Raw genomic sequence first — 55889 nt, forward strand, 5'->3', positions numbered from 1 at the left:
TCGTGATGCACTGCACCAGCGGGGCCCGGGGGGCGTTGCATCTGGCACGGTCCAACCCTGGCACACGGTGCCCGGAGCGGGCCTCGAAGTGGTCACCGGGCGTCGTGTACGGTGTCGCTCGAGACACGGGGTGCCGCATCCAGCGGCTGAGATCACACCCGTCGAACCTGCTCGAGCTCGTACTCGCGAAGGGATCGTCCATGGAAACCGCTGCGCCCTCCCCTGCCTGGGCCCACCGAACCGCCGAACTGCTCGAGGCCGTGCGTGCCCGGGCCCCGCTGGTGCAGTGCATCACGAACACCGTCGTGCAGAACGTCACGGCGAACGTGCTGCTCGCGCTCGGGGCCTCGCCCGCGATGGTCGACGTGGCGACCGAGGCGGGGCCGTTCGCCCGCGTCGCGGACGCCCTGCTGGTGAACACCGGCACCCCGCACGCCGAACCGCGGGTCGCCGCGCTCGAGGCCGTGCACGCCGCCCGTGACGCGGGCACCCCGTGGGTCCTGGACCCGGTGGCCGTCGGCTCGCTGCCGGTGCGGACCGCCCTGGCGCGTGACCTGCTCGCGCTGCGCCCGACGGTGCTGCGGGGCAACGCCTCCGAGGTGCTCGCCCTGCTCGGCGACTCGGCCGGTGGCCGCGGGGTCGACAGCACCGTGGGCACGGAGGACGCTCGGGTCGCGTCGGTCGCTGCTTCGGACGGGAGGCTCGTGGCCGCGGTGGCCGTGTCGGGTGCGGTCGACCTGCTGGTCGCGCCCGGCATCGGTGTGGTCCGGGTCGCGAACGGCACCGACCTGCTGACGCGGATCACCGGAGGCGGGTGCGCGCTCGGCGCGGTCGTCGCCGCGTTCACGTCGGTCGCGCCGGAGGACGCGGGGGCCGCTGCCGTCGCCGCCACCGCGGTGCACACGATCGCCGCCGAGCTCGCGGCACGGGAGGCCGGCGGACCGGGGACCTTCCAGCCGCTGTTCCTCGACCGGCTGGCGTCGCTGACGCCGGAGGACGTCGTCCGCGAGGCCCGGATCACCCTCGAGGCCGCTCCCGCGGTCGACGCCCGGGCGGTGTCGGCGTGAGCGGGCTGCAGTCTGCGGGGTTCGGCGTCTACCTGGTGACCGACGGTGCCCTGGCCGACCGGCACGGCATCGGGGTGCTCGGGGTCGTCCGCGCCGCCGTGCACGCCGGGGTCCGGATCGTGCAGGTGCGGGACAAGGACGCCTCCGCGCGTGACCTGCTCGCCCTGACCGCCGCGGTCGCCGACGCCGTCGGGGAGCGCGCGAGGGTGGTGGTCGACGACCGGCTCGACGTCGTCCTCGCCGCACGGCACGCGGGACACCGGGTCGCGGGCGTGCACCTCGGCCAGTCCGACGTCCCCGTCACGGCCGCTCGCGCCCTGCTCGGAGCGGACGCCCACGTGGGCCTCACGGCGAACACGCTCGCGCACCTGGCTGCCGTCGAGCGACTCCCCCGCGGCACCGTGGACCTGCTCGGCGTCGGGGTCGTGCACCCCACGGCGACGAAGGCCGACCACCCGCCGGCCCTCGGCCACGACGGGTTCGCCCGGTTGGCCGCCGCCACCGACCTGCCGTGCGTGGCGATCGGCGGGGTGACCCTCGACGACGTCGTGCCGCTCCGGGCAGCCGGTGCCGCGGGCGTCGCGATCGTGTCGGGCATCTGCGCCGCGGCCGACCCCGGGTCCGCCGCGGCGGCGTACGTGGCCGCGTGGGGCCGTGGACCCGGCCACGGGGCGGAGGCCGGACGATCCGGTGACCTTGATCCACGCCTCTCCCCACCGGTACGGCCGGTCCGCCGCTGGCGCGTCGCCCCGGAACCGGCGGCGTGGGCCCAGGCCGACGCCACGCACCACGGGGCGGACGCATGAGCGTCCCACGGGTGCTGAGCATCGCCGGGACCGACCCGACGGGCGGGGCCGGGATGCAGGCGGACCTCAAGGCGATCGCCGCGCACGACGGGTACGGGATGGGGGTCGTGACGGCGCTCGTCGCGCAGAACACGCACGGGGTGCGGTCGGTGCACCTGCCGGACGTCGGGTTCCTGCGGGAGCAGCTCGACGCGGTGTCGGACGACGTCGTGGTCGACGCGGTGAAGATCGGGATGCTCGGCACCGCCGACGTCGTGCGGGTCGTGACGGACTGGCTGCGGGAGCACCAGCCGCCGGTGGTCGTCGTCGACCCGGTGATGGTGGCGACGAGCGGGGACCGGCTGCTCGACGAGGACGCGGCGTCGGCCATGGGGGCGCTGTTCGCGCTCGCCGACCTGGTGACGCCGAACCGGGCCGAGCTCGTGGTGCTGGCGGAGCTCGCCGGCGCGGGTGCGGCTGGTTCCGGTGCGCCGTCGTCGGCTTCGTCGTCGTCGGCTTCGTCGCTGGATGCCGCGCGTGCCGTGGCGGCGCGGTGGGACGTCCTGGTGCTGGCGAAGGGCGGCCACGACGAAGGGCCGACCTCCGATGACGTGCTCGTGGCACCGGACGGAACCGTGCGGGTGTTCACCGGTCCCCGCGTCGCGACGACGAACACGCACGGCACCGGGTGCTCGCTGTCCAGTGCGATCGCGACGCTCGCCGCGCGGCACGGCGACTGGGAACTCGCGGTCGGGGTGGCGAAGGAGTGGCTGACGGCGGCGCTGCGCGGGGCGGACGCGCTGTCGGTCGGGAGCGGCAACGGCCCGGTCGACCACGGAGCGCAGGCGCGGGCAGCCCTGCCAGCGCTGTCGTACACGGACGTGTGGTGGACGGACGCGGCTTCGGTGCTGCAGGAGACCATCGACTGCGCGTTCCTGGTGGGGCTCGGGGACGGGACGCTCGAGCCGGAGGTCTTCGCGGGCTACCTGGCGCAGGACGTCCACTACCTGCGGGCGTACGAGCGGCACCTGGCGACGCTCGGGGTCGGTGCCCCCGGTGTCGGTTCGGGTGATGGTGCCGGCGCTGCTGCTGCGTTCTGGGCGGCGGCTGCGCAGGGGTGTGCGGACGAGGCGCGCGACCTGCACCACCGTCGGCTGGCCGGCTCGCACGCCGACGATCCCGTGCACCCCACGTGCGCCGGGTACCTCGCACACCTGCAGGAGGCCGCCGACTCCGGCTCCCCGGCGGTGCTCGCCGCCGCGGTGCTGCCGTGCTTCCGGGTCTACGCCTGGGTCGGGTCGCAGCTCGGGGTCGCGCCGGACGGGCATGCCTTCGCCGACTGGATCACGGCGTACGGGGACCCGGGGTTCGCGGCGTCGAGTGCCGAGGCGACCCGGCTCGTCGAGGAGGTGGCCCGTGCGGCGACACCCGACGAGCGAGGGCGGATGGCGCGGGCGTTCCGACGTTCGGTGGAGTGGGAGCTCGCGTTCTTCCGGATGCCGACGGAGGCACGCGACGCCCGAGTCTCGCGCTGAGGGACGGTTCTCGGGTTGGCTCACCCGAGAACTGTCCTCCGGGCCGAGTCTCGGCGGGGATCAGCGGGCGACCGGCGGCAGCCGGACCAGTTCGACGGACAGCTCGGCACCGCTGACCGTGCCGCGCATCCACGTGTGGTCGGGCTGACGACGGCGGTCGGTCGGCGAACCGGGGTTCAGCAGGCGCATCCCCGACGGGGCCACGGTGTCCCACGGGATGTGCGAGTGGCCGAAGACGAGCACGTCGGTGTCCGGGTACTCGGCGTCCATCCGCCGCTCCCGACCGGTCGACGCCCCGGTCTCGTGCACCAGGGCGAAGCGCAGGTCCTCGACGCCGAACCGGGCGACGAGCGGCAGCCGGTCGTCGAACTCCGCACCGTCGTTGTTGCCCCGCACGCCCTCGAAGCGGCTGGACCGCGCCTGCACGGCGTCGAGGGTGGCCAGGTCGACCCAGTCCCCCGCGTGCACCACGAGGTCGGCGGCGTCGATGTCGGCCCACAGCCCGGGCGGCAGGTCCTTCGCGCGCTTGGGCAGGTGCGTGTCGGACAGCAGGACGAACGACGTCGTCACGACTCGGTGGGTGCCGGCATCGGGAGCCCGGCCTCGTCCGAGGCGCCGAGGCGCTCCAGCAGCCCGGCGAGCAGTGCGATGTCGTCGTCGGACCAGTCGGCGAGCCGTTCGTCGAGCGCGTCGCGGTGCAGCTGCACCGACCGCTCGAGCGCTGCGCGGCCGGCGTCGGTCGCCTCGAGCGGCTTCGCGTTCCCGCTGCCGCCGTCGGTCGTCCGCACCAGCCCGGTCGCGAGGAGCCCGGACAGCTGCCGCGAGATCGTGGAGCGGTTCAGCCGCAGGTAGCGGGCGATGTCGATGGCCATGCAGCCCGGGTGCTGGACGACGAAGTCGACGAGGGACTGGTCGACGACGCTCAGGACCTGATCCGAGCCACGGGCACGGATGCTCGCCCGACGGGTGATGCGGGCGAGCTCGGTGTACGCCCGGCTGATGTCGCTGTTCCGGACCTTGGAGCTCGGGTGGTCCATGATGGCTCCAGCCTGTCTGCGCCGGCGCCGGCCGGCGGTCTTCTCGTCCCGTCACCATACCGGCGGGTACGCCTGGTGTGGGGTCAGCGGGCGGCTGCCGCTGCCCGGAGCGCGGGGATGTCGAGCTTGATCATCTGCATCATGGCTTCGAAGACCCGGGCGTTGGCCTCCGGGTCGCCCGATCCGCTCATCAGCTCCCCCAGCATCGACGGGGTCACCTGCCACGCCAGACCCCAGCGGTCGGTCAACCACCCGCACGCCATCGGGCTCCCGCCGTCGGCGAGCAGCGCGTCCCACAGGCGGTCGAGCTCGTCCTGCGTGTCCACGTCGATCTGGAACGACACCGCGTCGGTGTGCGGGTGGCCGGGGCCACCGTTCATCGCGCGGTACGGCTTGCCGAGCAGCGTGAACTCGACGACGAGGGCACGGCCGTCGGGCATCCAGCTGACGCTGTCGACGCGGCTGTCGGGGAACAGTCCCACGTAGTACTCGGCCGCCTGCTCGGCCTGGTCGTCGTACCACAGGAACGGGGTGATGGTGGGCACGGGGAGCCCCTTCGTTCGGTGCTCAGTCCGCGGCGCTGCGGCTGAGCAGGTCGGCTTTCTCGGGATGCTCGTCGAACCACTTCCCGACGAACCAGCACATCGGCACGATGCGCTTCGTGGTCGACGACTCGACATCGGCGACGGCGTACTCGACGAGTTCGGCCGCGTAGCCGTGGCCGCGGTGCTTCGGGACCGTGTAGGTGTGCGGGAACGCCACCGCGTCACCGTTCACCCGGTAGTCGAGCACGCTCACGAGCTCGCCGCCGACGTACATCGCGTAGCGGTCCTGGTCGGTCTCGTCGCGGAACTCGTGGTCCATGCCCGCCATCATGCTCCCGGAAGGGCGTTCGTGCCGCCCGGGGAATGCACGACGTCGGGCAGCGTTGCAGGGACACCATGACAACCATCGGAATCATCGGCGCCGGCAACATCGGATCCCAGCTCGCACGACTCGCGGTACGGAACGGCCACCAGGTCGTCATCGCGAACTCCCGCGGCCCGGAGACCCTGACCGACCTGGTCACGGAACTCGGCGACGGCGCACGCGCAGCGACCCGCGACGAGGCAGCCGCAGCGGGCGAGATCGTCGTCGTGACGGTGCCGCTCGCCGCGATCGAGACGATCCCCGTCGAACCGCTCGTCGGCAAGGTCGTCATCGACACGAACAACTACTACTGGGAGCGCGACGGCCACATCGCCGCCCTCGACGACCAGTCCACGACCACCGCGGAGCTGCTGCAGGACCACCTGCCCGGCGCCCGCGTCGTGAAGGCGTTCAACCACATCGGCGCCGACGACCTGACCGGCCATGCGACGCCCGCCGGCACCCCGGACCGTCGTGCCCTCGTCATCGCCGGCGACGACGACTCCGCCAAGCAGACCGTCTCCGAGCTCATCGACGCGTTCGGCTTCGACGTCGTCGACGCCGGGCCCCTCGCCGAGGGCTGGCGCATCCAGCGGGACACCCCCGGCTACGGCCCGCGGATGACCGCCGCCGAGCTGCGCGACGCCCTGGCCGCAGCGACGCGCTAGTCCGCCGCGCCGCGCAGCACCGGCACCCACCGCTGCTGTTTCGCGCTGAGCGACACCTCACGGGCTCCGCAGCCCGTGACCTGTCGCTCAGCGCGAAACGAGCCAGGGCGGAACGAGCGCGCCCGCTCAGGCCCGGTCGAAGATCGTCGTCATGTCGGCGATGTCGTCCTCGGTCGGCGCCCATGTCGTGCCCGCCGCGACGTTCTGCGTGATCTGCTCCGGCTTCGTCGCCCCCGCGATGACGCTCGACAGCCCCGGCTGTGCCAGGAGCCACGCGAACGTCGCCTGCAGCATCGTCACGCCCCGGTCGTCGCAGAACCGCTGGTAGTCGTCGAGCACGTCCCACGGGGCGTCCTCGAGCACCTGCGGCTTCGAGGTCGTCAGCCGCCCGTCGGCCGGGCCGCCCGCCTTCGTGTACTTGCCGGTGAGCAGCCCGTTGTAGAGCGGGAAGAACGGCAGGAACCCGAGCGCGTACGCCCGCACGGCCGGCAGGACCTCGGCCTCGGCATCCCGGGCGAGCGGGCTGTACTCGTTCTGCGCGGACACGAACGCGGTGGTGCCGGCGATCGACGCCGTGAGCTCGGCCTCGGCGATCTGCCACCCCGCGAAGTTCGAGTGGCCGACGTACCGGATCTTGCCCTCGCGCACCAGGTCGTCGAGCACCGACAGGGTCTCCTCGATCGGTGTCACGTCGTCGGGCCGGTGCATCTGGTACAGGTCGATCCAGTCCGTACCGAGACGCCGGAGCGACGACTCGACCGCGAGCCGCACGTACCGGCGGGACCCGCGGACGCCCCAGTCCGGGCCGTTCGCGCCCTGCATGTCCATGCCGAACTTCGTGGCGAGGACGATCTCGTCGCGGCGGCCGCGGATCGAGCGTCCGAGCATCTCCTCGGACATGCCCGGCACGCCGCCGTAGATGTCGGCGGTGTCGAAGAGCGTCACCCCGGCGTCCAGGGCCGCGGCGACGACGGCGTCGGTGCCCTCCTGCGACTCGGACGCGGTTCCCCGCCGCCCGAAGTTGTTGCAGCCGAGGCCGACGGTGGAGACGACGAGCCCCGAGGGGCCCAGGGGACGGTGTTCGATTCCGGTCATCACCCGACCGTACCGGCGACCCCGAACTGGGGCTGCGATCCACCCAGCGGTTGCCGCTACAACTGAGCATGGATCAGTCGACGGAAGGAGCGCCGCAGTGGCAGCGCATCGCATGCCCGAATCGGACCGGCCCCGTCGGCCCGTACCGGCCTGGGTGACCGCGCCGCCCGTCGACGAGGTCGCGCCCGAGCGGGTCGCCGCCGTCGGTCACGTGAACGCCTCCGACCGGGAGGCCCGCCCCACCCCCGCCTCGTCACGCGCCGCCCACGCGGCGCCGGTCCCACCGACCACGGTCACCCCGGCCGGGAACGTGCCCGCCGCGCACGCACCCGCGCACGCACCGGCCGCCGAGCCCGCGTCGATCGCCGCACTGGTCGAGGCCGACGCCCCGGTGCCCGACTTCCCGCCGCAGCAGGAGCTGCTGCCCCCGGCCCCGACGTCGCCGAACGTGCACACCGTGCCGTTCGAGACCCCGGCGGTGCCGCCGTCGTCGGTCGTCCCCGCATCCGGGCTCGTGGTGCCGGTCTCCCCGGTCGCCGCCGCACCCGCCTCGGCGGACGCCACCCCGCTCACCACCCCGTCACCGGAGGCCTTCCCGGCACCGCCGCCCGCCGCGCCCGCGGTGCCCGTCGCCGGACAGCCCCGGTTCTCGGTGCCCGGCCTCGAGCACGTGGTCGTCGAGGGCACCGAACCCGAGCCCGTCGGCCCGATCGGCTACCGGACGCCCCGACGCTTCGCCCAACAGCAGGCCGCGGCACGGTCGGCCGCACCCGCACCCGCTCCCGCAGTCGCAGTCGCAGCCGCACGGTCGTTCGACGCCGTCCTGCACGCGGCGCCGGCTGCTGCCGCTCCCGGCAGCCCCGCCGTCGCGACCCCGGACGCCCCGACGACCACGGCCGTGGTCGCACCCACCCCGGCGCCGCAGGGTGCGGGCGGGGGCGAGGCGGGCCTCCCGACGGAACTGCTCGACCAGCCCGTGGCCGCAGCCGCCGTGCCGGAGCCACGTCGTGCGCTCGGCGCGACCGCCGGTGCGGTGCTCGGTGCCGTCGCCGGGATCGCGACGATCGGTCTGGCGGCCTGGTGGTTCACCGCGCCCGCGACCGTGCACGGTGTCGGCGTGGTGCTCGGACTGCTCGCGCTGGTGCTCTCGATCGTGACGCTGCGCGACCGGACGGCCACGTGGCAGCGGCCGGTCGCGCTGCTCGGCGCCGTGCTCGGTGGTGTCGGCACGGTCGTGCTGCTGTGGGCGGTCGCGGCGGCGCTGCTGCCGCTCGCGGGGGTGACGCTGCCGGACGTCACCGGCACCGGCACGACCCCGACGCTCGCCCCGTAGCGCAGCGAGCGCCGCGAGCGCTCAGACGCCGTCGTCTCGGCAGGACGCCGCGTCGACGTCGAGACGCCCCCGAAAGTCGCGGCGTCTCGACGGCTCGGCGGCGTCGAGACAACACGCCGGCGTCTCGCCGCGCCCACCAGCCCGAACACGCCGGCGTCTGGCCGCCGATGCACGAGCTCAGACGGCGCGGACGACCCCGCGGGACAGGATCGCGTTCGTCAGCGCGTCGATCGGCTCCCGCTGCACCGTCGGGTTCGCGATGAGGACGTAGTCCACCGCCGGCAGGTCCGGCAGCCCGAGCCGCTGCGACACCTTCACCAGGTCCGCCGGGATCAGCGAGTGCGGGAACACCGCGACGCCGATGCCCGCGCGCACCGCGGCGAGCACCCCGTTGACGTCGCGGGTGTTGCAGGTGATCCGCCAGGTGCGGCCGGCGGCCTCGAGGGCGTCGATCGCCATCTGCCGGCTGATGCTCGGCGCCTGGTACGCGATGAGCGGGACGGGTTCGCCGGATTCCAGGGCGATGCCGTCCTGCGCCATCCACACCATCTGGTCGGTGGCCACCCGGGTGCCCTCGGCGGACTCCCCCGCCGTCTGCTTGATGAACACCAGGTCGAGCTGGCCGGCGTGCACCCGGCGGAGCAGCGGTGACGACTGGTTCACCGTGAGCTCGAGGTTCACCTGCGGGTGCAGTCGTCGGAAGTCCCGCAGGATCCGCGGCAGCTGGGTGATGGCGAGGTCGTCCGCCGCCCCGAACCGCAGCCGTCCGCGGGTGGCCGCGCCGGAGAAGTAGGCGTCGGCGGTGGCGTGGGCCGCGAGGATCGTCCGCGCGAACCCGGCCATCGCGTCCCCGTTGTCGGTCAGGGCGACGCCGCGGGTGTCCCGGGCGACCAGGGTGCGCGCCACCGCGGTCTCCAGGCGCCGGACGTGCTGCGACACCGTCGGCTGGCTGATGCCGAGCCGGGTGCCGGCCTGCGTGAAGCTGCCGGTCTCCGCCACGGCCAGGAACGTCTGCAACAGGACCGGATCGAGCACGGGCACCTCGTTCGTTCGCGCGGCCGTTCGCGGGGTCATTCGACATCGCAATGGAGTGATAGCCACCATACGGGTATCGAATGGGCCGGCGCCACGTAGTTTCGTTGGGGTACCAGATCCACACCGACGTCCGGAGAACCCCGCACCGTGAGCGCGTCACCGACGACCCTCCCCCCACCCACCGAACCGCTCCCGATCCAGGCCACGCGACCGCCGTGGCGCCACACGCTCATCGCCCTGTCCGTGCCGAACTTCCGGCTGTTCACGGCGACGAATCTGGTGGCGATGACCGCCGGCTGGATGCAGCGCATCGCCCAGGACTGGCTCGTGCTGCAGCTGACCGGGTCGGTCGCGCAGGTCGGCATCACGGTCGCGTGCCAGTTCGCGCCGATGCTGCTGTTCGGGCTGCTCGGCGGCGTCCTGGTCGACCGGTTCTCGAAGCGCGCGCTCATGATGATCACGCAGGGAGCCTTCGCGGTGCTGTCCGCGCTGCTCGCCGTCCTGACGCTGGCCGGCGTCGTCGAGGCGTGGCACATCTGGGTGATCGCGTTCCTGGTCGGCATGGTCACCGTGATCGACAACCCGGCACGGCAGGTGTTCGTCACCGAGATCGTCGGGCACAAGCACCTGCGGAACGCCATCAGCGTGAACTCGTCGGTGTTCCAGCTGGGCGGCATGATCGGTCCGGCGCTGTCCGGGGCCCTGCTCGTCGCGGTCGGCGCCGGGTGGTCGTTCGGCGTGAACGCGATCGCCTGCGTCGCCGTCGTCGTGACGCTCGGGTTCCTCAAGGTCTCCGAACTCCACCGCACGCCCCCGACTCCGCGTGGCAAGGGGCAGCTCGTGGAGGGCCTCCGCTACGCCGTGCACAAGCCGACGATCATCGTGCCGGTGATCCTCGTCGCGTTCTTCTCGGTGTTCGCACTGACGATGCCCGTGCTGCTGTCCGCCTTCGCGTCACAGGTGTACGACGTCGGTGCCGGCGGCTACGGGGTCTTCAACTCCGCGGTGGCGATCGGCGCCCTGGTCGGCGCGCTGCTGTCCACCCGCCGGGCCGTCGTCCGGCTCCGCACCATCGTCGGCGGGGTGTTCTGGACGGGCGTGCTGCTCGTCGTCTCGGGGTCGATCCCGGCGATCGCACCGTTCACCGTCGCGCTCGTGGCGGTGGGGATGTCGCAGCTGCTGTTCCAGACCGCGTCGAACTCGCTCGTGCAGCTGTCGTCGAACGTGGCGATCCGCGGCCGGGTGATGTCGCTCTACGTCCTGGTGCTGCTCGGTGGGCAGGCGATCGGCGGGCCCCTGATGGGACAGGTCGTCGACCACTTCGGTGCGCACGTGGGGATGATGGTCGCCGGTGGGGTGCCGGCAGCTGCCGCCGCGGTGATCGCGCTCGTGCTCGCCCGCCGGGGCGGCCTGCACCTGGCGGTGCGGATGCGCCACCACCTGCCGGTGCCGGCGATCGTCGCCCACTAGCGGGGCCCTGGCGGTGACCACCCGCCGGCCTGGAGGCCCGTGGCGGTTCCGTCCCGCGCCTCCCGTCCGCCCGCTGGTCGCGCCGGGTCGTACGCAAGACACCGGTGTCTACGCTCGACACCGCGGGATCCCGCGGTGTGTTGCGCGAACACCGGTGTCCCGCGAGGGGGCAGTGCCTCAGTAGGCGACGCCGAAGCGCGTCTGGTGGTGTGCCGGGGTGACGATCTCGTCGACGAAGGCGATCGCGTAGTCGGCGCCGGAGATGTCCGAGTTGCCCTCGGCGTCGGCGAGCAGGACCTCGTCGGAGACGCGGTAGGTGCCGCGACGCTCGCCCGGGTTGTAGCTGCCGAAGGCCGCGGCGGGGCTCACGTAGAACCAGTCGACCTCGGTGCCCGAGGCGCGGAGGGCGTCGAGGATCTGCGCGTGGCTCTTCGCCTCGCCCTTGAAGGCGTCCGGGAAGCCGTCGGTGTCGAAGAGGCGGGGGCCGTCCTCGGACACGCGCATCGAACCGGCACCGCCGACGATGCCGAGACGCGCACCCGCTGCTGCGGCGGCGTCGACGAAGTGCTGGAACTTGTCCTTCAGCTCGCTGCCGTCCGCCTGCACGGCGTGGAGCGAGACGATGACGACGTCGGCACCCTTCGTCACCTCGGACACGAAGTCGGCGTCGAACGCGTCACCCTGCGCCAGGGTCAGGCCCTCGGCCGGCTCGAGCTTGCTCGTGTCGCGGGCGACCGCGGTGACGGTGATGCCGCGGGAGAGTGCCTCGTGGGTGATGGCGGAGCCGGCGTAGCCGGTGCCTCCGAAGACGACGATGTTGGTCATGGTGTTCCCTTCGTGGACGTCACGGGCGTCGGTGACGTTGACAGTCACCGTACAAGAGTTACTCTCTTTCAGTAAGTAGGCACCTGGCGGTGCGTTGCGGAGGACACCATGTCAGCACTCGAGTACAGCCCCTACGCGGCGGACTGCCCCAGTCGGCAGCTGCTCGACCGGATCGGCGACCGGTGGAGCGTGCTGACGATCGGCGCCCTCGCCGACGGTCCCGCACGGTACTCGGCGGTGGCGGCCCGGGTGCAGGGGGTCTCGCAGAAGATGCTCACCCAGACGCTGCGGGCGCTCGAACGTGACGGCATGGTGACGCGGACGGTGTTCCCCGAGATCCCGCCGCACGTGGAGTACGAACTGACCGAGCTCGGTCGGTCGCTGCGCACGGTGCTCGTGCCGCTGGAGGACTGGGCCACCTCACACATGCCCGACGTCGCCGAGGCGCGCGAGGGGTACGACGCGCGCTGAGCACCCCGCACTCGGAATCCCCGACGGCGACGAGTGGTTGCCTGGGGACATGCGATCGATCGTCTACACGAAGCCCGGTGCCAGCAGCGTCCTCGAACTCGTCGAGCGGGAGATCCCGGAGCCCGGTGCCGGTGAGGTCCGCGTCCGCGTCGTCGTCTCCGGCGTCAACCCGACCGACTGGAAGGCCCGCGCCGGCGGCACCTACGGGGACGGGTTGCCGTTCCCCGAGATCACGCCGAACCAGGACGGCGCAGGCGTCGTCGACGCCGTCGGTCCCGGAGTCGAACGGCTGACCGTCGGCGACCGCGTCTGGCTGTTCATGGCGGCGGCGTCACGGCCGACCGGCACCGCGCAGGAGTACACGGTCGTGCCCGAGTCGCGCGTGGTCCCGCTGCCCGATGGCGTCTCGTTCGACGTCGGCGCCTCGCTCGGCGTCCCCGCGATGACGGCGCACCGGGCCCTCACCACGCACGAGGACGGCCCCGCACGCCTGGGCCCCGGAGCCCTCGACGGCTTCACCGTGCTCGTCGCCGGCGGCGCCGGTGCCGTGGGGCACGCCGCGATCCAGCTCGCCCGCTGGGCCGGAGCGACCGTCATCACGACGATCAGCTCGGACGCGAAGGCGGCACTGGCGACTGCGGCCGGCGCCCACCACGTCGTGAACTACCGCGAAGAGGACGCCGCCGAGCGCATCCGGTCGATCGCGCCGGACGGTGTCGACATCGTCGTCGAGGTGTCGATCCCACAGAACGCCGCGCTGGTCGCCGACGTGCTGGCGAACCACGGCGTCGTGTCGATCTACGCGAACAACGGCGGTGACGAGGCGAGCCTGCCGATCCGCCCGAACATGAGCGTGAACGCCCGCTACCAGTTCCTGCTGCTCTACACGATCGGCGACGAGGCACTGTCCGCGGCGGCCGAGGACCTTACCGAGGCGCTGCACGACGGCGTGCTGCCGGTCGGCGAGGACGCCGGTCTCCCGCTCACCCGGTTCGCGCTCGAGCAGACCGCCCAGGCGCACGACGCGGTCGAGCAGGACACGGTCGGCAAGGTGCTCATCGACGTGCCCGAGGCGCGGTAGCCGCGACAGCGGATCCGGCTCGGCCTCCGCAGACGACGAACGGCCCCCGCGCACGCGTGGGGGCCGTTCGTCGTGGACGATGCGGGAGGGGTCAGCGACCCAGACGCGCAGCGATGGCTGCGGTGACCCGGAGCCGGGCTGCAACGCGCTCGCGTTCGATGTTGGCGGCGATGACGTCGAGGTCTTCGTAGTCGGCGTCGGTGGTGGTGTCGTTCCAGTTCGGCGAGGAGATCCGGGCACGCCCGAACGACGGCGGAGCAGGGTTCACGGTCGTCATGGGGGCATCGTACGTCGAGCGTCCGACAGAGCGTGTGAGCATCACGGGCCTTTCCTTGGATTGCGGTCGCGCTCGGGGAACGAGTAGGTCAACGAGAACGCGACGGCCATGAACGACGCCATCATCGCGATGTTCTTGGCGTCGAGTTCGGTGAAGGCGTCGGGGACCGGGGAGTCGACGGTGAGCATGCCGAACGAGTACTGGTCGGACCGGATCACCACCGAGACGTACGAGGTGTACCGCGGTTCGAAGCCCGGCAGGTCCTGGTCGACGTCCACATCGGCGGAGCGGTCACCGACGATCCGGGGTGATCCCCCGACCAGCACCCACTCGAGGTTGCGGTCGCCGTAGGGCGTGCCCGCGCGGAAGACCCCGGCGGTGTCGCCGGCGCCACCGTGACCGATCGGCTCGAGCGCCCGCAGGTCGGTGGACAGCTGGTACACGTTCGCGCGGACGTCGGGCACCTTCGGCAGCAGGTAGAACGCCAGGGCCACGGCGACGCGGTCGGCGACGACCGAGAGTTCGCCGTGGCGATCGGACCGGGGCAGCTCGGTGAACCGGACGAGCCGGGTGGCGATCTGGCCGAACGCGTACCGGACCGCCGTCGACTGCTCGAGCTCTGCCGCGGTGGCGTTGTCCTCGGCCACCGACCGTGCGGCGTCGCTGCGCCGGGTCCGGACCACCTGCACCGTCACGGCGCCGACGAGCACGACGAGCCCGAACGCGACGAGCGACAGTCGGACCGCCGGCGTGACGAACAGGTTCGGCAGCTGGAACGCCGCGGTGGGCGCAGCGGCCACCACGATCGGCCACACGACCGTGCCGACCCGTCCTGAACGCTGTTGCCCCATGACCACGACGCTAGGTCACGCCACCGACGCGGACGGAGTTGTCCACAGGCGGGTTCTCCACAGGACGCGTCGGCCTCCACCGGCCCGCCGCACGCAGCTGGTAAGCAGGACCCATGACCGACGTCAGCACGCCCGTTCCCGGATCCAGAGCCCTCGTCCTCGGTGGCGGAGGTGTCGCCGGCATCGCGTGGGAAGTCGGTGTCCTCGTCGCCCTGCAGGAAGCCGGCGTCGACCTCGACGCCGCCGACCTCGTCGTCGGCACCAGCGCCGGCAGCGTCGTCGGCGCGTTCGTCCGGAACGGTGCCGTCCAGCAGGCCTACGACCAGCAGCACACCCCGGCGCCGACCACCTACGAAGAGCCGGCGCCCATCGACGTCGAAGCAGTGCAGCAGCACATCGGCGCAGCACTGCAGGGCGCGACCGGCGAGCAGGACGCCCGCGCTCGACTCGGTCAGGCCGCCCAGCAGGTCATCGGCGGGCAGAGCGACGACGAGCGCACGGCGACCTTCGGCGAGACACTCCCGTCCACGGAGTGGCCGGAGAAGCCGCTCGCCGTCACCGCGGTCGACGCCACCGACGGCACCTTCCGCCTGCTGACCGCGGCCGACGGCGTGCCGCTCCCCCGTGCGGTCGCAGCCAGCTGCTCGGTACCCTTCGTCTGGACACCGGTCGCCATCGACGGCCGCCCGTACGTCGACGGTGGCGTCCGTTCGGGCACCAACGCCGACGTCGCCGCCGGGTACGAGCGGGTGCTCGTCATCGCCTGCGGCCCCGAGGGCCCGTCGCCGTGCGGACCCTGGCTCGACGTCGCCGTCGAGGCGCTGCGCGCCGGCGGTTCGTCGGTCGAGGTCGTCGTGGCGGACAGCGCGTCCCAGCAGGCCTTCGGCACGAACTCGCTCTCGCTCGCCACGCAGGCGCCGTCGGCCGAGGCCGGCCACGCCCAGGGCACCGCGGTCGCCGAGCAGGTCGCCGCCTTCTGGGCCGAGGACCTGGCGAGCGTGCACGCATGAGCACCCCGTTCTCCGACCTCGACCAGTACATCGCGCTCCCCCGCGTCGACGGCATCGACATCAGCTCCGACGGCGCCCGCGTCGCGCTGACGGTCAGTGCCCTCGACCCGGACGGCACCGGGTACCGCCGATCGATCTGGCAGGTGCCCGCGACGCCGACCGCCGACACCGCCGCGCGCCCGGTCCGCCTCACACGCTCGGCCAAGGGCGAGGGCGGCACCGCCTTCACCCGCGCCGGCGACCTGCTCTTCGTCTCCGCCCGGCCCGACGCCGACGCCACCGACCTCGAGGCAGCCCAGCTCTGGGTGCTGCCCGCGACCGGTGGCGAGGCGCGTCCGCTCACCCGCCTGGCCGGCGGCGTCGGTGGGGTCCTGGCCACCGCGGCGTCGTCGGACGTCGTCGCGCTGACCGCCGACCTGCTGCCGGGGGCCGGGTCCGACCCGGCGACCGTGCTCGAGGCCGACGCGGAGCTCCGCAAGACCCGGAAGGACAAGCAGGTCCGGGCGATCCTGCACGAGACCTACCCGGTGCGGTACTGGGACCACGACCTCGGCCCGGCACAGACGCACGTCCTGACCCTCGACACGGCCGACAGCGACACCGACAGCGACGCCGCCGGCGCTGGCGCCGACCCCGTCCAGCCCGTCGACCGCACACCGGCCCCAGGCCGCTCGCTCGACCACGTCAGCGGGGCGCTCACGCCCGACGGCTCGGTCCTGCTGGCATCCGTGGGCGTCCGGGAGGCCCGTGGAGACCGCTCCGCGCTCGTCACCATCGACCTGTCCAGCGGCCACCGCACGGTGCTGTTCGACGACGTCGACGTCGACCACGAGATGCCGGCGCTCAGCCACCACGGTCGGACGATCGCCTGGGTCCGCACCGTTCGCTCCACCCCGGCCGGCGCGAACCAGCAGGAGGTCTGGGTCGCCGGCATCGACGGCTCCGACGCCCGCCGCGTCGCGACCGACTGGGACCGCTGGCCGAGCGAGCTGGTGTTCGAACACGGCGACCGCGCGCTCCTGGCGGTCGCCGACCAGGACGGCCGCGCGCCGGTCTTCCGCATCCCCCTCGACGGCGGAGCCGTCGAGCAGCTGACGCACGACGACTGGGCGTACTCGAGCCTGCGCGTGGCGGCGGCGACGGGCGTGGTCGTGGCGCTCCGGGCCTCCTGGGCGGCCCCGCTGCACCCGGTGCGGATCGCGACGGACGGCACGGTGACCCCGTTGGCGACGCCGGCGCCCCTGCCGGACGTGCCCGCCCACCTGGAAGAGGTCGAGACGACCGCAGCCGACGGCGCCCGCGTGCGCGGCTGGCTCGTCGTGCCCGAGGGCGACGGGCCGCACCCGCTCGTCCTGTGGATCCACGGCGGACCGCTCAACTCGTGGAACCAGTGGTCCTGGCGCTGGAACCCGATGCTGCTCGCCGCGCGGGGCTACGCCGTGCTGCTGCCGGACCCCGCACTCTCCACCGGTTACGGACTCGACTTCGTGAACCGCGGCTGGAACGCGTGGGGGCAGGCGCCGTACACCGACCTGATGGCGATCACCGACGTGGTCGAGGCGCGGACGGACATCGACGCGACCCGCACCGCCGCGATGGGCGGGTCGTTCGGCGGGTACATGGCGAACTGGGTCGCCGGGCACACCGACCGGTTCCGCGCGATCGTCACCCACGCCAGCCTGTGGGCGCTCGACCAGTTCAACGGCACGACGGACATGTCGCAGTACTGGTCCTCGATCTTCGACGCCGACGGGATCGCGGCGAACGATCCGCACCGGTTCGTGGCCGACATCACGTCACCGATGCTCGTGATCCACGGCGACAAGGACTACCGGGTGCCGATCGCCGAGGGGCTGCGGCTCTGGTCGGAGCTCGCGGAGCACCACGCGGCACCGGACGGCTCGATGCCGCACCGGTTCCTGTACTTCCCGGACGAGAACCACTGGGTGCTCGCTCCGCAGCACGCCGTGGTCTGGTACGAGACGGTGTTCGCGTTCCTCGGGCAGCACGTGCTCGACCAGGAGTGGGAGCGGCCGGCGCTGCTCGGGTAGCGCACCGGCTCGGCGAACCGGGGCGGGCCGCTAGACGAACGCGGCCTGCCCGGTGATCGCCCGCCCGACGATCAGGGTGTTGACCTCGCGCGTGCCCTCGTACGAGTAGATCGCCTCGGCATCCGCGAAGAACCGGGCCACCCCCTTGTCGAGCACGATGCCGTTGCCGCCCTGCACCTCGCGGCACCAGGCGACGGTCTCCCGCATCTTCGCTGTGGCGAACGCCTTGGCCATCGCCGAGTGCTCGTCGCCACCGCCCCCCGCGTCCTGCATGGCCGAGGCCTGCGTGCACAGAGCGATCGAGGCCGTGATGTTCGACAGCGACTTGACGAGCAGGTCCTGCACGAGCTGGTGTGCGGCGATCGGCTTGCCGAACTGGATCCGCTCGCGGGCGTAGGCCAGCGCGGCCTCGTACGCCCCGACCGCGATGCCGACGGCCTGCCAGGCGACCTCGGTACGGGTCAGTCGGAGCACCTCGGCGGTCGAGCGGAACGACGTCGCGTTCTGCAGCCGACGCGACTCGGACACGCGGACGTCCTGCATGACGATGTCGGCGTTCTGCACGCCGCGCAGTGCGATCTTGTCCTCGATCTTGGTCGCGGTGAAGCCCGCGGTGTCGGTGGTGACGAGGAAGCCCTTGACCTGACCGTCGGCGACGTCCTTCGCCCAGATCACGACGACGTCCGCGAAGGTGGCGTTGCCGATCCAGCGCTTCTCGCCGTCGAGCACCCACTCGTCGCCCTCGCGCCGGGCGGTGGTGCGCAGACCCTTCGCCGAGTCACTGCCCGAGTACGGCTCGGTGAGCCCGAACGCCCCGACGATCTCACCCGCGGCCATCCGCGGCAGCCACTCGCGCTGCTGCTCGTCGCTGCCGGCGACCGCGATCGAGTTCATCGCCAGGCCGGACTGCACGCCGATGAAGGTGGCGACGCTCGCGTCCACGCGTCCGAGTTCGAGGGCCGCCCAGCCGCGGTACACGGCTGAGTTCTCGAACTGCCGCACGAGCGGGACGCCCGGCCCGTACATGCCGAGCTCGGCCAGCGGTGCGATCACCTGCATCGGGAACTCGGCGCGCGCCCAGTACGCGTCGGCGATCGGCGCGACCTCACGCTCGAGGTACTGCCGGAGCCGCCCGAGCGACGCGCGCTCCTCGACCGTGAGCTGCTGCTGGAAGCCGTAGAAGTCCGATTCGAGCAGGGGCGTCGCGGGCATCGTCGTTGACATGGGAACCACGATGCATCATTCTCGAAAACGTTGCAAGAGAGGATCGCGTGTACACATCGGATTCAGCGCTGCGCGCCTTCCGGGAGGCCCGTCACACCTTCATCGCCGGCTCACGGATCGACATGGGGGCGTTGGCTGCCGCACTCGGCGTCGACCGGACGTCGCTGTTCCGGTGGGTCGGCAACCGTGACCGGTTGCTGTCCGAGATTCTGTGGTCCCTCGCGGTCCCGACGCTCGACGGGGCCACCCACGCCGCCGACGAGATCGGGGCGACCGGAGCAGCCCGGCTCGTCGTCGTGCTCGACCGGTTCACCGCCGACCTGATCGACGCCCCGTACTTCCGGGCGTTCCTGACCCGCGAACCCGCTCGGGCGATGCGTCTGCTCACCACCTCGGACAGCGACGTGCAGAGCCGGTTCGTCGCCCGGGTGACCGCACTCATCGAGCAGCAGGAGTCGTCCGGTACGTTCGATCCGGCACCGTTGTCGGCTGAGGAGCTCGCACGGCTGCTCGTCCGGATCTCCGAGTCGTTCACCTACGCCGAGTTCATCTCCGGTGAGACCCCTGATCCCGACCGGGCCCGTGCGGCGTTCGAGTACGTCCTGCGGCCCGACGCGGTGCACGCCACCCCCGCACCACCGATCGGAGACCGATGACCATCGACGAGTACCCGTTCCGCCGGACCTACCCCACCAGGTGGAACGACAACGACATGTTCGGGCACGTCAACAACACGATCTACTACTCGGCGATGGACAACGCGTCGACGTACTGGTTCCGCGAGGTCGCCGGGCTCGACCCGTTCTCGTCGGAGTGGATCGCCGTGCTGGTGTCGTCGAGCTGCCGGTTCGTCGAGTCCGCCGTCTGGCCGGACGTCATCGAGGTCGGGATGCGTTCGAAGCACCTCGGCAACACGAGCCTGTCGTGGGAGTTCGGCCTGTTCCGCCAGTCCGACGGCGCCCTGCTCGCCACCGGTGAGTTCGTGCACGTCATCATCGACCGCGAAGGCGCCCGCCGTCCGATCCCGCTGCCCGCCGAACTCCGCGAGCTCGTGACCGGCTCGATGGTCGCGCCGCAGCCCGCCGTCGCCGACTGACCGGGACCCTCCGCGCAACCGAAGTGCCCCCGAACCCCGCGATCGCGCGGTTCGGGGGCACTGCGGTCGTGCAAGCGGCACTGGACCCGAACGCCAGCGCCGCGGTCCGGGGTCAGATCAGGTCGTCGGTCAGGTGGTTCGGCGTGCCGAAGCGGTGCGCCGTGATCGACACCGCCTGCTCGCGGACGAAGGGCAGGATCTCGAGCCGCCCGGCCTCGGTCACGGGGCCGCCGTAGACAGCGACGTCCGGACGACCACCGACGGCCGAGTACAGCGCCGAGGTGTCGCCACCGATGAGCCGCACCCGCGTCGACGGACCCGAGGCGACCGAGCTCGCGAAGGCCTCGTCGGAGACCGTCTGCGACAGCGAGCGGACGATCGACAGCGAACGGATCGCCGAGGCGACGGACGACGGCAGCGTCGCGGCCGTGGAGACCTCGATCGTCGTGCCGGCCCGGAGCGCAGCGGCGACGACGCGGACGAGCTCGACCACCGAAGCGTCCGCGTCGGCGTCCGGATCGGAGACCGCGGCCAGCCGCACCTGCACCGACGGGAACGGCAGGTACCGGGCGATGTTCCGCTCGGCGGAGAGCGCCGACACGTCGGTCGCCGTGCCGAACAGCGTCGACCAGGCCTGCTCGTCAGACGCCAGCGCACGGTCGAGCACCTCCGAGGTCACGCCGGTGGCCCGTGCGAACGCCCGGACCGGGGCGGACGGAGCAGCCGACGCGGTTGCCGCAGCGGGCGTCCACGAACCGAGCCCGAGCAGGTAGTTCAGCCCACCGGCCTTCGTGCCGGCACCCACGGCCGACTTCTTCCACCCGCCGAACGGCTGACGCCGGACGATGGCGCCCGTGATGCCGCGGTTGACGTAGAGGTTGCCCGCCTGGATCCGCGACAGCCACGTGCCGATCTCACCCGGGTCGAGCGAGTGCAGACCCGAGGTCAGGCCGTAGTCGACCTCGTTCACGATGTCGATCGCCTCGTCGAGGGAGTCGGCGGTCATCATGCCGAGGATCGGGCCGAAGTACTCGGTGCGGTGGAACTCCGAACCACGGCGGACGCCCTGTCGGACCCCGGGGCTCCAGAGCTTGCCGGTCTCGTCGAGCTGCTTGGGCTGGACGGCCCAGGACTCCCCCGCGCCGAGCTTCGTCAGGCCGTCGAGCAGCTTGCCCGAGGCCGGCTCGATGACCGGGCCCATCTGGGTCGCCGCGTCGGTCGGGTAGCCGACGGTGAGCGAGGACACCGCGTCGAGCAGCTGGTTCCGGAAGCGCTTGGACTTCGCGACCGAGCCGACCATGACGACGAGGGACGCGGCCGAGCACTTCTGGCCGGCGTGCCCGAACGCGGACGCGACGACGTCCTTCACGGCGAGGTCGAGGTCGGACGACGGCGTGACGATCACGGCGTTCTTGCCCGAGGTCTCGGCGAGCAGCGGCAGGTCGGGGCGGAACGAGCGGAAGAGCTCGGCCGTCTCGTAGGCACCGGTGAGGATGACCTGGTCGACCATCGGCGACGCGATGAGCTGCTGGCCGAGGTCGTTCTCCGACACCTGCAGGAACGCGAGCACGTCGGCCGGGGCCCCGTGGGCGTCGAGCGCGGTCTCGATGATCGAGGCGAGTACGGCGCCGGAGCGCTCGGCGGGCGGTGCGGGCTTCAGCACGACGGCGGACCCGGCCGCCAGCGCCGCGAGGGTCGATCCGGCGGGGATCGCGACGGGGAAGTTCCACGGCGGTGCGACCAGGGTCAGCGCCGCGGGCGTGAAGGTCGCACCGTCGACGTCGTCGAGCGCGGATGCCAGGGTGCCGTAGAAGTGCGCGAAGTCGATCGCCTCGGACACCTCGGGGTCGGCCTGGTCGATGGTCTTGCCGGTCTCCGACGCCATGACCTCGATGAGGGCGGCACGGTTCGCCTCGAGTGCGTCGCCGACGGCGTGCAGCACGGCGCCACGTGCACCACCGGACCAGGTCCCCCAGACCGCACCGGCGGCCTTGGCGCGACCGAGCGCGGTGTCGAGCGCCGTGGCGGAGTCGACCCGGGCCTCCTGGACGGCGCGGACGCCGAGCGTCGACGAGGCGACCCGTGCGGTGATCGCGTCGCCCCAGGCGCGGACGGCGCCGACCGAGGGGTCGCTGTCCGGGGTGTTCTCGAAGTGGCCGGGGCCGGGGCGGCCGACGGCGGCGTAGCGGTCGGCGACACGGTGTGATGCCGGCGCTTCGAGCCCCTCGGGCGTCGCGAGCGGCACCAGGGAGGCGCGGAAGCGTTCCTCTTCGCGGGCGAACAGCGGCGGCGAGGACACCAGCGAGAAGACCGCGGACATGAAGTTGTCCTGCGACGCGCCCTCCTCCAGACGGCGGATCAGGTAGGCGATCGCGACGTCGAACTCGCCCGGGTGGACGACCGGCGTGTAGAGCAGGAGCGAACCGACCGTGTTCTTCACGGCCGACGCCTGCCCCTGCGCCATGCCGAGCAGCATCTCGAACTCGATGCCGTCCCGCACCCCGCGTTCGCCGGCGAGCAGCCAGGCGTGGGCGACGTCGAACAGGTTGTGCCCCGCGACGCCGACCCGCACGTTCGCGACGCGGTCCGGGGTGAGCGCCCAGTCGAGCACGCGCTTGTAGTTGGTGTCCGAGTCCTGCTTGGTGTGCCAGGTGGCGAGCGGCCAGCCGTGCACCGAGGCCTCGACCTGCTCCATCGGCAGGTTCGCGCCCTTGACCAGACGGACCTTGATGCCCGCGCCACCACGGGCGCGGCGAGCGGCGGACCACTCCTGCAGCTCCTGCATCGCGGCGAGCGCGTCGGGCAGGTACGCCTGCAGCACGATGCCGGCTTCGAGGCCGAGGAACTCCGGCTCGTCGAGGAGCTTCGTGAAGACCGCGATGGTGAGGTCGAGGTCCTTGTACTCCTCCATGTCGAGGTTGATGAACTTGGCCGGGCTGGCGGCTGCGGCGCGCTGGAAGAGCGGTCGGAGCTGTTCGACGATGTCGTCCACCGCGTGGTCGAACGCCCACGGCGAGTGCGGGTGCACCGTCGAGGACACCTTGATGGAGACGTAGTCGACATCGTCGCGGGCCAGGAGCTTGTGCGTGCCCTCGAGACGGCGGGCGGCTTCGCGCTCGCCCAGCACGGCCTCGCCGAGCAGGTTGACGTTGAGGCGGACGCCGTCGCGCTTGATGCCGGCGATGGCCGGGCCGAGCTTGGAGTCGGTGGCGTCGACGATGAGGTGGCCGACCATGTTGCGGAGGACCCGTCGGGCGATGGGGACGACGACGTTCGGCAGCACCGGGGCCATGCCACCGCCGAGCCGGACGAGTCCGCGGAGCGCGGCGGGCAGGAACCCGGGGGCGTCCGGGGCGATCTGCCGGAGCTTGCGGGCGGCGACGGTGAGGTCCTCCGGTCGCACGACCCCGTCGACGAACCCGACGGCGAAGTCGAGCCCGGCGGGGTCGGCGAGCACGCCGGCGAGCTGCTTCGCGGAGCCGTCGACCGGGTACGACTCGGCCTCGGCGAGCCACTGTCGGACGAGCGCGACGGACTGGTCCGCCAGGGCGTCGTGGTCGATGGCGGAGTCCTCGTGCAGCGTCGTCATGGGTTCAGTGTGGAGGTCCGGGATGCGGTAGCGGAAGTGAGCGTTCCTGATGGATACCGTTCAGTTGCGCTACCGTTCCGGTCGTGACCCGGCTAGCGTCGGACCATGCTCGACGTCCGCCGTCTCGTGCTCCTCCGTGAGCTGTCCATCCGCGGCACGATCGCGGCCGTCGCCCAGGCGGTGAACTTCACCCCGTCGGCGGTCTCGCAGCAGCTGAGTGCCCTGGAGCGGGAGGCCGGCGTGCAGCTCCTCCGCAAGGCCGGGCGGCGGCTCCAGCTCACCCCGCAGGCCGAGGTGCTGGTTGCCGCGGCCGGCCAGGTGCTCGACGTCCTCGAGCACGCGCAGTCCCAGGTGGAGGAGACCCTGTCGTCCGTGCAGGGCCGGGTGCGGGTCGCCGTGTTCCAGTCGGCGGCCCTCGCCCTGATGCCGAGCGCCCTGCACGAGATGGCCACGGAACACCCGGACGTCCGGGTCGAGATGGTGCAGCGCGAACCGGAGACCGCGCTGAACGAGACGTGGGCTCGCGACTTCGACATGGTCATCGCGGAGCAGTACCCGGCCCATGCCGCTCCGCACTTGCCCGGGCTCGACCGCTCCGACCTGACGACGGACGCGGTCCGGCTCGCCCTGCCCCCGCGCGACACGGCGCTGCGTCCGGTGTCGTCGCTCGAGGACGCCCGCACCATGCCCTGGGTGATGGAGCCCCGCGGCACGGCGTCGCGGCACTTCGCCGAGCAGGTCTGCCGACGCTGGGGTTTCGAGCCCGACGTCCGGTACGAGACCGCCGACCTGCAGACGCAGATCCGCCTGGTCGAGTCGGGCAACGCCGTCAGCCTGATGCCCGACCTGATGTGGACCGGTCGGACGACGACCTGCCGACTGCTCGAGCTTCCCGAGCGACCGCGGCGCACGATCTTCACGGTGGTCCGCGCCGCGGGCGCATCGTCGCCAGCCGTGCGCGCACTCCGCGCCGCGCTCGAACGTGCCGCGTCCGTCGTCGGAGCGTGACAAGGCGGTCTGGAGGCGCGGCGCGGGTCGGCACGACGGCTGCGTACCTCCGTTGCCATCGTGATGATTTCGTGATCGAGCCATCGTCAGAACTGGTCAAGCGGGCGACATCCTCTGAGTGAGGGGCGCTGATCCGGCGTCCCGTCCCGGCATCCGAGGGGGATCCCATGAACCAGTCCTGCAAGTACACCTTCCGCCGCAGCGCGGCGATCGGAGCGGCGATCGCGATCGTCACGGCTTCGTCGGCGTTCGGCATCGGGGCGAGCGCCGCCTCCGCAGCGACCGACGAGACCGCTGCACCGAGCACCACCGCGACGTCGGCTCCGCAGAACGCGACCACCGCGACCACCGCACTCGACACCACGGCGGACGACACCGGCACCGATACCGCTCCCGACACAGCGCAGCCCGCACCGGATGGCGAGACCGCCGACCCGGCACCTGTACCAGCACCCGCACCCGCACCGACCGACGAGACGGCGGCGCCGGACAACACCCCGACACCCACCCCGGCCGCGACCGCGCCGCCCGCCGCGGACACCACGACGACGACCCCCGCCGCCGAACAGCCCGGCCCCGAGGCATCGACGCCCGTCACCTGGGCGGAGCCGTCGAGCAAGGACGCGCCGATCGTCCTCACCGCGACCGCCGGCCAGCCGTTCTCGCACACCTTCACCGCCCAGGGCGGCGACGGCCCGCTGGAGTACCTGTTCAACCCGCTGAACTTCTTCCCGAACAACGACCTCAACGGCTGGTCCTGGAACGAGCAGACCGGCGTCCTGAGCGCCAACCCGCTGAGCACGATCGACGGGCCCGCACTGTTCGAGGTCACCGCGACCGACCTGCACCAGACCGCCGTGCAGTACGTCCAGGTCGACATCGAGCCCGGCGCCCCGGTGGGTGTCACGTTCGGCGTCGACAGCTCGGACTCCGACGTCAGCTGGCAGGTCGACGCCGACGGGACGATCCGGGAGTACGCGCCGGGTGGCACCGGTGACACCGTGGTGTCGGAGGTCCCCGCCACGGTCGGCTCCTCGATGACCCTCGCGGGCCTGGCCGTCGACGCGCTGGGCAACCGCACCACCCCGGGCGACGAGTACCCGCGCTCGACCGTCACGAGCACCACCGCGTCCGACGGCGTGGTCTGGGACCCGGACTGGTCGGCGAACACGGTGACGTTCTCGGAGCCGGGCACCCGCACACTGACGGTGTCCGAGGGCGGCGTCTCGACCTCGTTCACGGTCCGCGTCTCCGAGGCCCCCGCTCCCGTCGCCGGCATCACCATCGGGGTGCTCCCCGCAGACGGGACGTCCGGCGACCGGTGGGGTGTCGAGGGCGACGTGATCACCTACTACCCGGCGGACGGCGACGCGCAGCAGGTCGACGCGATCCCGGCCCGACAGGGTGACCGGGTGCAGATCCGCGCCCTGGCCGTGGACGCCGACGGGCAGCCGGTCGGTGACCACACCGACCTCGCCTTCACGAGCGACGTCGCCAGCGACCGCATCGAGTACGACCCCGAGGCTGCGGCCACGTGGGTGACCTTCGAGCACGCGTCGCCGCACACGATCACCGTGGCGTCCGGCGACGTGACGAGCACCATCCGCTTCGAGGTGCAGCCGACGGCGACGACCACGGTCACGACCACCCACACGCCGACTGCGTCGGGCACCCTCGCGTACACCGGTGCCGACGAGTCCGGCCCGCTCGCGTGGGCCCTCGGCCTGCTGGCAACGGGCGCCGGCCTGCTCGTCTGGCGCCTGCGTCGCCGACTCGGCTGAGGCACGCCACGGCGACCGCCTGACGGACCGGAGGCGCGGGGCAGGACTGCCCCGCGCCTCCGGTCCGTTCTTGCGTGATCCTGTGGCACCCCGGATGGGAGCGGGGCACTTCGCGCGGCCGCCGTGGTCGGGGACTGACAGCGCGTCATCCGTGGACAGCGACGGGACGGCCTGTCCGGAGGCCCGGTGCGCGTCCGCCTCGGCGGTCGCGTCGGTCCCGGTGCAGGTCGTGACCAATCCGTGACCGAAGGATCGTCAGGTCTGCTCCGCACGGGACATTCCCTGAGTAGAGGACGCTGATCCGGCGTCCCGTCCCGGTATCCGAGGGGGATCCCCATGAAGCACTCCTGCACATCCACGTTCCGACGCAGCGCCGCGGTCGGCGCAGCCGTCGCGATCGTCGCCGCGTCGTCCGCGTTCGGCATCGGCGCCACCGCGGCCGTCGCCGACACCGCCGACACCGCCACGTCCAGCACCACCGGGGTGACACCGACGGCACAGCCAGGAGGCACGACCGACCCGGCAGCGCCGGTCGCCTCCCCCGCTCCCGACGCTCCGGACGGGGCCGCCGTCCCCGGCACTCCGGCAGCGGACCCGGCTCCGACGCCGAGCCCGGATCCCGCAGGGCCGGTCGACCCGATCCCCACGCCCACGCCGACGCCGACATCGGCGGCCGCGGCACCGGCCGGAACGGAGTCGACCACGGCGCCCTCGGTTCCTGTCACCTGGTCCGAGTCGTCGAGCCCCGAGGACCGGATCGTCCTGCACGCGACCGCCGGCGAACCGTTCTCGCACACGTTCGTCGCGAACGGCGGCGACGGCCCGCTCGAGTACCTGTTCAACCCGCACACCACGCCGCCCGGTCTGCACTGGGACGAGAAGACGGGCGTCCTCAGCGGCACCCTCACCAACCCGGCGGACTCGTTCGACATCGACGTCGCCGCCACCGACCAGTACCAGAGCGCGACGCAGTACGTCCGCGTCGAGATCCAGCCGGGCGCGGCCACGCACATCGGCGCCCAGGTGTACTCGAACGCCGAGGGTCGCAATCCTTCCTGGTCGGTCGCGGGCGGCCCGGACGGCGGCATCGCCCCGGTCGGCGGCGGCGGTCTGATCGATGCGGTCCCGGTCGGACGCGGTGGGTCGCTCTGGGTCAGCGCCGTCGTCACGGACCGGATCGGGACCCCGCTCAACGGCACCGAGATGCCGTCGGAGTCGACCCTGACCAGTGACGACCCCGACGACGTCCTGCGCTACGACGACGATTCCAACACCTGGAAGGCGACCTTCGACGGCACCGGTCCGCGACAGCTCACCCTGCGCTCCGAGGGGCTCTTGCTGACGATCCGCATCGACGTCACGGACGCGCCGCTCGCCTTCACGGAGACGAGCTCGGCCGATGCCCCGCTCGACCTCACGGCGACGTCGGGCACGCCGTTCAGCCACCGCTTCTCGGTGCAGGGCGCGACCGGCCCGGTCGAGTACTCGCTCGCCGGCGCCGACGGCGGCGAGGTCATCGGGGACGGCGACTTCTTCCGCTCGGAGTTCTCGATCGATCCGAACACCGGAGTCCTCACCGGCACGCCGCGCCCCGCGACGCAGTACGACTTCGAGGTGATCGCACGCAGTGGTTCCGAGACCGCGACGGCGCACGTCACCCTGACGGTCGAGCCCGGCGCCCCGGTCGGCGTCCTGGCGTCGGTCTACCACGGCGCTGAGGGCCCGGAGTGGGAGGTCGCACCCGACGGATCGGTCACCGAGTACACGATCGACGCCGCGGGGTCGGTGCAGACGAAGTCGGTCGACAGCGTGCCGGCGGACCAGGGCATCCCGCTGTTCGTGAAGGCCGTCGCCGTCGACGCCAACGGCAACCGCACGACGACCCCGGGCAGCCCGCACCCCGTCGTGACGAGCGACGTGGCCACTGACCGGATCACCTGGGTCGCGGAAGCGGAGTCCAACCAGGTCGACTTCCCGCACGCGTCGATCCACACGCTGACCGTGTCCAACGGAGGGGTCACGACCTCGTTCCGGGTCGATGTCCGAGCACACGCCGATGCCGCCGGGACCTCGACGACCCGTCCGGCGTCCGGCACGCTCGCCTACACCGGCGCCGACGAGTCCGGTCCCCTGGCGTGGGCGCTCGGCCTGCTCGCCGCCGGCGGCGGCCTGCTGGTGCACCGTCTGCGCCGTCGACGCGCCTGACACGCGATCCGATGCGGACGGGAGGCGCGGTGCGGGTCCGCACCGCGCCTCCCGTCCGCGAATCGTGCGGGAACCCCCAACCCGGGTCACATTCTGATCAAGCACGTCGCGCACGTGCGCGGATAACCCCTACGATCCGATCATGCCGAGGATTCTCGGCGGATTCTTACGTTCCGGCACCCGACCGGACTTGAACCCTGGGGGACGAAGTGCGCCGTAGCACCTCCACCGTCCGACGCGCCTGCGCCGTCGGCACCACCGTCGCGCTGATCGGTCTCACGACCGGTCTGGGCGTCATGACCGCGACCGCAGCGACCGCTGCCGAGTCGAACCCGGCCGTCAGCGCTCCTGCGACGGCCGCCGCCGACGGCACCACGCCGGGCGACACCGCCACGGACGGCACGGGCACGCCCGCGACCGGCTCCGAGGCGGACGGCAGCACGCCGCCCGCCGGCGACACCACCGGTGATGACGCCCCCGCGGGCGACGACACCGGCGTGACCGGCCCGGACACCGAGCCGACCGACGCCGGCACCCCCGGCACCGGCTCCACGGCTCCGGTCGGCACCCCCGCCGCCCCGGCGGCGACCACGCCGGCGAAGCCCGCGGCGACCGAGCCGTCCGTGCGCGCCGCCGCCGACCAGTCGGTGACCATCTCCGGTGACCTGACGGTCGGTTCGGAACTCGTCGCGAAGCAGGCCGGGTTCACCTCCGGCAGCAAGATCTCCTACCTGTGGACCGACGAGGCCGGCGCCACGCTGTCCGAGGCGGCCACCTACACGATCGAGCCGGCCCTGGCGGGGCAGCAGATCACCGTCACGCTCGAGGGCGCGGTCGTGGGCGAGGTCGCGACGACGACCACCGAGACCGCCGTGGCACCGGTGTTCGTCGACGAGGCCGGCCAGCCGCTCTCCGACGAGGACAGCGACCCGACCATCGAGGCGACGGCGGGCGAGGCGTTCTCGTACACGTTCCGTGCGCTGAGCACCCCGGCACCGGAGCTGTCGGCCTCGTCGTTCGACGACGAGGGCGACGAGCAGTCCACCCTGCCGAAGGGGATCGACTTCGACGCGAAGACCGGTGTGCTCTCGGGCACCCTGACCGACGCCGACGAGTACTTCGAGGTCCTGGTCACGGCGACGACGACGACCCCCAGCGGCACCGTCACGAGCGAGCAGTACGTCAGCATCGACGTCGAGGCCGGTGCCCCCGTCGGCATCGAGGTCATCACGCTCAACGAGGACGCGCTCCTCGACGGCACGTCGACCACCGCATGGATCATCAAGCCGAACGGCGACGTCTACGAGGGCGACCTGCTCACGGACGACGAGCCCGTCAAGGGCGGCAAGGTGACCGTCGAGCAGGGCGGCACGCTCCTGGTCTCGGGCACGCAGGTGGACCGCTTCGGCAACGAGCTCTACCCGGAGTTCGACGAGGAGACGGGTGAGCCGACGTTCTTCACCCCGACCGTCACCTCGGACGTCGCGACCGACGTCATCGGGCCGTACTCCGACCTGGCCGAGGTCGGGCTCGTGTCCGTCACGTTCCCGCACGCCTCGACGCACACCCTGACCGTCTCCGGTGCCGCCGTGCCGAGCACCGTGTTCGCGGTCGACGTGCAGCCCACCGTCGCGCCCGTCGCGCCGGTCGTCGGGTCGACCACACCGGTCGTGCCCGCGGCGGTCGCCCACCACACCGGTTCCGGCCGGCTCGCCTACACCGGCACCGAGTCGACGGGCGCCCTCCCCTGGGCCCTCGGACTCGTCCTCGCCGGCATCGGCCTCATCGGCGCCCGCACGGTGCGCCGACGTCACGCCCAGCGCTGACCCGCGTCGTCTCCCGTCCGCCACGTGCCCGCGTGGCGGACGGGAGGCCCGTCACGGCCCCGTCCCGCCGCCACCGGATCCTCGGTGACGGAAGCGGCGGGGCCGTTCTCCGTCCCGCGGCGGCCCCGCGTCGGTAGCGTTGGCGACATGCCCACGCTGCTGCACATCGACTCCTCGGCCGACCTCACCCACTCCCGCTCGCGCGCACTGACCGCGGCCTTCGCCGACGCCTGGCGCGCCCGCGGCCCGGAGTACACGGTCGTCCGGCGGGACCTGCACGTCGACCAGCTCCCCCACCTGGAGAGCTCGGCGCTGCACTGGGCCGCCGCCGACCGCACCGCCGAGGAGACCGTCGCGCCCGAGGCCGAGGCCCTGCGTCAGGAGGTCATCGACGAGCTCCTGGCCGCCGACGTCGTCGTGGTGGGTGCGCCGCTGTACAACTACACCGTGCCGTCGACCCTGAAGGCCTGGATCGACCGCATCCACGTGCCCGGCATCCTGACCGGCGGCGTGCAGCCCCTGGCCGGACGACCCGTCGTCACCGTGGTGAGCCGCGGCGCGACCTACGACGCCGGCACCCCGACCGAGGGCTGGGACCACGGCTCCCCCGTCCTGCACATCGTGCTCGGCACCGCGCTCGGCATGAAGCTGTACCCGATCACCGTCAGCGCGACCCTGGCCGACCGGCTGCCGGACCTCGCACCGCTCGCCGAGCACGCCGCCGCGGAGTTCGCCGACGCGAAGACGACGATCGAGCGCCTCGCCACCACCCTCGGCTGAGGTCAGGCGGCCCGGACCTCGCCGGCCCGCCCGAGCAGGTCCGCGTGGAACGCCGTCTGCGTCAGGGCGCTCGCGAGCAGGAACCCGGTCATCGACTCGATCCCGCCGCTGAAGGGCACCCGGGCCGCGACCTCGAACAGCGTCGGACGGTCCAGCGCATCGAGCGCCGCGGCGACGTGACGCGAGCGCTCCTCCCGGTGCCGGGCCAGGGTCTCGGCGCGGGTGACGACGTCACGGAACCGGTACTCGTGCCCCGGGCAGACCTCGAGGTCGGCGTACGGGTCGAGCCGCGCGAGCGACGCCAGGTAGTCCCCGAGCGGGTTCGTGCCGGTCCGGCCGCCGAGCCCGATCCCGGAGTTGATCCGCGGCAGCACGTGGTCGCCGGAGAACAGCAGCCCGTCGGCCTCGTCGAGGAAGCACACGTGCCCGGCCGTGTGCCCCGGGGTCCAGAGCGTCCGGATCGTCCGACCGGGGATCGGCAGCAGGTCGCCGTCCTCGAGCAGCACGTCGGCGTACGGTGCCTCGATCCGACCCATCCCGATGCGACGTCCGCTGCCCCACGCCTCGACGACCCCGGCCCGCAGGTGCTCGGGCAGCCCCCACGTCGCGATGTCCGCGTCGTTCCGCTCGGCGTCGGCGCGTTCCCGTTCGAGCGCGCTGACCTCGAGGCCGTGCATCGCCACGCGCGCACCCGTCGCCCGGCGGATGGCCGCCGCGGCACCCAGGTGGTCGGCGTGCAGGTGCGTCACGGCGACGAGCGACACGTCGTCCAGGGTGCGTCCGATCGTGGCGAGCCCGTCCCGCAACTCGGCGAGTCCGCCGTCGGCCGACCACCCGGGGTCGATCACCGCGAGCGAGCCGTCCGACCCCTCGACGACGTACACGAGGGTCGCGTCGGGCACCCCGAACCGGAACGGCACCGCGAGGGTCCAGATCCCCGGCCGGACCTGCTCGACGGGCGGCAGGACGCCGTCGCGGAGCGCGGCGGCCTGCACGGGGCTGATCGGTTCCGGGGCCGGCGCTGCCGGCGGGGGCACGGTCGTCACGCCGGCCACCCTACCGACGCGAGCCCGACCTGCCCGGGGTGAGCCGGGCCTCCCGGCCGCGCATCCGCGCGAGTAGACAGGACCCATGGAGATCGCACCGATGCTCGCCAAGGCCGTCGCCACCGTCCCCGACCCGGACAGCACGAAGGGCGGGCTGCGGTACGAACCGAAGTGGGACGGCTTCCGCGGCATCGTGACCATCGACGGCGACGCCGTGGAGATCGGCAGCCGCGGCGCCAAGCCGCTCACCCGGTACTTCCCCGAGCTCGTCGAGGCGTTCCGCGCGCAGTTCGGCGGCCGCGACCACCCGGTCGTCCTGGACGGCGAGGTGATCCTGCGGTCCGGCGAGCCCGGTGCCGAGCGCCTCGACTGGGAGGCGCTGTCGCAGCGCATCCACCCGGCGGCCTCGCGGATCGCCAAGCTCAGCGTCGAGACCCCGGCGCAGTTCGTCGCGTTCGACCTGCTGGCCGTCGACGGGCAGGAGCTCCTCGACCTGCCCTTCGACGAGCGTCGTGAGCGCCTGGAACAACTCGGCGACGCGATGACCGACCCGCTCTTCGTCACCCGCACCACGCTCGACGTGGAGCAGGCCCGCGAGTGGCTCACCACCTTCGAGGGCGCGGGACTCGACGGCGTCGTCGCGAAGCCCCGCGCGCGGGCGTACGAGCCGAACAAGCGCTCCATGCTCAAGGTCAAGCACCACCGCACCGCCGACGTCGTCGCGATCGGCTACCGCGTGCACAAGAGCGGTTCCGGCGTCGGGTCGCTGCTGGTAGGCCTGTACGACGCGGACGGCGAGCTCCGCCAGGTCGGCGGCGTCTCCGCCTTCTCCGACAAGCGCCGGGCCGCGTTGATCGACGAGCTCGAGCCCGTCGTGCTCCGCGATGCGGACGGGAGGCCCGTCACCGGTGACGGGGAACGGTCACGGTTCTCGTCGGGTCGCGACACGTCGTTCGTCCGGCTGGCGCCGGAGTTGGTACTCGAGGTCCGGTACGACCAGATGGAGGGCGACCGGTTCCGGCACACCGTGCAGTTCGAGCGGTGGCGGCCCGACCGTGACGCGACGTCGTGCGGGTTCGAGCAGCTCGAGGTACCGAGTGCGTACGACCTGAACGACGTGCTGTCCTGACGGTGGAACGCGACCCGGTGTCCGTTTGTCGCTGTTCTGTCCTGGTTCCGGAAAAGTAGTTAGCCGAACTAGTGAAGCCGTGCCAGGATGATGTCAGCAGCACGAGGCCTCCAGCCCGGATGCCCGGATCGAAAGCGGTCGACATGAGCACCAGCACGCTTGTCCGCCACCCTCGGCGGAGCCCCTTCACAGAAGTCCGAGAGGCACGGCGCCAGCGCGTCCTGCAGCTCAGCGCGGTCATCAGCGCCATCGCCGGCGTGACCGCCACGGCACTCGCACTCGTCACGGTCGGACTCGGCTCGTGATCGTCGACGGCATCACCGACGTGCACCGCGGCACCTGGTCGCGGCTCACCCGCCTGCACACCGCCAGCATCGGGCTGCCGACGCACACCACGCGCGTCGAGGACCCGGACCGTCAGCGGGACGTCTCCTCCGCAGCCTGAGGCTCGGCTGCCCGGCTGCCCGGCTGCTCGGCCGCTCGGCCTCAGCTGGGCTTCTTCGCCCGTGAGGGCTGCACACGCGGCGGCTCCCCGGGCATCTTCGGGAAGTCCGGCGGGAACGGCAGCTCACCCTCGCCGTTCGCCAGGTCCCGTTCCCACCACTCGAGCAGCGGTGCGATGCTGCCCGGCTGCTCCCCCATCGACTCCCACGGGTCGCCGGTCGTCCGCAGCCGCTCCGGCACCGTGCGGATCGTGAAGGCGGTCGGGTCGGCGGTTCGCAGTTCGTCCCACGTGATCGGCGTGGACACCGAGGCGTGCGCCAGGGCCCGGGGGCTGTAGGCGCCGGCCATCGTGCGGTCGCGGTTCGCCTGGTTGAAGTCGACGAAGATCCGCTGCCCCCGCTCCTCCTTCCACCACGCCGTCGTGACCTGGTCGGGCATCCGGCGTTCGAGCTCGCGTGCCGCGGCGATCACCGCGTGCCGCACCTCGAGGAACTCGTGCTCGGGGCGGATCGGCGCGAACACGTGCAGGCCGCGGTTGCCGCTCGTCTTGATCCAGGTGGTCAGGCCGACCTCGTCGAGGACCTTCCGCAGCTCCTCGGCCACCGGCACCGTGTCGCCGAAGTCGGTGCCGGGCTGCGGGTCGAGGTCGATGCGGAGCTGGTCCGGGTGGTCGCTGTCCTCGGCACGAGAAGCCCACGGGTGGAACACCACCGTGTTCATCTGGGCTGCCCACACCGCCACGGCAGGCTCGTCGATCACCAGCTGCGGGTGCGACCGGGCACTCGGGTAGGTCACCGTGACCGAGCGGACGTAGTCGGGCGCCCCCTTCGGCGGGTTCTTCGAGAAGAACTGCTCGCCGTCGACACCGCCCGGGAACCGCTGCAGTGAGATCGGCCGGTCGCCGTTCGCACGGACGAAGGCGTCGCCCACCGTCACGAGGTACTCCGCCAGGTCGAGCTTCGTGATGCCCGCCTCGGGCCAGAGCACCCGCGAGGGGCTGCTGATCCGGACCTCGCGGTCACCGTCGGGGCCGGGCACCCGCACCGTCGTCGCTTCGCTCGCCATGCAGCGGACCGTACACGCGTGCCGGCTGCCCGCCCGCAGCCGAGTGTGCGCCTCCACGCTCCCGCTGGACACCGGTGTTCCCTGGTCGAACACGCGCACGCCGGTGTTCAGCGCGCGAACACCGGTGTCTTGCGGCCAGGGGTCGGCAGGATGGGCGGGTGAACGCGTACCTCGGCATCGACCTCGCGTGGGGGCTCGGCTCTGAGCGCAAGGCCGCGAACGAGACCGGGCTGGTCGCGATGGACCACGACGGCACCATCACCGACGCCGGCTGGGCCCGCGGGGTCGACGCCGTCACGGTCTGGATCGCCGAACACCTCGGGCCACGATCCCTGATCGCCGTGGACGCCTCGCTCGTCGTGACGAACCCGACGGGCATCCGCGAGTCCGAGCGGCAGGTCGGGCAGCGCTACGGCCGATGGAAGGTCGCGGCGAACCCGACCAACCAGGCATCGGCGGCGAGCGCCGGCTCAGCGCTGCTCGACAGGCTGACCGCGCTGGGCGTCGGGTACGTCTCCGACACGGAGTCGATGCGACGACGCGCCGGTCCGGCGGTGTTCGAGTGTTACCCGTACACGACGCTGGTCGGGGTGGAGGAGCTCGGCTACGACGTGGAACGACCCCGGTACAAGCGGCTCGACCTCCGGATCCCCGCCGCCGAGGCACGTGCCCGTCGCGCCGAGGCCTTCGACGAGCTGGTCCGGCGGCTGCGTGAGACCCGGCTCGACCCGCCGCTGCTGCTCGACTCCCATCCGCTGACGCAGCGGCTCGCCGACCCCTCGGTGCTGCACGGTCCGACGCACAAGCACCGCGAGGACCTGCTCGACGGGGCGCTGTGTGCGTGGACGGCAGCGTTCTGGGAGCGACACGGCGACGACCGCGTGCAGATCCTGGGAGGTGATCCTCCCCACCGGCACGGCCCGGACGCCGCTGGCGCGTCGCCCGGGAACGGGCGGCGTGGGCCCACCCTCCCCACCGACCCGCTGGACGAGGCGGGCCGCCGGCCCATCGTGGTGGCACCCGCGCGCCCGTCGCAGCGGAGGCCGCGCGGCTAGGGTTGAGCGGTGAGCGCGACGACCGAACCCCTGCACATCGGGCTGGTGTCGCTGCACACCTCCCCCGGAGACGAACCCGGTTCGGGCGAGGTCGGCGGCATGAACGTCGTCGTCCGGCACCAGGCCGAGGCGCTGGCCGACCTGGGCCACCACGTGGACATCATCACGCGCCGGTCCGCTCCGACGCAGCCGGACTCGGTGTCGCTCGTGCCGGGCGTGTGCCTGCGGTTCCTGTCCGCGGGGCCGGCGGAGCCGGTGCCCAAGGGCGAGCACGATGCGTTCATCGAGCCGTTCCGTCACGAGCTCGAGCAGCTCGGGCCGTTCGACGTCCTGCACTCGCACCACTGGTTCTCCGGCGCGGCCGCACTGCCCGTCGCCCGCGAGCGCGGCATCCCCCACGTGCAGTCGTTCCACTCCATCGCCGCGGACCCGGCCACACCGCTGTCCGAGGGCGAACGCCCCGAGTCGGCGGGCCGCATCGCCGGCGAGGAACTGCTGGCCCGCGAGTCGGACGCCGTCGTCGTGGTGTCCGAAGCCGAGGCCTCGACCGTGCGCACCCGGCTCGGTGGGGACGACGCCCGCATCTGGATCGTGCCGCCGGGGGTCGACGGGTCCGTCTTCCGTCCCGCCGCGGTCGGTGCGCGCCGCGCCGCCACCCCCTACGTCGTCGCGGCGGCGCGCGTGCAGCCGCTGAAGGGCCTGGACCTGGCGATCGAGGCGATCGCCGACATCAGCCTGGAGGCCCGCCCCACGTTGGTCATCGCGGGCGACGTCTCGAGTGAGGCGGGCGACTACGTGGACGAACTGCGTCGGCTCGCCGACGCGCGGGGTATCGCCGACCACGTCACCTTCATCGGGCCGCAGTCGCGTGCGGACCTGGCGTTCCTGTTCCGCGGCGCGGCAGCCGTGCTCGTGCCGTCCCACTCCGAGACCTACGGGCTCGTCGCGCTCGAGGGCTCCGCTTCCGGGGTGCCGGTCGTGGCCGCCGCTGCCGGGGGCCTGCGTGAGGCCGTGGTCGACGGGGAGACGGGCGTCGTGCTCGAGTCCCGCGACCCGCAGGACTGGGCGGACGAGATCGAACGGATCCTGACGGATGCGGGGTACGCCGCCGGGCTCGCCGCTGCGGGGCGGGAGCACGCGGAGCGGCTGAGCTGGGAGCGATCGGCCGCGGGGCTCGAGGACGTCTACCGCCGGGTGCTCGGGCGATCGTGAGCGGGACAGGCGGGCGGTTCGCCGCGTTCTGGGCGGCGCTCGACGCCGTGCCCGTCGAGTCGGACGCCGAGGCGCTGTACGACGTCGGATCGACCGCGGGACGGCTGCGGCGCGCGAACCTGACGCGGTACCTGGAGCAGGCCGGGGCCGGGGCGGACACGTTGCTCGTGGCCGAGGCCCCGGGGTGGCGCGGCATGACGAACACGGGTGTGCCGTTCACGAGCATGCGCGAACTGGGGCCGGGGTACTCGGCGCCACCGGAGCCGACGGCACCGTGGGAGGCCTCGTCGCGCGTCGTGCACGCCGCGCTGGAGGGCTGGCGCGGTCCGCTCCCGGTCGCGTGGGCGATCTTCCCGCACCACCCCTTCGTGGCGCCGGACCGGCTGACGAACCGGACGCCGCGTCCCGCCGAGGTCCGCTCGGGCGCGCCCGTCGCGCTCGCGCTGCTGGAGGCCCTCGGCGGCGTCGACCGGGTCCGGGTGGTCGCCGTCGGTCGGAAGGCTCAGGGAGCGCTCGCCCTGGCCGGAATCGAGGCGATCGCCGTGCGGCACCCGGCGCAGGGCGGCGCGAAGCAGTTCACCGAACAGCTGCGGACGCTGGACCACTAGCCGTCGGTCCGTCCCGGTCGAGTCCCGCTCAGGCGGAGCGGACCTCGACGCCCTTGGCCGCGAGCCGCTCGGCGACGTGGGCGGGCAGCGGTGCGGCGGCGTACACGGTACGGAGCTCCGGCAGGTCGAGCACGTCGTCCCAGTTCTGCGGGTCGAAGCGGTCGTCCGAGCCGTCCCAACCGGGGTGGACGTCCCGCAGGACCTCGAGGTCGGAGTCCACCGTGATCTCGGTGACGAGCGACAGGTGCGACGGCAGCAGGTCGAGGTCGTCGTAGTACTCGCGCGCCCGGTCGTCCTGCCCGTCGACGTCGAGATCCTCGTCGGTCTCGTCCTCGGCGTCCGGGTCGTAGGGGTCGAGGACGTCGAGGTCGTAGCAGAGGACGTCGAGCACCAGGAGCTTCGCGTTGAAGTCCGCGAACTCGATGGGCTCCTCGGTGGTGTTCGACTGCTGGTCCATGGCCGGAGCGTATCCGTCGCCGAGCGACAGTGTTGCGATCGCGAGAAACCTCCCTGTGGGACTGGACAGAAAGGCATCTCGCGCGCAAGGGTGACGCATGGCCACCACCAAGACGGACCGCCCACAGCAGGAGCAGCACGAGCTCCGCCGGGTCATCGGTCCCAAGCTCCTGCTGCTCTTCATCGTCGGCGACATCCTCGGCACGGGTGTCTACGCGCTCACCGGCCAGGTCGCGGCCGAGGTCGGCGGGGCAGCGTGGCTCCCCTTCCTCATCGCGTTCGCGGTCGCGCTGCTGACGGCGTTCTCGTACCTCGAACTCGTGACGAAGTACCCGCAGACCGCCGGTGCCGCCCTCTACGTGCACAAGGCGTTCGGCATCCACTTCGTCACCTTCATCGTGACGTTCATCGTGATGTGTTCCGGGATCACGTCGGCGTCGACGGCATCGCGGGCGTTCGCGGCGAACCTCGGCGCCGGGTTCGGCATCGAGCTGCCGAACGGCGTGGTGATGCTCATCGCGATGGGCTTCATGCTCGCGGTGATGTTCATCAACTTCCGCGGGGTGAGCGAGAGCGTCAAGACGAACGTCGTGCTGACGCTCGTCGAGCTGTCCGGTCTCGTCATGGTGATCCTGATCGGGTTCTGGGCGATCGCGGGCGGCAACGCGGACTTCTCGCGGGTCGTGATGTTCGAGACGCCGGAGGACAAGTCCCTGCTGCTGTCGATCAGCACCGCGACGTCGCTGGCGTTCTTCGCGATGGTCGGCTTCGAGGACTCGGTCAACATGGCCGAGGAGACCAAGGACCCCTCGCGCATCTTCCCGAAGATCATGCTCACGGGCCTCGGCATCACCGCCGTGATCTACGTGCTCGTGTCGATCTGCGCCGTGGCCGTGGTGCCGATCGGTGAACTGGCCGGCAACGAGACCCCGCTCGTCACCGTCGTGCAGACCGCCGCGCCGGACTTCCCGATCGCCGACCTGCTGCCCTTCATCTCGATGTTCGCCGTCGCCAACACGGCCCTGATCAACATGATGATGGCGTCGCGCCTGCTCTACGGCATGAGCAAGCAGGGCGTGCTGCCGGGCTTCCTGTCCCGCATCTCCCCCGCCCGGCGCACCCCGTCGACCGCGATCGTCTTCACCACGCTCATCTCGCTGCTGCTGATCGGGTGGGTCTCGCTCGACCCGGACTCCCCCATCGTCGTCGTCCTCGGTGGCACCACCTCGCTGTTGCTGCTGACGGTGTTCGCCGTCGTCAACGTGACCGTGCTCGTGCTGCGCCGCGACAAGGTCGACCACAAGCACTTCCGCGCCGGCGTCATCATCCCGGTCATCGGCATCGTCACGTGCCTGTGGCTCGTCATGCCGTTCTCGTCCGGTCGCGACCCGCAGCAGTACCAGATCGCCGGCGCGCTGCTGGCCCTGGGCGTGCTGCTCTGGGTCCTGACCTGGTTCACCCACGGACGGAAGCAGGCCGAGAAGGCCCCGACCGGACTCGTGACGGAGCCGACGAAGGTGCAGCGCCCGCCGCACGACAGCTGAGCACCCACGCACGAATCCTGACGGTTCTGGTTCGCGAAGCCCCCGCTTCGTGAACCAGAACCGTCTCTCGTTGCCGGCGATGCACCTGCCCCGCGGCGAGCAACGAACCCCGACCGCGAACCGCGGAGCGTGCGATCACGGCGGGCCGCCGCACGCTTCCCAGGAGGCGCCCGTACGCTCGTGCTGCCCTTCCTGCTCCGCCCGCCCAGCCCGACGAGAGGTCCGTCATGCGCCGTGTCGGCATCACCCTCGCCTCGGTGTTCGGCGCCGGGATCGTGGCGGTCGGCATCGGCGTGGTCGTCCTCGTCGTGATCGCGGTCAACTCGCTCGCCGGCATCGCGAAGTCGAGCGCCGCCACCCCGACTCCCGCGTGCCCGGCCGTCGCCTCGAAGACGATCGGCGGGATGGTCGTACCGGCCGGACCCGTCGGCGGCTTCTGCCAGGACCGCCTGGTCAACGCCGCACACGTGATCGAAGCCGCCCAGGCACTCGGCATCGGTCCGCACACGCAGGCCGTCGGGGTGATGACCGCCATCGGGGAGTCGAGCCTGGTGAACCTCGACCACGGTGACGCAGCCGGCCCGGACAGCCGAGGCCTGTTCCAGCAGCGCGACAACGGCGCCTGGGGCACGTACGAGCAGCGGATGGACCCGTACACGGCCGCGTCGATGTTCTACGCGAAGCTGGTGAAGGTGCCCGGCTGGAAGACGATGAGCCCGACGCAGATGGCGCACGCGGTGCAGATCAACTCGGACCCGGACCACTACGCGAAGTCGTGGCCACAGGCGAAGGCGATCGTCGAGGAGCTCACCGGCCAGGACGTGCCGGACACCGCTCCCCAGGGCTGACCGCTCACGAGGCCACCGCCTTCGTGTCCTCGTCGAACTCGACGATCGCGGCTCCCCCGGAGTGCACGACGACCTGTGCGCGGAGCCGGACCGACTGCTCGTCGAGGGCGCACGCGCAGGCGTCGACCCACTCCCAGTCCACCGGGTAGAGCCGGTCGGCGTCAGGACGCTCCCACACGAGCACGACGTCGACGGCCCCGAGCTGCGCCACGATGTCCGCGATCAGGGCCGCGAAGTCGTCCACGTGCTCGTCCGGGGAGTACGGCAGGTCGGCGATCGGCAGCAGGAACGGGATCGACATCCCACGGTCGTCGAGGAACAGCACCCAGCACTGCCGGCGCAGCGGTCGTTCGACGACGGCTTCGACGAGTCGGACGACGTCGTCGTCGGTGCGGACGGGTTCACGGATCAGGCGGTCGAGCATCTCGGTGTCAGGCATGGCTCCAGCGTGTCGGTTCGAACACCGCCACCGAGGCGCGCTTCAGCTTCTGTGGAGAGACGCCCGACACTCCCACACCTGTGGAGGAAGAAGCGCCTAGATGCCGTGCGTGACCGAACTGTCGACGAGCAACAGCGAGGCGAAGAACACCGCGACGATCGCCGCCATGCCGACGAGCACCACCGGCCAGGTCAGCCGGCGTCGCACGAGCCGCAGCACGCAGACCGCGAGCGTCGCGACCAGTACCGCCGCCACGACGATCGGCCCCACGACGACGACCGAGTCACCCAGCGTCTCGTTGCAGGTGTTGCCCGGGGCCGCGCACGACACGAACGCGAGCGACATCAGTCTGATCGCCCACCCCGCTGCCAACGCGCCGACCGTGAGCACCACGAGCAGGGCGGTGGAGGCGACCACGTCCGCGACGCGGCTGCGGCCTGTCAGTGGGTGGCGGGCCTCCCGACCGAAACGTGCCGGACCGGACCCGAGCGGATCGGGACCCGCCCCGGCTGCCGGGCCGCTCTGCCGCGCGGGCGCGCCCATCAGGAGCGCCGGCCGCGCGTCGACCAGAGGGCGAGCGCGATGAGGACGGGCTGACCGAACAGGCGGACGAAGCGCTTCTCGTCACTGTCCAGACCGAAGGCGTCGCGACGGTTCACCCACTGCGACAGGTTGCCGGGGAAGATGACCGTGAAGAACACGGCCGCGACCGAGCCGACGAAGCGGCGGGTCGGCTTGGGAGCGAGCACCAGGGCCGAGCCGAGCGTGATCTCCGCGACCCCCGACGCGAGCACCGTCGTGTCGTCGTCCAGTGGGACGAAGTCGGGCACCTGCGCCGTGAACTCCTTGCGCGCGAAGGTGAGGTGACTCGTGCCCGCGACGACGAGGACCAGGCCGAGCAGGACGCGGAAGACAGAACGCATGCCCCCATGGTGCCCGCTCCCTCGATCCGGTGCCCGCGCTGCGCGACGTGGACGTGCACGAAGCGAGGTTCACTCGCTATCATGCGGTCCATGGGAGCAGTCGCTCGGGACCACGAACCGCCGGCAGCTCCGGCGACCTTCGCGGTGTTGCTCGGACCGGTCGCGTTCTACCTCGGCATCATCGTGCCCGCGCAGTCCACCGTGCGGCACGTGCTGCTCGGCGCCGTGTTCGGGCTGGTGTGCGTGCTGAGCGGCTGGCGGGCGATCAGGATCGCCGGTCGGCGTCGAGCGGTGCAGGCGTGGTCGTGGATCGGCATCGTGATCGGGACCGCCGGGCTCGTCATGCTCGTCTGGCAGGTGCTCGTGATCGTCACCGGGGGCGCGTTCCCGCCGCCGTTCTGGTCGCCGTACGCCAACCGCTGACGCCGGGTCACCAACCGAGCGTGCCGGGGGCTCCCTTGAACGGTCCGACGATGTCCGACGTGATCCAGCCGCCGTAGAAGTCGCCGTCCTGCGCCTGGACCCGTTCGCCGCCGACCTCGCACGAGTCCATCGCGGACGGGTAGATCGCCACGCGTTCCCGCAGCGACTCGTAGCCGGGCACGGGCGTCGGGTAGTTCCAGGCGGCACGGCTCGCGACCGTCCCGTCGCCGCCGACGACGTCGAAGTAGCGCGCCAGGCCCTTGAACTCGCACATGCTCGAACCGGACGCCTTCATGAGCGCACCCTCGGCCAGATCGGCCGTCGGCAGGTAGTAGACCGGCGGGTGCGAGGTCTCGAGCACGCGGAGGGCGTCGGTCGTGTCGGCGACGACCGTGCCGCCGAGACGGACGACGACGCGGGCGGTGACCCGCTCGACGGCGGGTGGGCGGGGGTAGTCCCAGACGGACTCCTGGCCGGGGCCGGGCTCGGTCCTCTTCGGGTGGCGCATGCTCCAGGTCTACGCGCGGCGCCTGCGGTGCGGCCGCGTGCGTGCGCGGGGCTGCTTTCGTGCGCCCGACCTTTCGCGCCCAGCGACAGTTCACGGGATCGGCGGCGCGAGAAGTGTCGCCCACCGCGAAACCCCGCCGCGCACGCGCTCAGCCAGCCGCCCGAACACCCACAGCCCGCACGTGCGCGCGACCGCCTCCGGGTGCACCATGGGCGGGTGACGACGACGACACGCACCCTGTTCCGACGGAAGCCCATCGACACGATCGATGACGAGGCCGGGGGCGAGGACGGCCTGAAACGGCACCTCGGTCTGTGGCAGCTCACCGCGATCGGCATCGGCGGCATCATCGGCGCCGGCATCTTCACCCTCGCCGGCACCGTCGCGAACGGCGTCGCCGGGCCCGCGGTGCTGATCAGCTTCCTGGTCGCCGGGGTCGCGAGCGCCGCCGCTGCCCTGTCGTACGCCGAGTTCGCGGGGCTCATCCCGAAGGCCGGCAGCGCGTACACGTACGGCTACGCGGTGCTCGGCGAGATCGTCGGGTGGTTCATCGGCTGGGACCTGCTGCTCGAGTACACGGCGATCGTGGCGGTGGTCGCGATCGGCATCTCCGGCTACGTGGGGTTCCTGGTCGGCCAGTTCGGCATCGACCTGCCCGCGTGGATGCTCGGCGCCCCGGGCACCGGTGACGGGCACGTGATCGACGTCTTCGCGATCGCGCTGTGCCTGCTCACCGCGTTCGTGCTGACGCGCGGCATCCGCAGCGCCGCCCGGTTCGAGTTCGTCGCCGTCGGCATCAAGGTGGCGCTCGTCGTGCTCATCGTCGTGCTCGGCGTGTTCCACATCAACAGTGCGAACTACTCCCCGTACTTCCCGTTCGGCTTCGGCGGCGTGATGACCGGTGCCGCGACCGTGTTCTTCGCCGTGTTCGGCTACGACGCCATGTCCACCGCGGCCGAGGAGTCCACCGACGCCCGCAAGCACATGCCGAAGGCGATCCTGCTGTCCCTCGGCATCTCGATGGTGCTGTACGTCCTGGCGACCCTCGTGCTCACCGGGATGCAGAAGTACACCGACATCGACCCGGCGTCGGGCTTCTCGTCGGCGTTCGCGTCCGTCGGCCTCGGCGGTGTCGCCAACGTCATCGCGATCGGTGCCATCGTCGGCATCGTCACGGTGCTGGTGACGTTCATGCTCGGTGCCTCACGCGTCTGGTTCTCGATGAGCCGCGACGGTCTGATGCCGAAGTGGTTCGCGAAGACCGACCCGAAGCGGCACGTGCCGACCCGCGTGACCTGGATCCTCGGCATCGCGTCGGCGATCCTGGCCGGGGTGCTGCCCATCGGTGTCGTCGCCGAGCTCACGAACATCGGCATCCTGCTCGCGTTCGTCGTGGTGTGCTCGGCCGTGGTGGTGCTGCGCTACCGGCAGCCCGACCTGGATCGCCAGTTCCGGCTGCCGTTCATGCCCGTCATCCCGATCATCGGCGTCATCGCGTCGCTGTGGCTCGTCACGTTCCTGCAGTGGGAGACCTGGGTGCGGTTCGCGATCTGGTTCGCGATCGGGCTCGGGGTGTACTTCGGGTACTCACGACGCCACAGCAAGTTGGCGACGGGCGAGGTGACCGGCGGTAAGCCCCTGCGCGACTGAGCACCCGACGCCCGGGAGGACCTGCCGGGTGCTCGCTCAGTGAACGGGATCCATGTTCCGCACACGCACTCTCGCTGCTCTCGGCACGCCGCTCGTCGTCGGCGCGCGGGCCGCCGCATGACCCCCAAACTGGGGTCCACCAATCTGTCTACCAACTGGCAACCTGATCGGGGGTCACGAATGACGTGACTCCTGAGGGGAGCACCAATGGCCGACGTCGACGACGTCCATCCATCCGTCAATCTCGAACCACCACCCGCGGGAGCCAGCCGACGTCAGGTCCTGATGTTCGCCGTCGCGAGCGCGCTCGCCGGGAGCAGCGTGCTCACGGCAGACCGTGCTTTCGGCGCAACGCCGGACAACCTGGCAAACCTGGACAGGTCGAAGCCGGAAGGTGCTCCGTCCTCGCGAGCTGCCGCCGTGGCGGGTGAGTGGGGCGGTTACCAGAACGGCCAGATCCCGACGTCCGTGCTCGAAGCGGTGCCGACCTCGACTGGCCAGCCGTTCCTCCGGCCAGACGCCGCCCTCGCCTGGCGAGACCTGAACGCAGCCTTCACCAGGCAGTTCGGCACCGCGCTCGTGATCACCGAGGCGTACCGCGATCTCGCACGCCAGGAGAAGCTCTACCAGGAGTACCAGGCCGGCACCGGCCCGCTCGCAGCGCCTCCGGGCACATCGATCCACGGGTGGGCTCTGGCTTGCGACTTCGCCAGTTCCGTGGACGACTACGGCACGCCCCAGAAGATTTGGATGGACGCGAACGCGCCAACCTACGGGTGGCAGCCGACCGGGAACGGCTTCAGCTCACGCGAAGCCTGGCACTTCGAGTACGACGGCTCATACCAGGCAGAAGAACCCACACCGCCGCCAGGAACAGAACAGGACGCATCAGACATGAAGCTCATCACCAACAACGGACGCACCTGGCTCATCGGCGAGATGACCGGCATCGAGATCAACACCGAGTTCTTCAACGAGCTCAAGTCGACCTACAACCTGTCCGGTTCGCTCGGCAACCTCCGCGCGGCCCTGGTCGCGCAGTACGGCGAGCCGGTCGCGATCCAGAGCGCCACCAACGTCGAGGGGCTGCTCGCGGTCGCTCGGAGGAACCGCGCGGTCCTCGTCAGCGAGATCAACTAGCACCGATCGGAAAGAAGGCCCCCGTCGACGATCGACGGGGGCCTTCCTCGTCGTCGGGTGAACGGCATGGGCGCACTGTGCTGACGACGAGCCGCCCTCAGCGCCGCAACGTCTCCCGCGGGTACTCCCCGAACCGGTTCGCGTACACCGACGCGAACCGCCCCATGTGCGCGAAGCCCCAGCGCCGCGCGACGTCCGCCACCGAGGTCGCCTGCGGGTCGAGGATCCGAAGTTCCTCGTGGACCCGTCCGAGCCGCACCTCGCGCAGGTACGTCATCGGCGAGCGCTCGAACGCCCGCTGGAACGACTCCTGGATCCCGCGGATGCTCAGCCCCGCGGCCTGCGCGATGTCGGCGACGGTCAGGGGCTCGTGCGCGTGCGCCTGGATGAACTCGACCGCGGCCCGGAGGCGTCCGTCGCTGCGGGTGCCGTAGCCGGCGGGGAACCGTTCGGCCTGCAGCGGGTAGATCCGGAACAGCGCACGGGCGACGTCGCGCTGCGCCTCGTGCCAGGCGAGGGACCCCTCACCCTCCTCGCGGAGGGCCCGGAGCGCCCCCGACACGGCGGTGCGCCAGAGTCCGACGGCGGCGGGGTCCGGCGCCGCGGTGGTGTCGAACGCCATGGTGCCGTCGACCAGGTGGTCCTCGGCGGCGACGTCGAGCACCAGGTCGCGGCGCAGGTGCACCAGGCGCTGGTCCCAGTCCTGGTACTCCATCTCGAACCGGCGCTCGACGGGGAACATGGTGGGGATGCCCGGCTGCATGCGGACCTCGTCCCGGCCGACGTCGACGCGGGCCTCACCGCGCTCGAGCCACTGCACGACGACCTCGCCCTCGGTGGCGACGTCACCGCGCAGGTACCCGTGCATCTGGGAACGGCGGATGCTCAGCCGTTCGTCACCGACGCCGACGTACTTGAACCAGTAGTCCTGGTCGAGGGCGCGGGAGTACCAGGACTTGCCCGCGTACATGCCAGCGAGCGAGCTGATGGCTTCGTCGGTGTCCTGGCCGGCCACGGCGACGAGCGAACGTGGTGGAGCAGGCAGGTGGGCAGGCGACTGCGACTCGGTCGTGTCGGTCATGGGAACACCTCTCTCTCCTGGAGCAGAGCGGTGTGGTCACCTCCGGGTGGTCCCCGGCCTGCCCTCTCACGCTAGGGAGCAGCGGGTGGTCCTACAACCAGGTTGCGTTCCGCGGCCTAACGGCCGGTCCAGCGAACCCAGCCGTGCACCTGCGCCGCTGCGCTCTCGAACGACGAGTGCCCGCCGGTCAACGAGTGGTCCGGGGAATCGACGGTGTACGAATCAGTGCGGGTGATGTCGCACACGACCTCGGAGTCGAGCAACCCGTTCCAGTGGTCGGCTGAGTCGCGTACCCACCGCAGTCGGTCCGGCATGAGGTTCCAATCGATTCCGTGGACCGCTGTCGTCGCGCTCCGAGTTGGACGGTAGTCCTGTCGCATGTGCGGCGCACAGAGTGGCGGCGCGGATCGTCGGTGGTGGCTGGCACGATGGTCCCGTGCCTGCTGCCCCGATGATCGACGCCGTCGACGTCATCCGCTTCGTCGGGCCGCAGACCTTCGGCCGCGCACGCGACGTCGTCCGCGCCGGCCTGGTGGACGACGCCACCTGGCACGACGACGACGGCACGGTCACCGCGGTCGTGTCCGGCACCGCCGACGACCCGTACGAACTCCGCGTCGACACCACCCCGGCACGCGGCGACTTCGTCCGCCCGGTCCGCAGCACCTGCAGTTGCCCGCTCGGCGGCGACTGCAAGCACGTCGCGGCCGCGCTCCTCACCATCAACGCCCGCGCCCTCGCCGCGAACGCCGGCCCACGCCCGGAGACGCCGGCTCCGCCGCCCTCGGACTGGAGGCACGACCTCGCCCGCCTCGCCGGTGACGACGAACGGGCGCCCACCCCGCAGGGCACCCGGATGGGACTGCAGTTCGAGTTGCGTGACGCGGTCCCCGCCAAGCTCGCCTCGCGCGCCCGTGCCGCCGGCCGCGCCCTCCCGTCGCCGTCCCGCAGCGTGCGGCTCGGGGTCCGGCCGGTGACCCGCAGCGACGCCGGCAACTGGGTGCGCGGGCAGCTGACCTGGGGCACGCTCCCCTACTCGCAGAACCGGCTCGGCGTCGGGGCCGAGCAGCACGCCTGGTTCCTGCAGCTCGCCGCCCTGCACCGTGCCGGGCAGCTCGCGGGCCTGCCGGGTGAGAGCGACTGGCTGCACCTCGACGACTTCCGGAGTCCCCTGCTCTGGCCGCTCCTGCAGCAGGCCGCGGCGCTCGACATCGCCTTCGTCACTGGCAAGCGCGAGGGCGGTGCGGTGCTCGGCACGCAGGCCCAGGTGCTGCTCGACGTCGCCCGACACGACGACGCCGTGGTGATCGGCGCGAGTGCCGTGCTCGACGGCCGGCCCGTGGTGCCCGGAGCAGCGCGGATGATCGGCGACCACGGCGTGTACGTGTTCCGCGAGAGCCCCGAGTTCACGGTGGCCGTCGCACCGACCCCGGCGCCGGTGCCCGAGGACCAGCGGCGCATGCTCGTCGAGGGCACCCGGATCACCGTGCCGACCGCCGAGGTCGACGAGTTCCTGGCCGACTGGTCGCCCCGGTTGCGCGGCGCCCTCGGCCTGGTCAGCTCCGACGGCTCGGTGGAGCTGCCCGAGCGCACCCCGCCCGAGCTCGTGCTCACCGCGACCTTCGAGCCGGCCCGGGCACCCCGCACTGACGACCGCGTGCACCTGCACTGGCGCTGGCACGTCGACGGCCGGAAGGACCCGGTGTCCCTGCACGGTCCGCTCCCCGAACTGTCCGGGCTCCGTGCCGCCGACGATCCGGCCGCGGCCGTGGAGCCGACCACGGCGACGACGCCGGACGACGACGTGACGCAGGCCGGGCCTCCCGTCCGCCCCGCCGGACCCGGTGGCGGACTGGACTGGTTCCAGGACGGCACCATCGACGGGGCCGACGTCGCGGTGTTCGCGAACGAGTTCCTGCCCGAGCTGCCGTCGCTCGGCGTCCGCACCGTCGTGCAGGGCGAGCGGCTCGACTACGAGCGGTTGAGCGGGCGGCCGCACATCCGTGTCACGACGATGCCGTCGGACAAGCACGACTGGTTCGACCTCGGCATCATCGTCAGCGTCAACGGCAAGCAGATCCCCTTCACGCCGTTGCTCACCGCGCTCGCTGGTCGGCAGCGACGGCTGAAGCTCGTCGACAACTCGTACCTGTCGCTCGCCGACCCCGCGTTCGACCGACTCAAGGAGCTCATCGACGAGGCCCGCGACCTGGACGAGTGGGAGCCCGACCAGCCGATCGCCGTCACGCCCCTGCACGCCGGGCTGTGGTCGGAGTTCGACCTGCTGGCCGACGAGACCTCGCACGACGAGCGGTGGCAGGCGATCGCTTCGGGGCTGCTCGGGGCGGCTCCCCCGGGTGACGTCCCCGTGCCGGACACCGTGCACGCCGACCTGCGGCCGTACCAGCACGCCGGGTACGCGTGGCTGTCGTTCCTGCTGACGCACGGCATCGGCGGGGTGCTCGCCGACGACATGGGCCTCGGCAAGACCCTGCAGGTGCTCGCGATGGTCGCCGCACGTCGTGCCGCGAAGCCCGACGCGCCCCCGTTCCTGGTCGTCGCACCGACCTCGGTCGTCGGCAACTGGGCCGCCGAAGCGGCCAAGTTCGTGCCGTCGCTGCGGGTCGCGACGGTGACCTCGACGTCGTTGAAGGACCCGGGGCTCGTTGCCCGGACCGCCGCTGCGTCGGACGTGGTCGTCACCTCGTACGCGCTGCTCCGGCTCGACGCCCGCGCCTGGACCGACCTGCCGTGGTCGGCGCTGGTGCTCGACGAGGCCCAGTTCGTGAAGAACCCGCAGTCCCAGACCCACCGTGTGGCCTCGGAGCTGCAGGCACCGGTGAAGTTCGCGATCACCGGCACGCCGCTCGAGAACGGACTGACCGACCTGTGGGCACTGTTCCACATCGTCGCGCCCGGGCTGCTGTCCACCTGGACCCGGTTCGGCGACGACTACGTGAAGCCCCTCGCGTCGCCCGAGCTCCGCGGCGAGGCCCGGCAGGAACTCACCGGGCGGCTGCGCCGACGGATCCGGCCGCTCATGCTCCGCCGCACCAAGGAAGCCGTCGCGGCCGACCTGCCGCCGAAGCAGGAACAGGTCGTCCGGGTCACGCTCGACCCCGCGCACCGGGAGCTGTACGAGCGCACCCTGAACCGGGAGCGCCTGAAGGTCCTCGACCTGATCGACGACCTGTCGAAGAACCGGATGATCGTGTTCCGGTCGCTGACGCTGCTGCGGATGCTCGCGCTGTCGCCGGCGCTGGTGTCGACGCCGGCGAGCGACTCGGACGGTTCCGCACCTCAGATCCCCTCCGCCAAGCTCGACCTGCTGCTCGACGAACTCGAGCAGCTCGCCGCGGAGGGCCGTCGCGCCCTGGTGTTCAGCCAGTTCACCTCGTTCCTGCGGATGGTGTCCGACGCCCTCGACGCCCGCGGCATCGGCTACGAGTACCTCGACGGATCCACTCGCAAGCGCCCGGAGGTCATCGAGCGCTTCCGGCAGGGCACGGCCCCGGCGTTCCTCATCTCGTTGAAGGCCGGCGGGTTCGGGCTCACCCTGACCGAGGCGGACACCGTGTTCGTGCTCGACCCGTGGTGGAACCCCGCCGCCGAGTCCCAGGCCGTCGACCGCACGCACCGCATCGGGCAGACCCGGTCGGTCAGCGTCCAACGGTTCATCGCCGAGGACACCATCGAGGAGAAGGTCCTCGCCTTGGCCGCGCGCAAGGCCGAGCTGTTCGCCACGATGATCGACGACGACGCCCTGTTCGCCGACGACCTGACCGCCGACGACATCCGCTCCCTGCTGACCTGATCCGCTGCGCACACCGCCGCACCACCGTTCCGCCCCGCACCACCGTTCCGCCCCGCACCACCTGGAGTCCCACCGCATGACGTCCCACCGACGCCGCAGCCGCATCATCCTGACCTCCGTCCTCGTCGTCCTGGCCCTCGCCGTCGGCGGGTACGCGCTCGATGCGTCCGGCGTCCTCGGACCGGACGCCGACGCGGCGGGCACGACCAAGGGGGGAACGACCGCGGCGGGCGGCCCCACGGCCGGGGAGACGACCACCATCGGACCGCAGCAGGCGGCGTCGGGGGCGACCGCCGCCTCCAGTCCGACCGTCAGCCGCGGAACCGACGCCGACGCGGTCCGCGCACGCACGCAGCTCGCCGACCTGCCCGTCAAGGGCAAAGCAGCCGGCACCGGCTACGACCGCACCGGCGACTTCGGCAGCGCCTGGCTCGACGTCGACCAGAACGGGTGCGACACCCGGAACGACGTCCTCGCCCGCGACCTCGCCGGCATCACCCGCGAGGGCCGCTGCAAGGTCCTCACGGGCACCCTCGTCTCGCCGTACACCGGTGCGACGGTGGACTTCGTGCGCGGCAACACGACGTCGACGCTCGTGCAGATCGACCACGTCGTCGCGCTCGAGAACGCCTGGCGCACCGGAGCCCAGCGGCTCACCGAGACCGACCGGCAGGCGCTGGCGAACGACCCGGTGAACCTGTTCGCCGTCGACGGCCGGTCCAACTCGCAGAAGGGCTCCGGCGACGCGGCGACCTGGCTCCCCGCGAACAAGGCGTTCCGCTGCACCTACATCGAGCACCAGGTCACGGTGAAGGCGAAGTACCGCCTGTGGGTGGCTCCGGCGGAGCGGGACGCGATGGTGCGGGTGCTGGACGCCTGCTGACGTCGAGCTGGCTGCCGCCGCTGGGTGTCGGCTCGGAGGCCCGGCGCACCTCCGCGCCGCGTGGCAGGCTGCGGGCATGGCTCAGCAACTCACGGTCCCACAGGCGTTCGCGCTCCTGCAGGTCGAGCCCGACGGACGCCACGCTCTCGATGGTTCGACGCTCGACACGGGTCTCGCGGGGGCGGTCCTCGCCGACCTCGCGCTGCGCGGCGCCGTCTCGCTGCAGGACGGACTCGTCGCCGTCGTGAACGGCGCCGCAACGGGTGACCCCGTGCTCGACGGCGTGGTCGGCTCCATCGCGGCGGCCGGTGCACCACGCAAGGCGAAGTGGTGGGTGAGCCGACTCGGCAAGCGCCAGCTGCGCGACGACGTGTTCGCCGGACTCGTCGAGCGCGGCGTCATCAGCGTCGAGCTGGGGAAGGTGCTCGGCCTCTTCCCCACCACGAAGCACCCGGAGCGGGACGGAGCCCCGGAGGCGCTGCTGCGATCGGGCATCGCGGACGTGCTGGCTGGCCGGGCAGGACCCACGCCGTTCTCCGCCGCGGTCATCGGCTTGCTCGACGCGACGAACACCCTGCGCAAGCAGTTCTGTGCCGTCGACAAGGACCTGGTCAAGGAGATCACCTCGGGCACCTGGGCGAGCCCGGCGGTGAAGGCGGTGCTCGAGGAGATCGAGGCCGCGACGATGGTCGTCATCATGGCGGCGACCATGGCAACGACGACCTCGATCGTCACGAGCTGAGGTCGGCAGCGTGATGGTGCGGGTGCTGGACGCCTGCTGACCCCGTCGTTAAACGACAGGTGTAGTGTAGGTATCTCGATGCAGATGCATCGATCGGACTCGCTGCCCCACCGCGGACCCCGAGCCCTTCACCGTCGAAGACCTCAGGAGGCCTCCACCATGCCCGAAACCACCACCGGCCCCACCCGCTTCGCCGACCGCGTCGTCCTCATCACCGGCGGCGGCTCCGGCCTCGGCCGCGCGACCGCTGTCCGCCTGGCCGCCGAGGGCGCTGCGCTCTCACTGGTCGACGTCTCCGAGCAGGGGCTCGAGGCGACGAAGACCGCCGTACTCGAAGCCACCCCTGACGCGCAGGTCCTGACGACCGTCGCCGACGTGTCCGACGAGGCCCAGGTCGACGCCTACGTCACCGCCACGACCGAGCGCTTCGGCCGCATCGACGGCTTCTTCAACAACGCTGGCATCGAGGGCAAGCAGAACCCGACCGAGTCGTTCACCGCCGCCGAGTTCGACCGCGTCGTGTCGATCAACCTGCGCGGCGTGTTCCTCGGGCTCGAGAAGGTGCTCAAGGTCATGCGCGAGCAGGGCTCCGGCATGGTCGTGAACACCGCGAGCGTCGGCGGCATCCGCGGCATCGGCAACCAGTCCGGGTACGCGGCCGCCAAGCACGGCGTCGTCGGCCTCACCCGCAACTCGGCTGTCGAGTACGGCCGCTACGGCATCCGCATCAACGCCATCGCCCCCGGAGCCATCTGGACGCCCATGGTCGAGAACTCGATGAAGCAGCTCGACGCGGAGAACCCGCGCAAGGCCGCCGAGGAGTTCATCCAGGTCAACCCGACCAAGCGCTACGGCGAGGCCCCCGAGATCGCCGCCGTCGTCGCCTTCCTGCTGTCCGACGACGCGTCCTACGTCAACGCGACGGTCGTCCCGATCGACGGCGGGCAGTCGGCCGCGTACTGAGACCGTCACCTCCGACGCCCGGCCCACGTCCGCGTGCGCAGGGCATCGGCCTGGAGGCGCGGCTCGGCCCCGCCGTGTCCGCCGACCGTGACAGCATGGTTGGCGTGAGTACCGATGAGACGAACGGATCAGCCTTCGGCCGAGGCGTCGACAAGGCCCCGCCGACCGCTGCTGCCGAACTCCGACGGAGGATGGCAGCCTCGCCCGCGGGCTTCCTGCGCAGCGCGGCGTGGGTCCCCTGGAAGGCGGCGGGCACTCCGGAGGCCGGCAGCGTCGCCCACGTCATGATCCGGGACAAGCCGTTCGTGCCCGTCTTCACCGACCCGGACGAACTCGCCGCCGGCCTGCCCGACGCCGAGGGACGTCCGGTGCCGATGTCCGAGCTCGTGTCCGCGCTCCCCGAAGAGTTCGGCATCGTGGTCGACCCCACGAGCGCGGCCGAGGCGAACTTCCTGCACGCGGACGTCCTCGCTCAGATGCGGGCGCAGGGTCGCGGCTCTGTCGGTGACACAAAAGAGGATTCCGCCGGCACGAACTGACATGCGCCATCCATGCCGCGCGATCGTTCGGTCGAGACGAACCCGCGTGGGACCGAAGGCCGGCTCAGCGGCCCCGCGCGTTCCCCGCTCGGAGCTGGAGCCGGTAGGCCCAACCAGCCCGCCCATGCTCCCATCACGGTCGCAACGAAACAGTAGCGAGGCCGGGCGATCGATGCCCCCTGAGAAAAAACGGCGTGGGTTCGGGAGCCTTGCCGTGCAAGCCAGCGGGCAACCAAACGGTGCAACACGAGGGCTTGTCAGTTCGCTAGTCTTGGATCAGAGGCGAGGAGAACCTAGTGGCCGGAACCGTCGAGTTCGATCTAAACCCCATCGATGACTTTGACGACGCGTACGAGGATCCAGGGACGCTGACGTCGGAAGACGTCCTTGGTGCGGTCGTCTACCCGCTGGACTGGAACGTCAGCACAATCGTCGATCAAATCGACGCCGACCCGCTAGACCCCGACTCAACGGGAATTCTGGTCACAAGCCCACCCTTCCAGAGGCGAGTAGCCTGGAACGCGGCACGTCAGAGCCTATTCATTGAGTCGCTAATCCTAGGCCTTCCTATTCCGCCACTTGTACTGGCCGAAAGCAAGTCGAATCCCGGACAGTTTTACGTCCTGGACGGCAAGCAGCGCTTGACTGCGATTAAAACATTTTTCTCGAACACCGACCCATTACGCCTTCAGGGCCTGGAACTCCTTAGCGAGCAACTGAACGGCAAAACGATCGATGATCTCAGGGGGAGCAAAGAGCTTCGCCGCCACCTCGGCAGCCTCCAGTCTCAACCTATTCGCACAGTCGTGGTGCGCAACTGGCGCAGCCCATCCCTGCTGCATTTGATTTTTTCAAGATTGAACAAGGCCGCCGTTCCACTCGCATCTCACGAACTTCGACAGTCAATATATCCTGGCCCATTCACCAACTACATCAACGAGCAAAGCGCTCTACGTACGGGCGTGAAACGCGCGCGGCGCCTACAAGAGCCGGACTTTCGCCTGAGGGACGCCGAAACACTCCTTCGATACATTGGAATACGGACCAATCGCCCGGAATACGGCGGCGATTTGAAACAATTTCTAGACCGAGTCCTCCAAGGCGGCAACAGCGCATTCTTTGAAATCCAAGACACGATTGATGTTCTGCTTGACCAACTGGACGCTTCGGTCAAAGCCGCGTTTGACATCTTCGGGGAACGCGCCTTTTTGCGATTTGACGGCAACCGAGGTAAGTACCTTCCGCGCTTCAACGCCGCCGTCTTTGACGCCATCACCTGGCATCTCACGCTTCCAGAGGTCCGGAGGGCGGCCGTTGCCCAGAAGGACCGCGTGGTCGGCGCCTTCGAAGACCTATCCCGCTCTGACCAACAATTTTCCGCCTTCCTCACAGCCACAACAAAGACCAACGAGGCCCTCAACGGCCGGATCGATAAGTGGGGAGCAGCGCTGAGTTCCGCGCTGGGCATTCAATGGGACGAGGAAGCGATCACTGCGCCTATTTTCGCGCTACCCCCGAAGGGTAAGCGCTAGAGTGCTGATTTCTTTGGGATCTGCTATCAAAGTACCGGAGCAAAGGGCTCGGCAGCTACTGTTGCTTCAACTCCGCTTAAAGCGGTTGAGGATCGCTCTCAAGATGAAGGATGTTCCGGAATCGCAGGATGACGTCGACGCAATACACGCCTACCGCGTGTTAGCACACTCGGAGGTCCAAGCCTTTCTTCAACGCATAGCTGAGAACATCCTGGACGTATCGGTCGATATGTACAAGAATCGCTCCTTAATCACTCATGCCCTTCATCATCTGTTAGTGCATGAAAGACTTATGAGCCTCAGTGACAAGAGGAAGGCAGGGGGCTACATTTACCCCGTGTACGGAGCTGGCGATCTCGCGGGCATATCACTGGGAGAGATCGAGAAAACCGAGCGCAGCCAGCGAAAACGTGTCGACCTCAATAATGGACTCAAAGCTTCCAATCTGAATATGATTCTAGGCCCTCTAGGTTATCGACCGGCGTGGTATCCTCCAGCGTTCCTCGACTTGATGAACAACTTTGGCGTCGAGCGGGGCGATGTCGCTCATGGCGCTGGGGAGGTGGGAGCCAATCAGTGGCCATCTGGCTCGGCGGAGGAACAGAGAATAAGGCAACTACTGCCCGGTCTAGAGTCAATCGATCGCTATCAAGCAAAATTACTCCTGCCAAATAGGTAATGGCAAAAAACATCGTCGATGCCTGTGATCGAGGCACGTCCTGCTTCAGCTGGAAGGCGCGTTCTACTCGATGTGAGTATCGACCCGAAGCGACCCCTTATCGACGCCGTCTTCCGGAGAAAATCACGAGCGACACGCGGGGGTGCCGTTTTGGGGT

General features: G+C 71.3%; 56 protein-coding genes and 1 riboswitch (1 of these 57 running past the window's edge). Of the genes, 35 read left to right on the forward strand and 21 right to left on the reverse strand.

The window, feature by feature from the left end:
• The first annotated feature begins 116 nt into the window (after positions 1–116).
• Positions 117–212: riboswitch (TPP riboswitch) on the forward strand.
• From thiM to thiD, 3 genes are all read left to right on the forward strand, one after another.
• Positions 201–1067 carry a hydroxyethylthiazole kinase gene (gene thiM / locus DEJ35_RS14675; protein WP_181420169.1) on the forward strand — a complete coding sequence of 289 codons (867 nt, stop codon included), beginning with the start codon at positions 201–203 and terminating at the stop codon, positions 1065–1067. It overlaps the preceding riboswitch by 12 nt.
• Positions 1064–1873: a thiamine phosphate synthase gene (gene thiE / locus DEJ35_RS14680; protein WP_258378500.1), complete on the forward strand. Its 810-nt coding sequence runs from the start codon at positions 1064–1066 to the stop codon at positions 1871–1873. Before thiM ends, thiE begins: the two co-directional genes overlap by 4 nt.
• Positions 1870–3387, forward strand: coding sequence for a bifunctional hydroxymethylpyrimidine kinase/phosphomethylpyrimidine kinase (gene thiD / locus DEJ35_RS14685; protein WP_111123933.1), 1518 nt, complete (start codon positions 1870–1872; stop codon positions 3385–3387). The genes thiE and thiD overlap by 4 nt, the downstream gene beginning before the upstream one ends.
• Before the next feature lie 60 nt (positions 3388–3447).
• Here the strand turns inward: thiD and DEJ35_RS14690 are convergent, their stop codons facing one another.
• The 4 genes from DEJ35_RS14690 to DEJ35_RS14705 all read right to left on the reverse strand — a co-directional run bounded on the left by DEJ35_RS14690 (position 3448) and on the right by DEJ35_RS14705 (position 5288).
• On the reverse strand, positions 3448–3957 hold the full coding sequence (locus DEJ35_RS14690) for a metallophosphoesterase (RefSeq protein WP_110862569.1): 510 nt from the start codon (positions 3955–3957) through the stop codon (positions 3448–3450).
• Positions 3954–4424 carry a MarR family winged helix-turn-helix transcriptional regulator gene (locus DEJ35_RS14695; RefSeq protein ID WP_110862568.1) on the reverse strand — a complete coding sequence of 157 codons (471 nt, stop codon included), beginning with the start codon at positions 4422–4424 and terminating at the stop codon, positions 3954–3956. Before DEJ35_RS14695 ends, DEJ35_RS14690 begins: the two co-directional genes overlap by 4 nt.
• An 83-nt stretch (positions 4425–4507) precedes the next feature.
• Positions 4508–4969 carry a VOC family protein gene (locus DEJ35_RS14700; RefSeq protein WP_111123932.1) on the reverse strand — a complete coding sequence of 154 codons (462 nt, stop codon included), beginning with the start codon at positions 4967–4969 and terminating at the stop codon, positions 4508–4510.
• Between the two features lie 22 nt (positions 4970–4991).
• Complete coding sequence (locus tag DEJ35_RS14705; RefSeq protein ID WP_110862566.1) at positions 4992–5288, reverse strand: GNAT family N-acetyltransferase; 297 nt, start codon at positions 5286–5288, stop codon at positions 4992–4994.
• Positions 5289–5365: 77 nt separating this feature from the next.
• On the opposite strand from DEJ35_RS14705, the gene DEJ35_RS14710 reads away from it, so the two are divergent.
• Positions 5366–6001 carry an NADPH-dependent F420 reductase gene (locus DEJ35_RS14710; RefSeq protein WP_111123931.1) on the forward strand — a complete coding sequence of 212 codons (636 nt, stop codon included), beginning with the start codon at positions 5366–5368 and terminating at the stop codon, positions 5999–6001.
• 126 nt (positions 6002–6127) lie between these two features.
• Here the strand turns inward: DEJ35_RS14710 and DEJ35_RS14715 are convergent, their stop codons facing one another.
• A complete protein-coding gene (locus DEJ35_RS14715) occupies positions 6128–7096 on the reverse strand; it encodes an aldo/keto reductase (protein WP_111091071.1) in 969 nt (322 codons plus the stop codon).
• A 112-nt stretch (positions 7097–7208) separates the two neighbouring features.
• Between DEJ35_RS14715 and DEJ35_RS14720 the strand changes: the two genes are divergently transcribed.
• Entirely contained in the window at positions 7209–8429 is a 1221-nt protein-coding gene (locus tag DEJ35_RS14720) for a hypothetical protein (RefSeq protein ID WP_146244810.1), read from the forward strand.
• A gap of 177 nt (positions 8430–8606) precedes the next feature.
• Here DEJ35_RS14720 and DEJ35_RS14725 read toward each other — a convergent pair whose 3' ends face one another.
• A complete protein-coding gene (locus DEJ35_RS14725; protein WP_111123939.1) occupies positions 8607–9464 on the reverse strand; it encodes a LysR substrate-binding domain-containing protein in 858 nt (285 codons plus the stop codon).
• 147 nt (positions 9465–9611) lie between these two features.
• On the opposite strand from DEJ35_RS14725, the gene DEJ35_RS14730 reads away from it, so the two are divergent.
• Positions 9612–10934 (forward strand): MFS transporter, encoded by a 1323-nt coding sequence (locus DEJ35_RS14730; protein ID WP_111123929.1) that lies wholly within the window; start codon positions 9612–9614, stop codon positions 10932–10934.
• A 177-nt stretch (positions 10935–11111) separates the two neighbouring features.
• Here DEJ35_RS14730 and DEJ35_RS14735 read toward each other — a convergent pair whose 3' ends face one another.
• Positions 11112–11759: an NAD(P)-dependent oxidoreductase gene (locus DEJ35_RS14735; protein ID WP_111193057.1), complete on the reverse strand. Its 648-nt coding sequence runs from the start codon at positions 11757–11759 to the stop codon at positions 11112–11114.
• Between the two features lie 108 nt (positions 11760–11867).
• Between DEJ35_RS14735 and DEJ35_RS14740 the strand changes: the two genes are divergently transcribed.
• Both DEJ35_RS14740 and DEJ35_RS14745 read left to right on the forward strand, forming a co-directional pair.
• Complete coding sequence (locus DEJ35_RS14740) at positions 11868–12230, forward strand: helix-turn-helix domain-containing protein (RefSeq protein ID WP_071247254.1); 363 nt, start codon at positions 11868–11870, stop codon at positions 12228–12230.
• Positions 12231–12279: 49 nt separating this feature from the next.
• On the forward strand, positions 12280–13311 hold the full coding sequence (locus DEJ35_RS14745) for an NADPH:quinone reductase (protein WP_111193030.1): 1032 nt from the start codon (positions 12280–12282) through the stop codon (positions 13309–13311).
• Between the two features lie 91 nt (positions 13312–13402).
• Here DEJ35_RS14745 and DEJ35_RS14750 read toward each other — a convergent pair whose 3' ends face one another.
• Positions 13403–13588 carry a hypothetical protein gene (locus DEJ35_RS14750; protein ID WP_027465208.1) on the reverse strand — a complete coding sequence of 62 codons (186 nt, stop codon included), beginning with the start codon at positions 13586–13588 and terminating at the stop codon, positions 13403–13405.
• Positions 13589–13629: 41 nt separating this feature from the next.
• Complete coding sequence (locus DEJ35_RS14755; protein WP_111236062.1) at positions 13630–14439, reverse strand: GAF domain-containing protein; 810 nt, start codon at positions 14437–14439, stop codon at positions 13630–13632.
• Between the two features lie 113 nt (positions 14440–14552).
• Here DEJ35_RS14755 and DEJ35_RS14760 point away from each other — a divergent pair, with 113 nt between their 5' ends.
• Positions 14553–15449, forward strand: coding sequence for a patatin-like phospholipase family protein (locus DEJ35_RS14760; protein WP_111193031.1), 897 nt, complete (start codon positions 14553–14555; stop codon positions 15447–15449).
• Positions 15446–17500, forward strand: coding sequence for an alpha/beta fold hydrolase (locus DEJ35_RS14765; RefSeq protein WP_111193032.1), 2055 nt, complete (start codon positions 15446–15448; stop codon positions 17498–17500). The genes DEJ35_RS14760 and DEJ35_RS14765 overlap by 4 nt, the downstream gene beginning before the upstream one ends.
• Positions 17501–17530: 30 nt before the next feature.
• Here the strand turns inward: DEJ35_RS14765 and DEJ35_RS14770 are convergent, their stop codons facing one another.
• Entirely contained in the window at positions 17531–18712 is a 1182-nt protein-coding gene (locus tag DEJ35_RS14770) for an acyl-CoA dehydrogenase family protein (protein ID WP_111193033.1), read from the reverse strand.
• A gap of 59 nt (positions 18713–18771) precedes the next feature.
• Here DEJ35_RS14770 and DEJ35_RS14775 point away from each other — a divergent pair, with 59 nt between their 5' ends.
• Positions 18772–19380 (forward strand): QsdR family transcriptional regulator, encoded by a 609-nt coding sequence (locus DEJ35_RS14775; RefSeq protein ID WP_071247243.1) that lies wholly within the window; start codon positions 18772–18774, stop codon positions 19378–19380.
• Positions 19377–19820, forward strand: coding sequence for a thioesterase family protein (locus DEJ35_RS14780; protein ID WP_111123924.1), 444 nt, complete (start codon positions 19377–19379; stop codon positions 19818–19820). The genes DEJ35_RS14775 and DEJ35_RS14780 overlap by 4 nt, the downstream gene beginning before the upstream one ends.
• Positions 19821–19932: 112 nt before the next feature.
• Here the strand turns inward: DEJ35_RS14780 and DEJ35_RS14785 are convergent, their stop codons facing one another.
• On the reverse strand, positions 19933–23409 hold the full coding sequence (locus tag DEJ35_RS14785) for a bifunctional proline dehydrogenase/L-glutamate gamma-semialdehyde dehydrogenase (protein WP_111193034.1): 3477 nt from the start codon (positions 23407–23409) through the stop codon (positions 19933–19935).
• Between the two features lie 105 nt (positions 23410–23514).
• On the opposite strand from DEJ35_RS14785, the gene DEJ35_RS14790 reads away from it, so the two are divergent.
• From DEJ35_RS14790 to DEJ35_RS14810, 5 genes are all read left to right on the forward strand, one after another.
• Positions 23515–24417, forward strand: coding sequence for a LysR substrate-binding domain-containing protein (locus DEJ35_RS14790; protein ID WP_111193035.1), 903 nt, complete (start codon positions 23515–23517; stop codon positions 24415–24417).
• Positions 24418–24584: 167 nt separating this feature from the next.
• Positions 24585–26198, forward strand: coding sequence for a hypothetical protein (locus DEJ35_RS14795; protein WP_111193036.1), 1614 nt, complete (start codon positions 24585–24587; stop codon positions 26196–26198).
• 336 nt (positions 26199–26534) lie between these two features.
• Complete coding sequence (locus DEJ35_RS14800) at positions 26535–28403, forward strand: cadherin repeat domain-containing protein (RefSeq protein ID WP_111193037.1); 1869 nt, start codon at positions 26535–26537, stop codon at positions 28401–28403.
• Between the two features lie 209 nt (positions 28404–28612).
• Positions 28613–30229, forward strand: a complete 1617-nt coding sequence (locus DEJ35_RS14805; RefSeq protein WP_111193038.1) for a putative Ig domain-containing protein — start codon at positions 28613–28615, stop codon at positions 30227–30229.
• A 147-nt stretch (positions 30230–30376) separates the two neighbouring features.
• Positions 30377–31009, forward strand: a complete 633-nt coding sequence (locus DEJ35_RS14810) for an FMN-dependent NADH-azoreductase (RefSeq protein ID WP_111193039.1) — start codon at positions 30377–30379, stop codon at positions 31007–31009.
• 2 nt (positions 31010–31011) lie between these two features.
• Here the strand turns inward: DEJ35_RS14810 and DEJ35_RS14815 are convergent, their stop codons facing one another.
• Positions 31012–32055 (reverse strand): MBL fold metallo-hydrolase, encoded by a 1044-nt coding sequence (locus DEJ35_RS14815; RefSeq protein WP_181435594.1) that lies wholly within the window; start codon positions 32053–32055, stop codon positions 31012–31014.
• Between the two features lie 85 nt (positions 32056–32140).
• Between DEJ35_RS14815 and DEJ35_RS14820 the strand changes: the two genes are divergently transcribed.
• The 3 genes from DEJ35_RS14820 to DEJ35_RS17385 all read left to right on the forward strand — a co-directional run bounded on the left by DEJ35_RS14820 (position 32141) and on the right by DEJ35_RS17385 (position 33629).
• Positions 32141–33184, forward strand: a complete 1044-nt coding sequence (locus DEJ35_RS14820; protein ID WP_111193040.1) for an ATP-dependent DNA ligase — start codon at positions 32141–32143, stop codon at positions 33182–33184.
• Positions 33185–33327: 143 nt separating this feature from the next.
• The gene (locus DEJ35_RS17380) at positions 33328–33489 is read left to right on the forward strand and encodes a hypothetical protein (RefSeq protein ID WP_163343780.1); all 162 of its coding nucleotides are present in this window, start codon (positions 33328–33330) and stop codon (positions 33487–33489) included.
• Positions 33486–33629 (forward strand): hypothetical protein, encoded by a 144-nt coding sequence (locus DEJ35_RS17385; RefSeq protein WP_155896788.1) that lies wholly within the window; start codon positions 33486–33488, stop codon positions 33627–33629. The genes DEJ35_RS17380 and DEJ35_RS17385 overlap by 4 nt, the downstream gene beginning before the upstream one ends.
• Positions 33630–33670: 41 nt before the next feature.
• On the opposite strand, the gene ligD is transcribed toward DEJ35_RS17385, so the two are convergent.
• Positions 33671–34693: a non-homologous end-joining DNA ligase gene (ligD, locus tag DEJ35_RS14830; protein ID WP_111193041.1), complete on the reverse strand. Its 1023-nt coding sequence runs from the start codon at positions 34691–34693 to the stop codon at positions 33671–33673.
• 158 nt (positions 34694–34851) lie between these two features.
• Between ligD and DEJ35_RS14835 the strand changes: the two genes are divergently transcribed.
• The 3 genes from DEJ35_RS14835 to DEJ35_RS14845 are packed head-to-tail and all read left to right on the forward strand — an operon-like array spanning position 34852 to position 37568.
• Positions 34852–35748 (forward strand): DUF429 domain-containing protein, encoded by an 897-nt coding sequence (locus tag DEJ35_RS14835; RefSeq protein ID WP_181435595.1) that lies wholly within the window; start codon positions 34852–34854, stop codon positions 35746–35748.
• Positions 35749–35757: 9 nt separating this feature from the next.
• Complete coding sequence (locus DEJ35_RS14840; RefSeq protein ID WP_110862544.1) at positions 35758–36960, forward strand: glycosyltransferase; 1203 nt, start codon at positions 35758–35760, stop codon at positions 36958–36960.
• The gene (locus DEJ35_RS14845) at positions 36957–37568 is read left to right on the forward strand and encodes a uracil-DNA glycosylase (RefSeq protein ID WP_111123914.1); all 612 of its coding nucleotides are present in this window, start codon (positions 36957–36959) and stop codon (positions 37566–37568) included. Before DEJ35_RS14840 ends, DEJ35_RS14845 begins: the two co-directional genes overlap by 4 nt.
• A gap of 28 nt (positions 37569–37596) precedes the next feature.
• On the opposite strand, the gene DEJ35_RS14850 is transcribed toward DEJ35_RS14845, so the two are convergent.
• A complete protein-coding gene (locus DEJ35_RS14850; protein ID WP_110862542.1) occupies positions 37597–38025 on the reverse strand; it encodes a DUF6892 domain-containing protein in 429 nt (142 codons plus the stop codon).
• 97 nt (positions 38026–38122) lie between these two features.
• Here DEJ35_RS14850 and DEJ35_RS14855 point away from each other — a divergent pair, with 97 nt between their 5' ends.
• The gene (locus DEJ35_RS14855) at positions 38123–39568 is read left to right on the forward strand and encodes an APC family permease (protein WP_071247213.1); all 1446 of its coding nucleotides are present in this window, start codon (positions 38123–38125) and stop codon (positions 39566–39568) included.
• Between the two features lie 227 nt (positions 39569–39795).
• Complete coding sequence (locus DEJ35_RS14860) at positions 39796–40416, forward strand: hypothetical protein (RefSeq protein ID WP_111193043.1); 621 nt, start codon at positions 39796–39798, stop codon at positions 40414–40416.
• Between the two features lie 4 nt (positions 40417–40420).
• Here the strand turns inward: DEJ35_RS14860 and DEJ35_RS14865 are convergent, their stop codons facing one another.
• The 3 genes from DEJ35_RS14865 to DEJ35_RS14875 all read right to left on the reverse strand — a co-directional run bounded on the left by DEJ35_RS14865 (position 40421) and on the right by DEJ35_RS14875 (position 41778).
• Positions 40421–40855: a hypothetical protein gene (locus tag DEJ35_RS14865; protein WP_110862539.1), complete on the reverse strand. Its 435-nt coding sequence runs from the start codon at positions 40853–40855 to the stop codon at positions 40421–40423.
• A 96-nt stretch (positions 40856–40951) separates the two neighbouring features.
• Positions 40952–41398, reverse strand: coding sequence for a DUF6264 family protein (locus DEJ35_RS14870; RefSeq protein ID WP_111193044.1), 447 nt, complete (start codon positions 41396–41398; stop codon positions 40952–40954).
• On the reverse strand, positions 41398–41778 hold the full coding sequence (locus DEJ35_RS14875; protein WP_110862537.1) for a hypothetical protein: 381 nt from the start codon (positions 41776–41778) through the stop codon (positions 41398–41400). The genes DEJ35_RS14870 and DEJ35_RS14875 overlap by 1 nt, the downstream gene beginning before the upstream one ends.
• Before the next feature lie 90 nt (positions 41779–41868).
• Here DEJ35_RS14875 and DEJ35_RS14880 point away from each other — a divergent pair, with 90 nt between their 5' ends.
• The gene (locus DEJ35_RS14880) at positions 41869–42201 is read left to right on the forward strand and encodes a hypothetical protein (RefSeq protein ID WP_111091052.1); all 333 of its coding nucleotides are present in this window, start codon (positions 41869–41871) and stop codon (positions 42199–42201) included.
• Between the two features lie 7 nt (positions 42202–42208).
• Here the strand turns inward: DEJ35_RS14880 and DEJ35_RS14885 are convergent, their stop codons facing one another.
• Positions 42209–42709, reverse strand: a complete 501-nt coding sequence (locus DEJ35_RS14885; protein WP_111193045.1) for a DUF427 domain-containing protein — start codon at positions 42707–42709, stop codon at positions 42209–42211.
• Between the two features lie 216 nt (positions 42710–42925).
• Between DEJ35_RS14885 and DEJ35_RS14890 the strand changes: the two genes are divergently transcribed.
• Positions 42926–44359, forward strand: a complete 1434-nt coding sequence (locus tag DEJ35_RS14890) for an amino acid permease (RefSeq protein ID WP_110862535.1) — start codon at positions 42926–42928, stop codon at positions 44357–44359.
• A gap of 420 nt (positions 44360–44779) precedes the next feature.
• A complete protein-coding gene (locus DEJ35_RS14895; RefSeq protein WP_181435596.1) occupies positions 44780–45499 on the forward strand; it encodes a D-alanyl-D-alanine carboxypeptidase family protein in 720 nt (239 codons plus the stop codon).
• Between the two features lie 97 nt (positions 45500–45596).
• Here the strand turns inward: DEJ35_RS14895 and DEJ35_RS14900 are convergent, their stop codons facing one another.
• Positions 45597–46580: a helix-turn-helix domain-containing protein gene (locus tag DEJ35_RS14900; RefSeq protein WP_111193047.1), complete on the reverse strand. Its 984-nt coding sequence runs from the start codon at positions 46578–46580 to the stop codon at positions 45597–45599.
• 116 nt (positions 46581–46696) lie between these two features.
• Complete coding sequence (locus DEJ35_RS14905; protein WP_110862532.1) at positions 46697–46894, reverse strand: hypothetical protein; 198 nt, start codon at positions 46892–46894, stop codon at positions 46697–46699.
• Positions 46895–47016: 122 nt separating this feature from the next.
• Here DEJ35_RS14905 and DEJ35_RS14910 point away from each other — a divergent pair, with 122 nt between their 5' ends.
• From DEJ35_RS14910 to DEJ35_RS17080, 7 genes are all read left to right on the forward strand, one after another.
• Positions 47017–50394, forward strand: coding sequence for a DEAD/DEAH box helicase (locus DEJ35_RS14910; protein WP_146244812.1), 3378 nt, complete (start codon positions 47017–47019; stop codon positions 50392–50394).
• Between the two features lie 76 nt (positions 50395–50470).
• Positions 50471–51277 carry an HNH endonuclease family protein gene (locus DEJ35_RS14915; protein ID WP_258378501.1) on the forward strand — a complete coding sequence of 269 codons (807 nt, stop codon included), beginning with the start codon at positions 50471–50473 and terminating at the stop codon, positions 51275–51277.
• A 76-nt stretch (positions 51278–51353) separates the two neighbouring features.
• Entirely contained in the window at positions 51354–52019 is a 666-nt protein-coding gene (locus DEJ35_RS14920) for a GPP34 family phosphoprotein (RefSeq protein WP_111193050.1), read from the forward strand.
• A 159-nt stretch (positions 52020–52178) separates the two neighbouring features.
• Complete coding sequence (locus tag DEJ35_RS14925; protein ID WP_111193051.1) at positions 52179–52982, forward strand: SDR family oxidoreductase; 804 nt, start codon at positions 52179–52181, stop codon at positions 52980–52982.
• Between the two features lie 104 nt (positions 52983–53086).
• Positions 53087–53521, forward strand: coding sequence for an SseB family protein (locus DEJ35_RS14930; RefSeq protein WP_181435597.1), 435 nt, complete (start codon positions 53087–53089; stop codon positions 53519–53521).
• A 296-nt stretch (positions 53522–53817) separates the two neighbouring features.
• Entirely contained in the window at positions 53818–55053 is a 1236-nt protein-coding gene (locus DEJ35_RS14935; RefSeq protein WP_181435598.1) for a DUF262 domain-containing protein, read from the forward strand.
• Between the two features lie 103 nt (positions 55054–55156).
• On the forward strand, positions 55157–55732 hold the full coding sequence (locus DEJ35_RS17080) for a hypothetical protein (RefSeq protein ID WP_146244814.1): 576 nt from the start codon (positions 55157–55159) through the stop codon (positions 55730–55732).
• A gap of 123 nt (positions 55733–55855) precedes the next feature.
• Here the strand turns inward: DEJ35_RS17080 and DEJ35_RS14940 are convergent, their stop codons facing one another.
• On the reverse strand, positions 55856–55889 hold the 3' end of the coding sequence (locus DEJ35_RS14940) for a TM0106 family RecB-like putative nuclease (protein ID WP_111193054.1). It continues 3482 nt past the right edge of the window; the window shows 34 of its 3516 coding nt (coding positions 3483–3516); its start codon lies beyond the right edge, outside the window; the stop codon is at positions 55856–55858.

The sequence above is a fragment of the Curtobacterium sp. MCPF17_051 genome (assembly GCF_003234595.1).
GTDB lineage: Bacteria > Actinomycetota > Actinomycetes > Actinomycetales > Microbacteriaceae > Curtobacterium > Curtobacterium flaccumfaciens.

What these genes read in the sequence shown, in the direction of transcription:
- thiM (WP_181420169.1), top strand. Translation starts at nt 201, where the DNA reads ATGGAAACCGCTGCGCCCTCCCCTGCCTGGGCCCACCGAACCGCCGAA.
- thiD (WP_111123933.1), top strand. Translation starts at nt 1,870, where the DNA reads ATGAGCGTCCCACGGGTGCTGAGCATCGCCGGGACCGACCCGACGGGC.
- DEJ35_RS14695 (WP_110862568.1), bottom strand. Translation starts at nt 4,424, where the DNA reads ATGGACCACCCGAGCTCCAAGGTCCGGAACAGCGACATCAGCCGGGCG.
- DEJ35_RS14705 (WP_110862566.1), bottom strand. Translation starts at nt 5,288, where the DNA reads ATGGACCACGAGTTCCGCGACGAGACCGACCAGGACCGCTACGCGATG.
- DEJ35_RS14710 (WP_111123931.1), top strand. Translation starts at nt 5,366, where the DNA reads ATGACAACCATCGGAATCATCGGCGCCGGCAACATCGGATCCCAGCTC.
- DEJ35_RS14715 (WP_111091071.1), bottom strand. Translation starts at nt 7,096, where the DNA reads ATGACCGGAATCGAACACCGTCCCCTGGGCCCCTCGGGGCTCGTCGTC.
- DEJ35_RS14720 (WP_146244810.1), top strand. Translation starts at nt 7,209, where the DNA reads ATGCCCGAATCGGACCGGCCCCGTCGGCCCGTACCGGCCTGGGTGACC.
- DEJ35_RS14735 (WP_111193057.1), bottom strand. Translation starts at nt 11,759, where the DNA reads ATGACCAACATCGTCGTCTTCGGAGGCACCGGCTACGCCGGCTCCGCC.
- DEJ35_RS14740 (WP_071247254.1), top strand. Translation starts at nt 11,868, where the DNA reads ATGTCAGCACTCGAGTACAGCCCCTACGCGGCGGACTGCCCCAGTCGG.
- DEJ35_RS14745 (WP_111193030.1), top strand. Translation starts at nt 12,280, where the DNA reads ATGCGATCGATCGTCTACACGAAGCCCGGTGCCAGCAGCGTCCTCGAA.
- DEJ35_RS14750 (WP_027465208.1), bottom strand. Translation starts at nt 13,588, where the DNA reads ATGACGACCGTGAACCCTGCTCCGCCGTCGTTCGGGCGTGCCCGGATC.
- DEJ35_RS14755 (WP_111236062.1), bottom strand. Translation starts at nt 14,439, where the DNA reads ATGGGGCAACAGCGTTCAGGACGGGTCGGCACGGTCGTGTGGCCGATC.
- DEJ35_RS14760 (WP_111193031.1), top strand. Translation starts at nt 14,553, where the DNA reads ATGACCGACGTCAGCACGCCCGTTCCCGGATCCAGAGCCCTCGTCCTC.
- DEJ35_RS14765 (WP_111193032.1), top strand. Translation starts at nt 15,446, where the DNA reads ATGAGCACCCCGTTCTCCGACCTCGACCAGTACATCGCGCTCCCCCGC.
- DEJ35_RS14770 (WP_111193033.1), bottom strand. Translation starts at nt 18,712, where the DNA reads ATGCCCGCGACGCCCCTGCTCGAATCGGACTTCTACGGCTTCCAGCAG.
- DEJ35_RS14780 (WP_111123924.1), top strand. Translation starts at nt 19,377, where the DNA reads ATGACCATCGACGAGTACCCGTTCCGCCGGACCTACCCCACCAGGTGG.
- DEJ35_RS14785 (WP_111193034.1), bottom strand. Translation starts at nt 23,409, where the DNA reads ATGACGACGCTGCACGAGGACTCCGCCATCGACCACGACGCCCTGGCG.
- DEJ35_RS14790 (WP_111193035.1), top strand. Translation starts at nt 23,515, where the DNA reads ATGCTCGACGTCCGCCGTCTCGTGCTCCTCCGTGAGCTGTCCATCCGC.
- DEJ35_RS14795 (WP_111193036.1), top strand. Translation starts at nt 24,585, where the DNA reads ATGAACCAGTCCTGCAAGTACACCTTCCGCCGCAGCGCGGCGATCGGA.
- DEJ35_RS14800 (WP_111193037.1), top strand. Translation starts at nt 26,535, where the DNA reads ATGAAGCACTCCTGCACATCCACGTTCCGACGCAGCGCCGCGGTCGGC.
- DEJ35_RS14810 (WP_111193039.1), top strand. Translation starts at nt 30,377, where the DNA reads ATGCCCACGCTGCTGCACATCGACTCCTCGGCCGACCTCACCCACTCC.
- DEJ35_RS14820 (WP_111193040.1), top strand. Translation starts at nt 32,141, where the DNA reads ATGGAGATCGCACCGATGCTCGCCAAGGCCGTCGCCACCGTCCCCGAC.
- DEJ35_RS17380 (WP_163343780.1), top strand. Translation starts at nt 33,328, where the DNA reads ATGAGCACCAGCACGCTTGTCCGCCACCCTCGGCGGAGCCCCTTCACA.
- ligD (WP_111193041.1), bottom strand. Translation starts at nt 34,693, where the DNA reads ATGGCGAGCGAAGCGACGACGGTGCGGGTGCCCGGCCCCGACGGTGAC.
- DEJ35_RS14850 (WP_110862542.1), bottom strand. Translation starts at nt 38,025, where the DNA reads ATGGACCAGCAGTCGAACACCACCGAGGAGCCCATCGAGTTCGCGGAC.
- DEJ35_RS14855 (WP_071247213.1), top strand. Translation starts at nt 38,123, where the DNA reads ATGGCCACCACCAAGACGGACCGCCCACAGCAGGAGCAGCACGAGCTC.
- DEJ35_RS14860 (WP_111193043.1), top strand. Translation starts at nt 39,796, where the DNA reads ATGCGCCGTGTCGGCATCACCCTCGCCTCGGTGTTCGGCGCCGGGATC.
- DEJ35_RS14865 (WP_110862539.1), bottom strand. Translation starts at nt 40,855, where the DNA reads ATGCCTGACACCGAGATGCTCGACCGCCTGATCCGTGAACCCGTCCGC.
- DEJ35_RS14870 (WP_111193044.1), bottom strand. Translation starts at nt 41,398, where the DNA reads ATGGGCGCGCCCGCGCGGCAGAGCGGCCCGGCAGCCGGGGCGGGTCCC.
- DEJ35_RS14875 (WP_110862537.1), bottom strand. Translation starts at nt 41,778, where the DNA reads ATGCGTTCTGTCTTCCGCGTCCTGCTCGGCCTGGTCCTCGTCGTCGCG.
- DEJ35_RS14880 (WP_111091052.1), top strand. Translation starts at nt 41,869, where the DNA reads ATGGGAGCAGTCGCTCGGGACCACGAACCGCCGGCAGCTCCGGCGACC.
- DEJ35_RS14885 (WP_111193045.1), bottom strand. Translation starts at nt 42,709, where the DNA reads ATGCGCCACCCGAAGAGGACCGAGCCCGGCCCCGGCCAGGAGTCCGTC.
- DEJ35_RS14900 (WP_111193047.1), bottom strand. Translation starts at nt 46,580, where the DNA reads ATGACCGACACGACCGAGTCGCAGTCGCCTGCCCACCTGCCTGCTCCA.
- DEJ35_RS14905 (WP_110862532.1), bottom strand. Translation starts at nt 46,894, where the DNA reads ATGCCGGACCGACTGCGGTGGGTACGCGACTCAGCCGACCACTGGAAC.
- DEJ35_RS14915 (WP_258378501.1), top strand. Translation starts at nt 50,471, where the DNA reads ATGACGTCCCACCGACGCCGCAGCCGCATCATCCTGACCTCCGTCCTC.
- DEJ35_RS14920 (WP_111193050.1), top strand. Translation starts at nt 51,354, where the DNA reads ATGGCTCAGCAACTCACGGTCCCACAGGCGTTCGCGCTCCTGCAGGTC.
- DEJ35_RS14925 (WP_111193051.1), top strand. Translation starts at nt 52,179, where the DNA reads ATGCCCGAAACCACCACCGGCCCCACCCGCTTCGCCGACCGCGTCGTC.
- DEJ35_RS17080 (WP_146244814.1), top strand. Translation starts at nt 55,157, where the DNA reads ATGAAGGATGTTCCGGAATCGCAGGATGACGTCGACGCAATACACGCC.